Here is a 57,165-nt window from a genome sequence, read left to right on the forward strand (position 1 = left end):
CCGCTACTTCCGGATGCGCAACCGACAATATCGTCTGACCTATGCGGAGGACGCGCACGGCGCGACGCTCGAGTTGCTTGGCGTGCAGGCGAGCCCCGTGCTGCAGCATCACGTGATGTTCGAGTTCGTGCTGACGGGGCTCGCGCAGAGCATCGCGCAGTTGTCGGGGCGCGCATCGCCGGATATCGCGCTGCAGTTCGCATGGCCGGAACCGGCCTATTTCGCGCGTTATCGCGATCGGATGCCGCCTGTGCGGTTCGGCTGCGCGGCCAATGCGCTGTGGATCGCACGCGACGTGCTCGACTGGCCGCTGCCGCTCGCCGACGAAGTCGCGCACCGGCAGGCGCTCGTGCAGGTCGAGCGAGAATTCGCGCAGGTCAGGCAGGAGGAAGGCGACCTGGTCGAGCGCGTGCGGGCCGAGCTGGCGCGCGCGGCGGGCGGGTATCCGGGGCCGGAGGGGCTCGCGCAGCAACTGCTCGTGTCGACGCGCACGCTGCGGAGGCGGTTGGAGGAAGCTGGCGCGAGCTATCGGCAACTGCTGGACGAAGCGCGCTACCGGGATGCGAAGCAGTTGCTCGCAGCGTCGGATCTCGACCTGAAGACGATTGCCGAACGTTTGCAGTTCACTGATCCGGCAAATTTCACGCGCGCGTTCCGGCGCTGGGCCGGACAGACGCCGAGCGCGTATCGGGACGCGGCTTCGGCGTTGACGGGCTCAGCGGCGGCGCGTGAAGGAAACGGTGACGAAGCCTAACCGCCCCGTCGTTACGGGCGGCCGATCACGCAATCACCCGGCCCGAGCCCCCGCAATCCGCCGCGTCAGAGCTTGCCCGTCACGCTGAACAGCTCGTCACGCAGCGCCTTCGCGCGGCCCTGGCCGAATTGCGTCTCGAACTCTTCCTGCGCGGCCTGCCACGCGCACTTCGCCTGACCGAACACGCGCACGCCCTGTTTTGTCAGATTGAGCGCATGCGCGCGCGCGTCCTGCTCGGACACGCCGGTCGCAACCAGCCCATCGCGCTGCAGCGGCTTCAGCGCGCGCAGCAGCGTCGTGCGATCCATCACCAGCGCGTCGGCGAGATCGCTCATCAGCACGTCGGGCCGGCGCGACAGGATCGCCATGATCGAAAACTGCGCCGGCGTGACGCCGACGGGGCTCAAGTGGCGTTCGTAAATTTGCGTGACGAACCGCGTCGCCTGACGCAGCGCGAAGCAGTTGCAAACACCGGCAATCTGAATGTCATCCATGGCAGGCAATTTATATGTGCATATGCATAAAGTCAACGTATACTTCGCCGTATCGGGTGGCAGTTGAGTCGGCTGCGGCCAAGCAGATCGCCGCCTGCATCCGGGGCCGGATCATCGCGTGCCGGTCGCGACCGCCCCGCTGCCCAGCCCCACCTTCGAGCGCGAGGAGACGCACATGGACTACTTCGACAAGCTGCGGATTTTCCGGTCGGTGGTGGAATATCGCAGCTTCACCCGCGCCGCCGACATCCATGGTCTCGCGCGCCCCGTCGTATCGCGCGCGATCGCCGATCTGGAAATGCGTTTCGGCAGCCGGCTGCTGCACCGGACGACGCGGCAGGTGTCACTGACCGAGACGGCCGAGCGCATCTACGAGCGCTGCGCGGCCGTGCTCGACGAACTCGATGCGCTCGAAGCGGAAGCCGTCACGCATACACGCGAGCCCGACGGCCTGCTGCGGCTCGTCGCGCACACCACTGCCGCGCTGAACCGGCTCGTGCCGCTGATCGCCGGCTTCAAGGCCGCCTACCCGAAGGTCCGTCTCGACGTCACGCTGACCGAGCGCCCGGTCGATCTCGTCGGCGAAGGCTACGACATCGGCATCGTCGTGCCGTACATGCTGACGACCGAATCGACCGTCGTGCGGCTGCTCGAGCGGATTCCGGTCGTGATCGTCGCGACGCCCGAGTATCTGCGCGCGCACGGCCGCCCGGCCACGCCGGCCGAGCTGGCCGACCACCCGTTCGTGCCGCTGTCGCCGTCGCTGCGGCGCCCGGCGCTCGCGTTCCGCGTCGACGGCGACACGCTGACCGTGCCGTACCACTTCGACGTGTCGTCGAACAGCCCGGTGTTCAACCGCGAGATGGTGCTGCGCCATTTCGGGATCGGCGTCGTGCCGCGAGGGCTCGTCGAACCGGAGCTGGCGTCCGGCACGCTGGTTCAACTGCTCGACGACGCCGATCTCGTCGATGCGTTCGTCGAAATCAAACTCGCGTACGCGAACCGCGCGCTGCTGCCGGCGAAGGTCAAGGCGTTCATCGAATATGCGGCAGCCTACGTCGGCCAAGCCGCCGAGGCTGTCGAGGCGGCGGCCGGCTGACATGACTCCCCCGCCGATTGGTACAACCAGCGAACCAATCTGATCCGTCGCCGCGTATCGCTTCACCCGGCCCTGCTCACTATCATGTGCACATGCACAAATACACGCTCACCGATGATGACTGTTTCGCTGTCCGGCAGGCCGCGCGCCGGATCTCGCAGTTTTACGAGCGTTACCTGTCGCACGCGGGCGTCACCTCGTCGCAGTACAGCATCCTCGCACTGCTGCGCGACCGCCCTGGCCTGACGATGGCGGCGCTGTCGGCCGTGCTGGTCATCGAACGCACTGCGCTGCTGCGCGCGCTGAAGCCGCTCGTCGGCGCGGCGCTCGTCGCGGGCCACCACGAAGGCAGCGGCCGGCGGCTCACGTTCGTGCTGACCGTCGATGGCGAAGCGAAGATCGCGCACGCACACCAGCACTGGCTGGCCGCGCAGGAAGCGTTCGAACGGCGGTTCGGGCCGACGCAAGCCGCCCAACTCAGAGACGAACTGTTCCGGATCACGCACAACATTCCGGAACGTTGAAGCAATCCCCCGATCGGCGCGTCGCGTCGATCGTTTCAATAAGTGCATATACATAGGTGAATCGATGGATACGACCCAGACTTCCGTTTCCCGAGAGGCCGCTCCCGTCGAGCACGTCGCGCGGCAGCGCCGCCGCGTGCCGTGGATGAAGGTCGCCGTGCTGGCCGTGGTCGCCGTGGTGGCGTCCGCGGGGCTCTATTGGGATCTCGTGCTGCGCTTCGAGCAAAGCACCGACGACGCCTACGTCGGCGGCAACGTCACGGTGCTCGCACCGAAGGTGAACGGCTTCGTCGATGAAATCCTCGTAACCGACAACCAGCGCGTGAAGGCCGGCGACGTGCTCGTCCGGCTCGACGCGCGCGACTACGACGCGAAGCTCGCGCAGGCGACGGCCGAAGTCGACAGCGCGCGCGCGGCCGTGACCGAACTCGAAGCGAAGCAGCAACTGCAATACGCGGTGATCGGCCAGAGCACGGCGGAGAAAAGCGCGTCGTCGGCCGAACTGACCCGCGCCGCATCCGACAAGTCGCGCTACCGCGAGCTCGTGAAATCCGACGCCGTATCCAACCAGATCGTCGAGCGCGCCGATGCCGACTATTCGAAAGCGAGCGCCGCAGTCGACCGCAGCGACGCCGCGCTGCTCGCCGCGAAACGGCAGCTCGACGTGCTCGGCGCGCAGCTCGTCGATGCCCGCGCGCGCGTGAACACCGCGCTCGCCGCGCAACGGGTCGCGGCGCTGAACGTCGAGTACACGACGATCCGCTCGCCCGTCGACGGCTACGTCGGCAACCGCACGGGCCGGGTCGGAATGCTCGCGAACGTCGGTGTGCCGCTGCTGACGATCGTGCCCGCGTCGGGTCTGTGGATCGATGCGAACTTCAAGGAAGACCAGTTGAAGCGGATGCACGCGGGCGACCGCGTCGATGTCTCGCTCGACGCCTCGAGCGTGACCCTGCACGGCCGCATCGACAGCCTCGCACCCGCGACCGGCGCGACGTTCAGCGTGCTGCCGCCGGAGAACGCGACCGGCAACTTCACGAAGATCGTGCAGCGCGTGCCGGTGCGCGTGCATCTCGATCCGCAGCCGGGCCTCGACAACGTGTTGCGTCCGGGCCTGTCCGCGGTCGTGACCGTGCATACCGACCATACGCACTGACGCGGAGCCCATCATGACCACAGGTTTCTCCGGCGACCCCGCGTCGCAACCGATGAAGCAGCGCGTGTTCGCGTTCGCGCTGATGTGCGTCGGGTTCTTCATGGCGACGCTCGACATCCAGATCGTCGCGTCGTCGCTGCGCGACATCGGCGGCGGCCTGTCCGCGAGCCAGGACGAGCTGTCGTGGGTGCAGACCGCTTACCTGATCGCCGAGATCATCGTGATCCCGATGTCGGGCTGGCTGTCGAAAGTGCTGTCGACGCGCTGGCTGTTCGTCGCATCGGCGGTCGGCTTCACGATCACGAGCATGCTGTGCGGCCTCGCGTGGGACATCAACTCGATGATCCTGTTTCGCGGGATGCAGGGCGCGCTCGGCGCCGCGATGATCCCGACCGTGTTCACGACCGCGTTCGTGCTGTTCCCCGGCAAGCAGCGGCTCGTCGCGTCGACGACGATCGGCGCGCTCGCGTCGCTCGCACCGGCCATCGGCCCCGTGATCGGCGGCTGGATCACCGATCAATGGTCGTGGCACTGGCTGTTCTACCTGAACCTCGCGCCCGGCATCGCGGTCGCCGCACTCGTGCCGCGCTACGTGCATATCGACAAGCCCGACCTCGGGCTGCTGAAGCGCGGCGACTATCTCGGCATCGTGCTGATGTCCGGTTTCCTCGGCTGCCTCGAATACGTGCTCGAAGAAGGCCCGCGCAAGAACTGGTTCAGCGATCACGTGATCGTCGCGTGCGCGTGGATCTCCGGGATCTGCGGCTTCCTGTTCGTCGTGCACGCGCTGACCGCGAAGGATCCGATCGTCGACCTGCGTGCGCTCGCGGTCCGCAACTTCGGGATTGGCAGCCTGCTGTCGTTCGTCACCGGCATCGGGATCTTCGTGACGGTGTTCCTGACGCCGCTGTTTCTCGCACAAGTGCGCGCCTTCAATTCGCTGCAGATCGGCGTCGCGCTGCTGTCGGTCGGCGCGTTCCAGATGCTGGCGCTCGGCGCGTATGCGTTCGCCGCGCGCTTCGTCAGCATGCGCGTGCTGCTCGTGTTCGGGCTCGTGTGCTTCGGCCTCGGCTGCTACCTGTACACGCCGATCACGCACGACTGGGGCTGGCGCGAGCTGCTGCTGCCGCAGGCGCTGCGCGGCATCGGCCAGCAGTTCAGCGTGCCGCCGATCGTCACGATGTCGCTCGGCTCGCTGCCGCAGTCGCGGCTCAAGTCGGCGAGCGGCCTGTTCAACCTGATGCGCAATCTCGGCGGCGCGATCGGCATCGCGGTCAGCGCGACGATGCTCAACGACCGGCTGAACTTCCATTACCTGCGCCTCAACGAGCACGTGACGGCCGGCCAACCGCAGATCGCCTCGCTGCTCGACGGGCAGACCGCGTACTGGACGGCTGTGGCCGGCGACACGCTGAACGCCGCGCAGTCCGGACTCGCGAACCTGCATCACCTCATTTATCGCGAAGCGCTGACGCTCACGTATGCCGACGCGTTCTATGCGCTGTCGCTGTGTTTCGTCGTCGCGCTCGCCGCGGTGATGTTCTCCAAACCCATTTCGTTGGGCGCGCCGCCGCCGGACGCGCACTGAGGAAATCAACATGAAGAAGCTTCTTGTCGCCATCGCCATCAGCGTGTTCGCCGCCGGCTGCGCGGTGCAGCCCGCGCAGCATCCGGCGCTGCACGAGTCGGTCGAAATGCTCGCGCCGGCCGCGTGGGACACGGACGTGCCGCGTGCCGATGCCGATGCGGCGACGTGGTGGGCGCAGTTCCGCGATCCTGTGCTCGACCAGCTGATCGCGACCGTGCTCGACGGCAATCTCGACCTGAAGGCGGCCGCCGAACGCGTGCAGCAGGCGCAGGCGCTGACGGTGCAGAAACGCTCGGTGCTGCTGCCCGAACTCGATGCGACCGCGCGCGGGGCCTACACGCGCCAGAACACGCCGCCGCCGCTCGGCTACGTGAAGCAGACCGGCGCCGGCCTGGCGCTGAGCTGGTCGCCCGACGTGTTCGGCGGCGAACGGCTCGACCTGCTCGCCGCGCAGGCCGAACTCGTCGGGCAGAAACATGCGGAAGACGCGATGCGGCTCGCGCTCGCGGCGGACACCGCATCGGCCTATGTCGACCTGCGGTGGGCGCAGCAGGAACTGAGGATCCTGCAGGACAACGCGCAGATCCGGCAGCGCGCGCTCGATCTCACGCACAAGCGGCAGGCGTTCGGGCTGTCGACCGAACTCGACGTCACGCGCGCGCAGAACCAGCTCGATGCGCTCGAAGCGCGCATTCCGCCGACGCAGGCGCAGATCGCGCATCAGCTGAACCTGATCGCCGTGTATTCGGGCCGTACGCCCGAGTCGGTCGACCGTCTCGTGCTCGCGCAGGCCGGCGACATCCCGGCGCCGCCGGACGGCACGCCGCAGACGCTGCCGTCGCAGGCGCTGCTGCGCCGGCCGGATGTGCTGACCGCGTATGCGCAGGTCGAACAACGCGCGGCGCAGGTCGGCGTCGCGAAGGCGGAGCGCTATCCGAAGTTCTCGCTGAACCTGTCCGACGGCATTCTTGCCGCGTCGTTCCTCGGCATGCCGACGCTGACCGACAACCTGTTCAGCGCGGCGTTGAGCGCGACGAGCCCGATCTTCAATGCGGGGCGCATCACCGCCGACATCGCGCAAAGCGAAAGCCGGATGCGCGAGTCGGAACTCGGGTTGCGGCAAACGATGCTGCAGGCGCTGCGTGAAGTCGAGGACGCGCGCGCGGATCTCGTCAGCACGACCGCGGCGACGCAGCGGCTGAACAGCGCACTCAACGCGTCGGACAAGGCGCTCGATCTCGCGAACAAGCTCTACAAGGGCGGTGCGACGGATTTCCTGGACGTGCTGTCCGCGCAGGAGGTGTATCTGCGCGATTCGGACGCGCTCAATCAGGTGCGCCGCGAGCACGCGCTGTCGGCGGTCGCGCTGTATCGGTCGCTGGGGGGTGGGTGGAGCCGGAACGACGCGGCGGATGGCGCGAAGTCGGAGGCGGTCGCGGCGAATTGATCGATGGTGGTAATGGGAGCTGCGCGTGGTGTGTCGCGCGGTGATGTACCGCGGGCCGTCCGGTGGTGGCCGGCATGGCCCGTCATTCCGGAGCGGGGCGTGAGCGATCCAGCGCGGGCTTCGCGCCAAGACCGACCCCGACCATCCCCGTCACCGCATCGATCGGCTTGCGCAGCTTCACGTAACCCGTCCGTACGCGGCTTGTCGAGAAGACCACCGCCATCGCGCAAAACCACGTCAGCGACTCCGCGACGAAAACCGCGAGCGTCGCGTACCGCTTACTGCGGCGGACGCTTCAGCTTCACCCATCGCTGCACCGACGGCCGTTCCCACTGCGCACGCGCGTAGTCCGCGAGGCGTGGCGGCACCGGATCGTCGTTCAGCACGAGGCGATTCAGCATCACCGCGAGGTCGACGTCCGCGATGCACCAGTCTCCGCAGAGATTCGCCGCGCCCGGCGCGAGCAGCTTGTCGGCGGCCGCGAACAGTTTCTGCGCGGCGGCCTGTGCGAGATTCGACAGCGGCTCGCTGGACGGCCCGTAGAACAGCACCTCCGTCGAACGTTCGGTGCGGATCGGCATCAGGTCGCTGCGCAGCCACGCCTGCACCTGGCGCGCCCGCGCGCGCAGGCGATTGTCGGCCGGATACAGCGGCGTGCCGGGGAATGCGTCATGGAGATACTCGGTGATTGCCGACGATTCCGACAGCGCGAAGTCGTCGTGAACGAGCGTCGGCACGCGCTGCGTCAGCGACGTCGCCGCATAGTCCGGCGCGAAATGCGCGCGATTGCCGAGGTCGACGGTGACCATCTCGAACGGCAGCGATTTTTCCTGAAGCGCGACGTAGACCGACATCACGTACGGGCTCGTGTATTCCGAGTCCGCGTAAAGACGGAGATTCCCGTTTTGCACTGCTCTCTCCTTGTTCATTTGCACCAGGGCATGGGCGCGTGCGATCGGCCGACGCGCCCGCGGAAGCGACAAGCAACTGGATTCTGCGACCAACCCGCAGGAGTGTAGCAACGCGCAGGGGGGCGCGTGTGACGGTTCGGGAAGTGAACGGCGGCTATTCGGGCCACCGGTAACCGATCACGGTGTCGAGCGGATACGCGAGCTCGCGCACTTCTTCGAGCTGATTGCCGCCGAACAGGTAGACGTTCTCGTGGTTGTGGTGCAGATAGAACCCGACATGCCCCTTCCAGCTCGCCGGATCGTCGCGCGTCAACACCGCAATGCAGCCGTAGACCGGCCGCTCGAGCGCCCTGCCCCATTCGAGCCACGAGCGCGCGAGCGCGGAGCCGGTGCCGCGGAGGCCCGCGTGCGCCATGCACCAGTTGAGGAACGACGAGCACCACGAGATCTTGTCGTCATAGCCGACGAGGCTCGTGTGGTTGTTGTACTCGACGATGCGGGGATTCGTCTCGCCCGCGGGGAAACGACGCACGCCGCGTTCTCTCATCGCGACGGGCATCCATACCGGCTGGTGATCGACAGTCATGTGCGTGACGTCAGGATGTTGTTTGCGAAATCGTCGCCGATCTGCGCGCGGATGTCGAGCGGTGGACCGCCCATGCGCCGTTCCGCGTGGCGGATGCATACCGGATACATACAGGACGCGTGACGCCGATCGGCCCGTTCGAATCGTCGGGACAATGCGCGGCCGACGGGTACGGATCGTGCGGTCGCATCGTGGCGCGCTTGCGGCAACGCATGACGTTCGCCTCGCATCGGTCGCGTCGACGCGTGGCATCGGGCCCGAGTGCCGCGGATACCGCCGGATGACGGCATGCGATGGTCGCCAAGGTCCACCTTCGGATCGCGCCCAACGCTTTACAGACTGCCGACAACGATCACGATGTAACCATGCAGTCACTTAACACGCGCCATTTAGGGTCTCAAAGAAATCATCTTTTACACACACTTACAGTACCGGCCCGGCGACTTAACTAGTCTGAATTGACTCGCAGCGCCGCTTCCCGATGTACCTCGGCGGATGACTGCGAGCCGTCAACACGGTTGAAAGACCACATTCAGCAAGGCCCCGCGGCAGAGGGGGCCAATCAGGTGGCCGGCCAAGCCGGCCCGTTCAGACAGTGCGTCGATCCGACGAACGCTCGGAGCGGATGCACTGCGGACAACTAGCGACACAGGTGGGCCGGGACCAGCGCGCACGCGTTCGTGCGCAGCGGCACCGGCTTGCTTTCGACGACGGCGCCCAGCGCTGATGCCAGCACCGGGCTTGCGATGACTTTCGTCCGCTCGTTCGCACGTTTGCCATGCAGGAGAGCCTCATGTCTGACCAGCAACTCGACAACCGCCCGCCTGAGAGCGTCCCCGACGCGCCCGCGCCGCATGACAACCCCATCGCGCGCCGCCAGTCCGCGGCAGGGCGCCCGCTGTGGCACCTCGCCGTGCGCTCGATCGGCTACGGCGTGGTGCTGTTCGTCGCGTGGGTCGTGCTGACCATCATGTTCCCGAACATCTTTACGCGCTCGTCGGAACGGGCCGTGGTCGATAGCCAGGTGGCGCTCGTCACGTCGCCGGTCGAAGGCATCGTGATGCAGCAGCTCGTTGCCGCCGGCAAGCCGTTCGCGGCGAACCAGCCGCTGATGACGGTGCAGAACCCGAACATCGATCGCGCGCTGCTGATCGACCTCACCGGCAAGGCGCTCGATAACCAGCAGCACTACAACGCTGCCCGCGCGCAACTCGCGGGCGACGAGAGCCAGCTCGCCACCAACGGGCACGACCTGCAGCGCTACCAGAGCGCGTCGCAACAGGATCACGCGGCGAGCATCCGCGCGCTGCAGGCGCGGCTCAATGTCGCGAAGGCGCAGGTCGACCAGCAGGCCGACGTCGTCAGCCGCAACCAGGCGATGCAGGAGGCCGGCGCGGTGAGCGAGGCCTACACCAATGCGTCGCGCTACCAGTTGTCGATCCTGTCGAACGCGAAGGCCGCGGCGGCCGCCGAGCTCGATCACGCGATGGCCGACGGCAATGCGTCGCGCAACAAGGTCTACGCGTCCGCCAGCGACGGCTCCGTCTCGACGCTCGAGCAGCACGGCCGGCTGCTCAGTGCGGACATCGTGCAGCTCAAGGCGCAGATGACGCAGTACGAGACGTACGGCCAGTCGGTCGACAAGATGATCGATGCCGAGAAGGCGCGGCTCGACCGCCTGTCCAATCTCGAGATCCGTTCCAGCGAACCCGGCGTCGTCGAAGACGTGGTCGCCCCGCCGGGCACGCGCGTCGCGGCCGGCGCGACGCTGATCCGCGCGAGCAACTGCGGCCAGTCGCGCGTCGTCGCCGTGTTCCCGCGCAGCCTGAGCGACGACCTGCTGCCCGGCACACGCCTGAACGTGCGGATGGACGGCGTGCCGCACGCGGTGCCCGCATCCGTGTCCGAGGTGCTGCCACGTGCGTCCGACGGCGAGCAGGCGCGCTACTTCGTACCGTTCCCGCCGATCGAGAAGAACGAGATCTACGTGATCGCGAAGCTCGACCGGCCGCTGTCGGCGCTGCCCGTCAGCGCGCGCGCCGATTCCGCGGACCGCTGCGCGATGGGCCGCTGGGCGAAGGTCAGCCTCAACCAGAGCTGGCTCGGCAGCAGCGTGTCCGACATCGTTCCGGACGACGTGAACTGGCAAGGCGGCCTCCGGTCGTTCGCCGATCACGCGCAACCGTGGTTCGACGCGCTGGGCGCGGCCGCCGACCGCGGCCTGCACTGGCTGCGCAGCCAGTTGTCGTAGCGCCGAGCGCACCGGGACCGACGCCGATGAAGCTGCCCGTCATCCACCGCTTGCGCAAGATCGCCTGGCTCGCGATGCTGCCGCTCGCACCGCTGATGTTCGCCGCGCCGGTTGCCGCCGGCGCCGACAACGCGCCGCCGCCGTCACCGTCTCCGCAGCGTGCGGCACTGCTCGCGTCGGGCTGCAAGACGCTCGCCGACCGCGTCGCGGCCGTACCGGGCTCGGGGCCCGTGTTCCTCGACAGCTACGAGGCGGCGCCGGGCGGCCCCCCGCTTGCGTCGGCGCTGATGCACGCGGCGTTCGTCTACGACAACGCACTCGCGAGCATCGCGCTGGTTGCCTGCCATCGCCCCGACGACGCGCGCCGCATCGCCGATGCGTTCCTGCAGGCGAGCACGCAGGACCGCCACTTCCACGACATGCGGCTGCGCAACGCGTACCGCGCCGGCGCGCTGCCGGCCGGGCCCGCGCCGCTGCCCGGCTGGTGGGATGAGCCCAGCAAGCGCTGGTTCGAGGATGCGTATCAGGACGGCACCGCCACCGGCAATGTCGCGTGGGCCGCGCTCGCGCTGCTGACCGTTCACGACGCGACGCACGACAAACGCTATCTCGACGGCGCCGCCGCGCTGATGGGCTGGGTCGATCCGGGCCGGCTCGATGCGACGTCGCCGGCGGGCTACGTCGGCGGCGAGTTCGGCTATGAGCCGAAGCAGATCCATCAGGGATGGAAGTCCACCGAGCACAACGTCGATACCTACGCGGTGTTCCACTGGCTCGCCGACCGCACCGGCGACGCGCGCTGGCGCGCGGCGGCAGACCGGTCGCGCAGCTTCGTCGCGGCGATGTGGGATGCGCAGCAAGGCCGCTTCCTGATCGGCACGCGCGACGACGGACACAGCCCGAACGTCGGCCCGTCGGCGCTCGATGCGTCGCTGTGGCCGCTGCTCGCGATTCCCGACGCGCCGCCCGACTGGCGACGCAGCGTCGCGTGGGTCGACAGCGCGCACCGGATCAACGGCGGCTACGGTTTCAACGCCCATCCGGACGGCGTGTGGACCGAGGGCACCGGCCAGGCCGCGCTCACGCTGCAGGCGGTCGGGCAGCACGACAAGGTTCAGCCGCTGTGGGCGCTGCTGCTGTCGCAGCGCGCGCCGTCCGGCCTGCTCTATGCGACGCCCGACGCGCGCATCCGCACGGGGCTGTCGATCGGGCCGACGTCGAAGACCGAGGATTTCTTTTACTTCCACCTGCCGCACCTCGGCGCGACCGCCTGGGCCGTGCTCGCGGCGGCCGGGTGGAATCCGTTCCGTCCCGGGGGATGCCTGCCCGGTGGCAGTTGTCCCGTTGGCGGCAGCGTTCATGCGCAGGTTTTGGACGGGAACTGAGTCGGTGCTGATGCGCTGACGGCGTTGCGTGGGACCGGCATCGTTCACGCGCTGGTCTCGGACAGGAACTGAGCCGGTGCTGATGCGCTGACAGCGTTGCGTGGGACCGGCATCGTTCACGCGCAGGTCTCGGACGGGAACTGAGTCGGTGCTGATGCGCTGACAGCGTTGCGTGGGACCCGAGTACGAAGCGTGGGGCCGGAGCCCCGGTGCTGAAGGACAAGCTCCGCTAGTCACAAGCGCTGACGCATCAACAACTTTGCATGGGATCGAACCAGGCGCCCGGTTCGGTCGACATCTGAACGACAGGAGCAACGATGTTCGATTTCTTTCTCGCCAGCCGATCCCTGCTCGTCATCAACGGCGGCGTGCTGTTGATCGTGTTCGTGCTCACGCGGCTCGGCAAACGCGAGCGCGCCGTCGACCGCATCCTGTTCGGCGGGGTCGCCGCGACACTGCTGCTGACGTACCTGTACTGGCGCGTGACCCAGACGCTGCCCGACCCGCGCATGGATTTTCCGAGCGTGTGGGCGCACGTGTTCTTCGGCTTCGAGTGCATCGCGCTGATGTACACGCTGATCTCGATCGTCGTGCTCACGCGCACCAGCGATCACACACCCGACGCCGATGCCGGCGAAGCGCGGCTGCGACGCGCCGCGAAAGTGCCGCGCGTCGACATCTTCATCGCAACCTATAACGAAGGGCTCGAGATCCTCGAGAAGACCATCGTGGCGGCGCTCGCGATCGACTATCCGGACTTCCGCGTGTGGGTGCTCGACGACACGCGCCGCGACTGGCTCAAGGCGTTCTGCGAACAGGTCGGCGCGAACTACGTGACCCGCCCCGACAACACGCATGCGAAGGCCGGCAACCTGAACAACGGCCTGTATCGCAGCGCGCAGGGCCCGGACGGCGGCGCGCCGTACATCATGGTGCTCGACGCGGACTTCGCGCCGCACCGGAAGATCCTGATGCGCACGATCGGGCTGTTTTCCGATCCGAAGGTCGGTGTCGTGCAGACGCCGCAGTTCTATTACAACGCCGATCCCGTGCAATACAACCTGCGCTCGACCGAATGCTGGGTCGACGAGCAGCGTGCGTTCTTCGACGTGATGCAGCCGGCCAAGGATGCGTGGGGCTCGGCGTTCTGCATCGGCACGTCGTTCGTCGTGCGGCGCGACCTCGTCGATCACATCGGCGGCTTCCCGACCGGCACCGTCACCGAGGACATCCACCTCACCTACCGGCTGATGCCGCACGGCTATGTGACGCGCTGGCTCAACGAACGGCTGTCGGTCGGGTTGTCCGCCGAAGGGCTGGCCGAATACATCAGCCAGCGCAGCCGCTGGGGGCTCGGCACGATCCAGGTCGCGCTGACGCCCGATGGCCCGCTGCGCGGCCGCGGCTATACGTTCACGCAGCGGCTGCATTACGTGCACGGTCTGCTGCACTGGCTGAGCCGGCCGTTCACGCTGATGCTGCTGCTCGGGCCGCTGCTTTACTGGTATTTCAACGTGCCGACGCTGTATGGCGAACCGATGCAGTTTCTCGCGTACGGCGTGCCGTCGCTGATCGCCTACTGGGGCTACAGCATGTGGATCACCGGACGGCGCGCGTTGCCGATCTTCACCGAGGTCACGCAGATCGTCTGTGCAATGGCCGTGAGCGCGTCGCTCGCGAGCGCGATCCTCCGTCCGTTCGGGCGGCCGTTCAAGGTTACGAACAAGGGCCTCGACCGCTCGAAGCTCATCATTCACGGCAAGTTCGCGGCGCTGTACGGCAGCTTGATCGCGCTGTCCGCGCTTGGGCTCGGGCACGCGCTGTCGAGCGATCCGGACGCACCGGGGCTCGTGTTCAATTCGGCGTGGACCGGAATCTCGCTGCTGCTCTATCTCACGTCGCTGCTGGTTTGCGTGGAATTGCCTCGGCCGCGCAAGGAGGAACGCTTTCCTTATCGCGTGTCCGCGCGGTTGCGTGTCGGTCAACAGGAATACGCGGTGACCACACACGATCTGTCGTGCAACGGCGCGGGCGTGATCACGCCGCAAGCCGGTTCGCTGCCGGTCAATGCCGAAGGTGCGCTGTGGCTCGCGCAAATCGGCTGGATCCCGTGCCGCATCGTGCGCCGTCACGGCCGCCTGCTCGGCGTCGCGCTGCACGTGGATACCGCGGCACGGCACGGATTGATCCGCATGCTGTTCGGCGATCCCCCACACAACATCGCGGCGCAGGGCCAGCCGAAGCTGGCGATCTCGCGCCTCATGCAGCGCGCGCTGTCGGACTGAGTCCGGTCTCTCGCCGCCCTTCTTTTTCTCGCTCTGGAATCGTCGATCATGCGTAGCCTTCCGTTCCCTTCTCCGCCGATACGCGTGCTGCCGCTGGCGCTCGTCGTCGCGCTCGCCGCCTGCTCGATGGAGCCGACTTACCAGCGGCCCGACGCGCCGATCCCGTCCGCCTATCCGAGCGGTGCGGCTTACTCAACGCCGGGTGCGAACGCCGCCCAGCAGAATGGACCGGCGGCGGCCGAACTCGGCTGGCGACAGTTCTTCGTCGATCCGCAGTTGCAGCAGTTGATCGCGCGGGCGCTCGCCAATAACCGCGATCTGCGCATCGCGACGCTCAATATCGAGGCGGCGCGCGCGCAGTACCGGCTGCAACGCGCGGCGCAGTTTCCTGAGATCGATGCGAACCTTGGGCTGAACAGCCAGCGTCTGAGCCCGGGGCTGCGCGCGCCCGGGCAGTCTCCGTTGATCAACACGTTTACGGCCGGCGTGGGGCTGACCAACTTCGAGATCGACCTGTTCGGACGCGTGCGCAGCATGAGTCATGCCGCGCAGGAGCAATATCTCGCGACCGTGGAAGCGCAGCGCAGCGTTCATATCAGCCTCGTGGCCGAGGTCGGGAATGCCTATCTGACGTTGATGGCCGATCGCGCGCTGCTCAAGCTTGCGCAGGAGACGCTCAAGAACCAGCAGGATGTCGCGCAGATGATCCATCGCGGCAAGCTCGCGGGCGGGATGGCGCAGCTCGACGAGCATCGCGCCGATACGCAGGTGCAGACCGCGCAGGTTGCAGTCGAGCAGTACACGCGGCAGGTTGCGCAGGATGAGAACGCGTTGACGCTGCTGATCGGCGGCGGTCCGCTGCCAGCCGGGGTGACGAACGCGATGCCGCTAGACAATCAGCATCTGCTCGCGGAGTTTCCCGAGGGGCTGCCGTCGACGTTGCTGGAGCGCAGGCCGGACATCATGAGCGCCGAGCATCAGTTGATGGCCGCCAATGCGAACATCGGTGCGGCGCGGGCGGCGTTCTTTCCGAGGATCTCGCTTACCGGCATGCTCGGGGTTGCAAGTGCGAGTCTCGCCGGGTTGTTTTCAGGCGGGGCCGCGTGGTTGTTCGCACCGCAGTTGACGATGCCGATCTTCGATGCGGGACGCAACAGCGCGAACCTCGATCTCGCGACGGTGGAGAAGGATGTGAATGTCGCGAACTACGAACGCACGATTCAAAGCGCATTCAGGGAAGTCTCGGACAGCATGGCTGCGCGGACGACCTTCGAGCGCGAGGTGAAGGCGCAGCAGACGATGGTCCACGATATCAGCGAAACCCAGCGGCTCGCGCAGATGCGGTTTCAGAATGGGGTCGATGATTACTTCGGCGTGTTCGATGCGCAGCGGCAGTTGTTTCAGGCGCAGCAGTTGCTGGTGACTTATAAGCTCGCGGGGTTGACCAGCCGGGTGGAGCTATATAAGGCGCTGGGTGGCGGGTGGGTTGAATCGTCGAGTCAGGTGGCGGGCGCGCAGCCTGTGGCGAGGGCTCAGCCTGCGGCGGCGGCGCGGCCTGCTCCGGCGGCACGGACCGCTGCGGTGGCTCGGCCTGTTGATGCGGCGCGGCCTGGTGCGACTCAGTCGAGTGTTGTCACGCAGCCCGCTGCAGCAGCGCAGCCGCGTGTGACGACGGTTGTCGTGACGGAGCCGGGTACGGAAGCGCGTCCAAGTGTGGCGACTCAGTCGGGCGTAGCGGCTCAGCCGGGCGCCGCCGCGCAAACAAACACGATGGCACGGCCGAGTGTGACGACTCAACCAGGAACGGCGGCGCAATCGGGAACCACGGCGAACCAAGGGGCCGCGCGGACGCCCGCACCGTCAGTGACTACGACACGCGCGGTTGATTCATCCGGCGTCACGGCGATAACCGAGACGACTGTCACGCCGGGCACCACGGGCGGTATCGCAAGCCCCAGACAGTAACGGACGTCAGCCATCTCCGCCAAGGACTACGAACTTCGCTGAGGCAGATGTTGGAATGCGGTGTTATCGCACCGGGCGCGTGCAGCGGGTCAAACTTGATTCCCGTTTCCCGTTTGACATTGCTGACAGACGCTCGCGTGGGCAGGCCAGAGCCACGGCCGCTCGCGCCGGACATCGCCCGACAAGAGCGCATGCGCCGACAACCGGATGCCCGCGTTCACTCTGCCGACAGGCAGTTGCTTCTGCCAGATCGCAGGCGTGTTCACTCAGACCCGACGGAACCAGTCGTCGATCGCCAGCTTGGCCCGCCCGAATGACCGAGCTTCGGCAACCACGCGAATGCGATGATCACCAGCGCCGAGCCGGCGACCAGCATCGGCACGACCATCGGCCACGCACCATAGCGGTAATGCGGATCGACGAAGGCCGCGGCCGTCTGCCCCATGCAGAAAGCACCGAACATCATGATGAAGCCGGACCACGACACCGCACGCCCCGCCAGGTGCGGCAGGCCGCTGACTGCGTTGGCCTGTCCGCAAGGTTGATGGATGCCATGCCCGAGGCAGTACACCGCGTGGCCCAGCAGCAGCGGCCATGCGCTGCCGGGGAGCAGCCAGCAGCCTAACGCCTGGATGATTGCGCCCGAGAGGCTCAGCGTCGCGCCCTGCCGTACCGTTAGCAAGACACCCTGACGATGCAGCAAACGTCGGCAGCCAATCGTGCTCACCATGTAGACCAGCGAGCCGCCGGCGGGTATCCAGCCGTAAAGCTGAGGCGACAGGCCCAGATACCCGATGTAAATCATCGGCGAGAGCAACAGGAAGCAGAAGACACCGCCATACGTCGTCGCGGCCAGCAGCGCCCACGCCCGAAACTCCGGACTGTTGAAGATTTCCCGAACGCTCCCGGCTTGCTTCTGCACCGCCGCGTTCTGGTGATTGGTTTCCGCGAAGCCGCGCCAGCACGCCACGCACAGCGCGAGCGCATACAGACACATGCCCGCGAGCACCCAGCGCCAGCCCGCGTGCTGCGAGACATAGGCACCGAGAATCGGCGCAACCAGTGCCGTCGCACCCAGCCCCGTGAGCCCGCGCGCCATCACGTGCGGACCGTCGCTCGCCGGATACAGGTCTCGCACCGCCGCGCGCGCACATACCAGGATCGCGGCCATGGCCAGTCCCTGGAATGCACGCGCGGCCGCCAGCATCCACGCGGTGTCCGCGAGTGCGCCTGCCAGTGCAGCGACGGCGTAGCCCGCCAGCCCGGCCAGCAGCACCGGACGGCGGCCATACCGATCGGCAAGGCTCCCCATCGGCAACTGCCCGATGCCGAACGCTAGCGCGAACATCGTGAGGCTGGCGCTGGCCGAGCCGAGCACGGTAGCGATCGCCGGCAGCGCCGGCAGGTAACTGTCGGTTGCGACCGGCTGCGCAGCCAGCAGGAAAGGCAGCAGCAATGCAAAGCTCAGGGAACCGCGGCGGATCATTCAGGTTTGTCCCGGAGCAAATCGGTTGTGGGCAGGATCATCGTTGCGACATTGCGGGCGCAATCGGGGAGTGGCATGCGCCTGGGCACGGGTGCAATCTGGTTTCTCTCAGGGATCACTTTCGTTATGGGTGTTCTTCTTTGACGATGCCGATCTCGAGTCGACCTCAGTACGCAATGGTCGCGGCGCGTCGCAGTTCCTCGGCAGTGGCCGTGCCGAAACCGAAGAACTCCAGGTACGCCGGAATCATCTCGAACAGCATGTCCGTGCCGACCTGAACTTCGCAGCCCTTGTCGAGGGCCGCGCGCAGGAACGGCGTGTACTCCGACTTCATCACCACTTCGCCGACGAAGCAGCCGGGCGACAGGCGTGCCACGTCGAACGGTAGCGGATCGTCCTCTTTCATCCCCATCGGCGTCGCGTTGACCACCACGTCGAAACCGTCCGGATCGTTCGAGCCGGTGCGTACCGTCAGCTTCGGATAATGCTCGCGCAGCCGCTGGGCCAGTTCGTCGGCCGTGTTGGTCCGCGTGTCGTACAACGCGAGTTCGGCCACACCGGCTGCCGCAAGCGAAGCGGCAATCGCCGAACCTACGCCGCCCGCTCCCGAGAGCAGAACACGCGCGCCTTCGAGCCGCCGCCCCTTGCGCAGCACGCCGCGCACGAAACCGGCGCCGTCGAACTGGTCGCCCAGCAGCGTGCCGTCCGGACGCTTGAGCACCGCGTTGCAGGCACCGGCGATGCGCACGGCGGGCGTGACTTCGTCGACGAGCCCGACCGTCGTCACCTTGTGCGGCATCGTGATCAGCGCGCCGCGCAGGTTCGTGAAACGGAAGATCGACTCGAAGCTCTGCGCATAGTCCTCGGCCTTGACGCCCATCGGCACCACGACCGCGTCGATGCCCTTCTGCTCGAACCAGGGGTTGTAGATCATCGGCGACTTGAAGCTCTCGGTCGGGTAGCCGATGTGCGCGATCAGGGTGGTCTTTCCGGAAATCATGGTCGTGGTGTTCTCTAAAGCGACGGTTATGTTCAGGCGGTCAGGGCCTGCGTGCGCAAGCGTTCGTACTCGGTCTTGTCCACCGGTTGCGCGTCGGGCTGGCCCAGGTCGTTCATATGGACGCGATAGGTTTCGCGGGCGCTGAGTGCAGCCAGCGCAGCGATTACCGTGACGACGAACGCGATCGCGCCGACGGTCAACCAGACGTTGGCGGCACCCGGGGGCGCCACTGCAGTGAAGAGTGCCGGCAGCATCGCGGTGATGGCCGTGCCGACGTTCTGTGCGATTGCCATCGCGGAGACACGCGTGCGGGTCGGGAACAGTTCCGGGTAGAAGCTCGGGAACACGGCGTTGTAGCCCTGATAGACCACGCCCCACATCAGCAGCGACATCGCGAACGCCAGCGGCACGCTCTTGATGCTGATCGCGTAGAGGTAAGCGAACGCGAGCACGCCCGACAACAGCGAACCGACGATGATCGGCGGCTTGCGGCCGATCTTGTCGGACAGGTTGCCGACGTACGGAATCACCAGCACTGCGACGATGTTGCCCACCACCGGGATCCACAGGTAGACGTCTTTCGCGAAGCCGATGCCGTAGGCCGGCTGCACCGCGTAGGCCGCGCCGAAGATCGTGGCGACTACCGGGATCACGTTCATCAGCGCCATGCACACCACACGCAGCATGTTCGGCGTGCTGTACTTGAACGCGTCGACGACGGGCGAGCGCTTGCTTGCCTGACGGCCTTCGCCTTCAGTAAAGGCCGGCGTCTCGCTCACCTCGCGACGGATGATATAGCCCGCGATGATGACCACGAAGCTCAGCAGGAACGGGATGCGCCAGCCCCAGCTGTTGAACTGGTCCGACGGCATGTAGTGCGCCAGCGGCAAGAACACGGCGGCGGCCAGGATCTGCCCCGCCTGCACGCCCTGCAGCGTGAAGCTGGAATAGAAGCCGCGCCGGCCGAAGGGCGAGTGTTCGAGGATCATCGAGCTCGCGCCGGAGATTTCGCCGGCCACCGCGAAGCCCTGGATCAGGCGGAGGAGCACCAGCAGCAGCGGCGCCATCAGGCCGACCTGGTCGTAGGTGGGCAACAGGCCAACCCCGATCGTCGAGAAACCCATCATGAACATGCACCAGAGCAGCACGGTCTTGCGGCCGTGAGTGTCGCCGAGGTGGCCCAGCACGAATGCGCCGATGGGGCGGGCGACGTAGCCCACGCCGTAGGTGGCAAGCGACGCGACGATGGCCGTTTTCGGGTCGCCCTTCGGGAAGAAGATCTGCGGGAAGATCAGCGCTGCTGCTGTCGCGTAGATGAAGAAGTCGTAGTACTCGAGCGCCGAGCCGATCCAGCCGCTTGCGGCGGCCTTCTTCGACTGGTGCTTGCCTTGGGGTTCATGAACCGCGCGTGTGGTCATGGTTGTCTCCGGTTTCCTCTAGATAAATTGACGATTTACTTACGTCGTCTTACTGGTAACAAGAGTAGCCGCGGGGGGCGGAGGGGGACAAGGGAGTCAGGCTGATAAATGTTCGATCATCGCGCAGTTGCGTTCGATTATCGGACGGTATGAGGGTTTGTCTGGGGCGGGTGGAGGGTCGGTCAGGTTGGTGGTTTTGGTGGACTTGGCGTTGGACGTTGGACGCGTCGTTGAAGGTGTAGGCATTCGTCAAGGACCTTCCGCTTGCGGCCAGCGGTGAGCCGACGTCCCGCTCGTATCCGCCCGCACGGCCGTTCGACGCCGCACATGGCGCTTACGGTGGCGCAACCGGAAACGCACACGCACTACGACGACGGCACGGGCACGCATTGCACGGCGTCCTGTAGCGCGAGGACGTCGCGGTCGTCGTGCAATATCAAGTGGTGATGGGTGACGCTGACCGCGCGATACCAGCCGGTCAGCATGGCCGTCTCAAGACGAATCCCGGCGGTATCGCATTGCAGCGCCGTATCTCACATCGCCGTGACGATCAACCTGCCCGGCTCGATCGTTATCCGCGCTTTTCGGCCCGGGACAAAACCTGCGTCGTGGATGATCCACATTCCGCCAATCCTGAACCACGGGTAAAAACTCTTGGGCCTCTTTCCCATGTCCTTCGGGAAGCCCCAGGATTCCTGAATCGTTACGTAACGTTCCGTGATCGGTGGGCGTGATTTATCATTTGCCTTAGCCATGGGCAACTCCTAGATAGTTGGCTGTGGTTAGCGGGTCGTGAGTGTTGGTAGCACTTGCGGCCCGCGCTCGTTTACTGCGGTGTTTTGATGATTCGGATTCCTCCTTTGTTGACGTTTCGATGAAGACAGTGCTCCGATGGGAGATCACTGCGTGAGGCGTATCCATCGGCTCTCACAACGCACTCGCGATCGCCATCAGTTGGACATCACCTATTTGACCATCGTTTGTCGCCTAACGTTTGCTGATTGGATGCACGTTAGCCGATAGGCATAGGCATGCGATTTGGTCAGTGTTCTGGGCCATTGCGTGCGCTGATGGCGAGATGGAGAGATGGAGAGCGAATCGGGGCAAACGTCGATCTACCTCAGGGCGCGATCGATCAGAACGTGACGCTTCGAAACAATTCGATTGAATCGGACTCACTTAATGAGCACGTTCCGATCCGGATGTGACTGTTGCTCTTGAGGTTTGTTCGTTCGGCCGTTGCGGACATTCGGGGATGCGATTCTCTGTGGCGGCTACCGGTTGTTTTCGGGACAGCGGGAGCACCGCGGGCGCGACGACTGTCCGCTGTCACTGCCATCGAATGCGTGCTGTCCAACCCAGAACTGCCATTCGTACCGCGCCCCGTCAGCGGCCGTTGTCCACGAAGTCCAACGGCCATTCGCTCACGCGAGGTCGACTGCACCTTTTCGACCTGCTGCGGTCCATGGTTGCAGGTCCTGCCTAATGGCCGGTATCAACTTATACCAACCTGCCTCCACGATTCCTGTGGTGGGTCAGCCTGCTATCTGGCCGCCGCGGGTAAATCGGTTGAGCTGGTTGTCTCATTCAATCCGACCGCAGCAGCCTGCACGGGCGCAAGCCAAGTGCGCAAGAACGCCAAAAAGTCTCGAACCGTTGCAGAGCCCCCGATAGCCTCGTGCTCCAACAAGCCTGTCTGATCTAGAACGACGCCAAGACTCATTCCCGGCTTCTCGCGCTGGCCTTCCACGCAGAATGCAGCCTTCAGGCGCTTAGCTGACATGGCACATACCTGTTCTGGCGACGCACCAGCTGCTGGTGCCCAACTAAAGCGTGCATCAAGGAACTCCAGCGTCTGCTGCAGCCCGGCATGCCCGGAACGGCACTCGTGCACAACATCCTCCAAGGTACCGTTGTCCTCAGCCCACTTTTTCCAAATGTAGGCCGCGGTCGGGCCAAATGCGCTGTCCTGCATGACGGCGGCAGTGTCTTGAAAGTTTCGCCAATCGTTCGTGAGCCATGTCGAGCCACCGATCGTCGCAAGATCCGCACTGACTTCAGCCCGTGCACCTATGAGACCGCGAGCGTCTGCATCGGCAAACAAAACGTAAGTCAATCTCGGACGACTTGCGGATTGCCCTGCACTGGCAAAGGTTGGCGCGTTAAGCAAGGCAAATACGTTCTCTAGGAATGGAGACATATTTGCCTTCCGATTCGAGCCTCCGTAATTAAAAATCATCACCAGCGTATCTTCACACTTGAGAAGATAGTCAGGAAGGAAAAATTTCTTGGCAAGGTCAAGACGCAAATCGTCCGCGACTCGAATCTTGAAACTCTGCTGCAGCACATTTGAAATTGGATACGGCAATTCTGAAAGCTTAAGCTCCGCCTTTGAAAATCCAAGCTGTGTCTTAAGCATCCTATTTAGAAAGGCGGCATCGTGCGGGCCTTCGCAGAACATCAAATGCGCATTGGACCATTGTGTCATTATTGAGCCCCCCGCAGATCGACATCGCCGGCCTCTAGCAATTTCTTGAATTCCGGTCCTGAAAAGTCACGTGTTCTAATTCCTTCCGTGGTGTTAACTATCGCATGGCATGAGAGATCTTCCGTCTGCGGAATGGCCGTGATGAAGGCATCAATGCATTCTTTGCTGTGGCTCGTGATGAATGCCTGGACATTGAATTTCAGCGCCATCTGATGCACAAAACGCGAAAACGGGCCGATCAGCCTATAGTGAAGCGCATTCTCAAATTCATCAATCAGTACGACGCCGTGCTGCGCTGAGGCAAACAGCAGCGACAGCAGGAACATCCGCTGCAAACCTTCTCCGTAGCACGACAAGTCAACGCCAGACGGGAATTGTCGGTCTATCACCAAGAACCGCTGTCGCTCGTCGGTAAGGCGAATGTCCTCCAACGTCGGTAATAAGTTATCTCTTAAGAAATCAAAAATTTCTGGGAGTGCCTTCGATTGAACGCTCTTGTGGTAGAGGCTCGTGTATCGGTGGGGCTCGTTGAAGAAGAACGGGCTGCTAAAAATCACCGGGCATAGCAGGCGAATGCTGTCGGCGTGTGTTTCCCGGTCCTGACCTTTGTAGATTCGATTCAGTGAAACCAACTCAGTTGAACCAAAATTCGACTCGATTTCGATCGAGCCGAGGTAACGAGTTCGTTCGATCGACGAATCTTCCTCAAGACATTGTCGGATATTAACGGCTGCATGTGTTTGGTCATAGGTACCGTCAATACGCAGCGTCTCGTTGCCCAGTTGCTCCAGCATCCATTCTGGATCGAGCTGATCCGTTGCGACTTTGCCGCGACGTCGCATCACATCCAACAGACCGTCCAAGTCGTTCTGTCGTGCGAGCAGATAGATTGCCTCCAACAACGAGGTTTTGCCGGAGTTGTTTATGCCCGCGATGAGATTGATTCTAGCCAACTGTGCCATGTCCACACCAGCAAGCCGGCGATAGCGTTGCACATGAACCCGAGTAAAATGAGAATCTACGCGATCACGGAATACTGCTTTTTGTTCGACACCGCTCAGACCTGAGGCACGCGCACGGTCTATGATCGATTGCAACTTCCCGCGAACAGCCTCTAGTTCGGGCAGGTTCTGTGGACGGATCGCCAACTGTGCCAGCGTTTCTACATCAGCCGCCACAGATCGGACAGCAGATTCCTGTCGCTCCCGGAATACTAAATCGCTCGTGCGGTAAGCACCGTTGAGGTCCCGGTTCGTCTTCAGGTAGGCCAGCGCCCGCTCATCATCGATCACTTTGGCTAAAGTGTCCACATCATCACGCCGCGTGATTACCGGCTCTAGGTATTTACCGCCATAACCAACCGACCCATCATCCTCCGTCTCCTCCGTCGGCTCACGCGACATGAGCGAAAAGAAGAAATCTCGATTTGCGGTGTTGTGAGTGTGGCGGTCTCCATCATCCCACTCCATCCAATTTTTCAGAGCAGCACTCCGCACCGCATGACGGAAAATAGGGAACATGGATTCGTTAAATTGATCTCCGTAATCCGAGGCACGATATTCTGCCACCAATGAAAGTGCGCGCAGGCTTCGGCGCACCTCCACTTTGGTTATGCCAATGCGCTTGCAGATTTCATCTTCGGTCAATTCGTAATCTGTGTGCAGTGACTCCAACAGCTGGGCCTGGTTCCATTCGCCCCACTTCTTGTTCCCACTGATATGCTTAAGGGCCATCAGCGTGAGGTGATGCACCTCGTCGGCATCGGTATACAGTACTACCGGAACCTGGCTGAAAACTTCGGGCTGAAGTTGCCCCAAGTCGATGCCTTTGGACTCGTGCTCCTGCTGCAAGAATTTCAGCGCAGCAATTCGGCGGTTACCCTCAACAACCAAAAATCCACCGCCAGGAAGCTCGCGAACGAGGATCTGGTCAACACGCAGGTAGCCGTTAGCCTTGAAACTGTCAATCAAATCCTGAATATTTTGGTTCTTGTCGCCGCAAAGCAGTCGCATCGTTCGCTGCATTACGTCACGATTCTTCACCTCCACATCAGTAACCGTCTTCTGATCGGGCTCGTGAATGATGCGGAAGTTGTTTGGGTCAAGGAACAGACTACGCAGGCTGATCCGCCGAAGGTTGGCAGAAGCCTTCGGCGCGGCGACGTCATTATCGGGAGGCGTCTGATCAGACATGATATGGCTCCGTTGGCGTTATGCGCAATTCGTCGAGCAGCATAGTCCGTGCGCCGTGCGGACTGCCGGGTGTTTGGCGTTGGTGTGTCACGCGGTGCTTCCTCGCAGAATAGTGCGGGGTAGGGCATTGTCCGACACTCCATGCAACGGGTAGCCGTGCGCTCGACAATAAGCCACCACCATTTCTTCGACCATGTTGGCGACGCTGCGCATCTCGCTCTCCGCAGCCGCTTGCAGCGCCGCTTTAATCCGTGGCTCTACGCGGACCCTCACCATTTGGTTTTTTGCTACCGCCATCAATCGGCTCCTGTAAGCAGAACGCCAGCATATCGCCAGCTTCACGCGGAGACAAGGCTGGCCTTGGTGGTGCTGACCATGTTCCGACCGACCACGGCGATTGACCGCAAAAGTCCGCTGTTTACTGCGGAGTCAACTCTTGGGTATCCGTCCCAGCGCGCGAGCGTACGGCCGAAACTGGCCGATAGTACCCGTTCGGCGAATCTCTACGGAACGTGCGTGGGAACCCGCAATGGTAACTGTCTAGCAGTTGTGTGAACGAGTACTGCCGGCCATCAAGCGACGTTCGCCTCGCGCGTTGGCGTGACATTCGGGCGTCGACCTCAGCCCCACCGGTTCGTGGCTACATTACTCCGATGATGGTTCCGTCCAGAACGCATCACCATCTTCCGGGCCGTCACGCAGCCCCACAATCCCGAGATACATCAAGATTGGGATTGTTTTACGGTACGCCGCCCCCTGCAAATCAAAGGCGAGCCAACTCAAACTCAAGCCCCACACGATCGGGCCAAGCCATTCAGCCCACCAAGGAAACCGTGCGAGGATGTTCTTCAACAATTCCTTGGCCGCCTCGCGCCCGATGAACTGAGCAATGACGGCAATGGCCAAGCCCTGGACAATCGAGGCAGTGATTTCCGGCCCGAGGAGCGAGAACAGAAGCGGCAGGAAGTGTGCCTTGTTACTTTTGATCTTCTCGAAGAATTCGTCTTGCTGTTCCTTGCCTATTTTCGCGTTTTCGAACAGATCTCGTTGCTGCTCTGGCTTTAAATCGAAAAAGGCCCGTTCCACAACGCTCTTGACCAACCGTTCGAGGCGAGCCTCCACGGTTCCAAGCGCCTTCTGACGGATCTTCAGCTTCTTGCTGACGTCGTCCAAGATTTCGTGAATGCCCACGCCGGCGGGTTCCTGTGACGAGAACACCTTTCGGTATGCGTACGCGACCTCGGAACTGCCTAGGTATCGCACCTCCCGCTCGACCAGCTTCGCCAATGCCCCTTTCGCCGTCGCACTGCTGCTCCGCCGAAAGCTGTCGAGCGCCGCCTTCAGGTCACTGTCTGACGACAAATTGAAGATGCCTTCGATTTGCTCGATCAGAAAGACGAAGTCCTCGACTTCGCACTTCATCAGCATTGACGTCATTTCATACGCCATGTTCTCGCTCCGTTATAACTAGAAATTAGTCGGTGTCGCAGAGACGGATTTGCATTGTTGGTTCCGGCTCGAAGTCCCGTCAATACTGCACAAGTATCGTCACCCGCCGATTCACCGCCCGCGCCGCCGCGTCATCCCCGACCATAAGCGGCAAGTTATCCGCGCGCCCGATCGCAGCCAATCGATGCGGTTCGACGCCCCGCTCGACCAGATACCGCACAACAGCCCCGGCCCGCGCAGACGACAGTTCCCAATTGGATTCATATTTCGCCGTCGAAATCGGCACGCTATCCGTATGCCCTTCAACCAGAATGTTGTTCGCCGGATGATCCTTCAGCACACCCGCAATCCGCGCGAGCACATCCGTCGCTTCCGGCAACAACCTCGCATCACCGACGTTAAACAGAACCTTCGCGTTGATTCCGATCTCAACACCGTGCGCGGCATTCGTAACCGTCACCTGTCCCTGATCCTTTAGCGACTTAAGCAGCGAAGACCATTCCTGTGCAGCCTGCCGTTGAGGATCACCAGCGGCACTCGCCTTCCCCTGCCCCGCCCCCAGCTGCACCACCGTCTGATACCGCACCTCAAGCGCGTTGTACTTCGCGAGCTGCAGCACATAAAGCGCGAGAAACAGCACCATCAGTGTGGTGATGAGATCCGCATAGGAGATCAGCCATCGACCGGACTGCGAGCCTTCGCCGCCGTGTTCGTCGTGATCATCGGTATCGGATGCGAGGCGCTTGTTACCAGATTGCGCGTACATAGGTCAGAACCCGTGTTCGTTATGCGTGGCGTAGAAAACCAAGAAACACACTCAGCAAATCAAGCCAACGACTCCGCCGCCCGCCCCCGCAGATCCCCCGTCAACCGCGTCTCGATCGTATGCGGCGACTCCTTCCGCGAGATCGCGAGCAGCCCGTCGAGATAGAGCTTACGAAACCGCAATTCACTGTCCACCTGCGCCCGCAACTTCCCGTACAACGGCAGAAACACAAGATTCGCCAGCGCCAACCCATACAACGTAGCCACAAACGCCACCGCAATCCCCGACCCGAGCTGCGCCGGTTCGAGAATATGGCTCGTCACCTGAATCAGCCCCATCACCGACCCGAGGATGCCGAACGTCGGCGCATACCCGCCCGCCTGCTGCCAGACCTTTGCCGCCGCCATATGGCTGCGCTCATACGCATCGAGCTCACGCTGCAACGCATCCTCGAGCACGGCAGTCGACACCCCATTCGCCAGCAACTCCAGCCCTCGCCGAGCAAACGGATGAATCCCGCTGAGATCCATCGATTCGAACGCGAGCAACCCGTTGAGCTTCGCGCGATCGCCCCATTCCAGGAGATCCGACAGACTTTGCCGATCAACCTGCCGCGCCCTTACGAACGCGAGCCGCAGTTGCTTCACCGCATCAAAGAACCTCACCCACGTGTTCTGAATCATCACCGCGCCGAGCGTCCCACCCAGCACGATGACGAACGCCTCGACCTGAAACAGCGTCGAGAAATGCCCGCCTTCGAGCGAAAAGCCGAACACGATGGCTGCGCCACCGAACACCACGCCGAACAGGGTCAACAGGTCCATGTCTCTCTCCAGCCGGCCGCACACGCAGGGCGGCCAGCAACATCATCAGTCAGCAGCCGTATCGACCACGCTCATTACACGGCATCCGGATCAGCCGCCGCAGCCGCAGGCGGCGCCTTGATCGCCCGCACCGCATCCAGCAACCGCTGTTCGATATCCCCGACCTCAACCGGATCGAGCTTGAGATCGCGCCGCATGACCCACGACACTTCATTCCGCCGCGTCTCGGTCATCACCGAGAACAACCGATCCGCCACCGACTGATCGTCGAGACTCGCGATCAGCTTCGCGAGATCGTACGTATCAAACGCGCTGACGACTTCGAACAGCGTCCGCTGATCGACCCACGCGAGATCCTCCAGCTCCTTGATCTCGCCACCCCGCCGAACATTGCGCCGCGAAAAATATGCAACCCCCTTCTGCTCGACGAAATTGAGCACCTTCGACTTGCGGAACGCGAACACCTCCTCCGAGATCTCCCCATGCGACAGCTTGTTGAGCAGCAGCTTCCGCTCGACGCCGATCAGCGATTCGAGATCGGCCAGCTCGATCAGCTCGAGTTCGCTGTTGATGGAAATGTCGAGATCATGATCCGCGACCTGCTGCGCGCGATCGACGATGCGTGCGGCATCGAACGTGACAACCTGGCGCGCATCCACTGACGACGCATAATCCATCGCCCCGCCGCCCAACTGCTCGGCCTGCGCGGCCTCGATCGTGACGAGATTGAGCTTCTCCATCCGCCTGAGCATCGCCATCACGTGCGGACGCGAATGACCGGCGATCGCGCGGCACTTCTTGATCACTTCGGCGAGTGACACCGACGCTTCCTCGCCATGCGCCTGCATCGCCCGACGCCCCCAAGAGTCGCCGCTGTCGCGCCGCTCCGTGCCCGCCATCAGCGCGAGCACATGCGCATAAGACAGCACGCCCGGCATGAAATCGGCATGCGTATAGGTTGCGAGCTGATCGTCCTTGCGCTTCACGCGGCGGATCATCGTCCGCAGGATGTGGCGCAGCAGCGCCGACACCTTCTCGATTTCCTCGTCGAGCATCGTCGCCGGCACGACCGTGAGCTGGCAGAACGACAGCGCCTTCGCGGTATGGCCGCGCGGCTCGGACGCGAGCAACGCGGATTCGCCGAAAAACTCCCCTCGGCCAAGGGTTGCGACGACAACCTTCTTGTCGTCGCATCGCGTGGAAAGCTCGACTTTGCCATCCGCGATCAGATAGATGACCGCCTCTCCGCCGAAACCTTCCGAATAGATGACTTCGCCGGGCGACGCCGTACGCGACCACGACTGTTGACGATTCACGATGTTCCCCCGCTGCGCTGACTGTTTTTCGACTGCGCCTCACGCTTCGGACGTGAGTCGACAGCCGTTCCCCGTGTACCGGTTTACGACATCGGAAATACAGTTCTTTAACGGCTCACAACGCGTCCGACGGCGACTTTTGATGTGAAACGTTTGCACTTCAAGCGCGTTACATGCAGCAGGCGGATGTGTTGCGATTCTCCCGGGAAAGCGGGAAGTAAGTTGGGTTGACGCAAATCAATCGACATCGAGCCCGAACATTACTATTACCCTTCATCGCAGCCCCTCGTCGCTCACTCGCTCAACCCCCACGACACGAGCACCGCATGGATGTTGCGCGCGTATTCGTCCCGCAAGCGCGGCGTTTCCGAGTGATACGCGCCGATCGCCTGCCACGTGTTTCCGTATCGGACCATCTTCTGCTTCAGCATCCATGCCGCGACGAAGATGTTCACGCACGCGTCCCTCAGCGCGCCGGGCAGTACACCGTACCGGCGCAGTTCGCCGAAATGCACGGAGTTGATCTGGGTCTGGCCGATATCGATGCTGCCATCCGCGTTGCGATGCACGGCGCCGGGATTGCCCTTCGATTCGTACCATGCGATTGCCCGCAAGATGTTCGGGTTGACGCCCTGGTAGCCGCCTGCTCGTTCGAAGCACGCGTCGCCGGACTGAGCGTCATCCGCGTACGCCGGTGCGATCAGAACCGCGCCGAGCAGCGTCGCGAACGACAGCCATTTCACGCAGCCGCGCCGCGTCTTACGGATACAAACGTTTGCCATGATTCGTCACCTGATCCGATCCGGCCGCGTCAATGCGACATCGCCAACGCAGACGCGCCGTTCCCGGTCGCGCGGCGATCGCGCACACCGTTTTCCAGTGCGTCGTCGAGCTTCTTGTCCACGGCGGCGAGTGCCGCGCGTGACGCATCGGACACCACGAGATGCACCTGAAACTCCGGCGCTCGCTTCACGGGTGGCGCGTGGCGCAACTTCTTCGCGTGACGGACGTTTGCGTGCTCCGGCACGTCCTCGTCGCCACCGGATGTCGGCGGCAGCGACGCCAGCGGGGGCAGCGGAGGAAGCACTTGAGTGGGCGCGGCGGACAGGAGCGGCGAGTTGTTGTCGGCGGGTTGCGCCGCGAAGGCGGTTCCGCACAAGAGCATCGCCGAACAGATCGACAGTCTCAACATGGCGAGATCTCCCATCACTGAGTCGGACCGAGCTGAACGCTGTACGGCTGGCAACTGCCGGCCGCGACGTTCTCGACACGCACCGACGCGCCGCGCTGCGCCGCCATGCCGCGGCGGATCGACTGATTCAGGTAGCTGAAATCCTGCGGCAGCGCGGCGACGCGAATCGTCATGGGTTGCGGCTGCCGCGACGCGAGTGCGCCGACTTTCGCGAGCACGGCGGTCAGTTGCGGATCGCGTGCACCAAGCGCATCGGCCGGAATGACGAAATCGACGAGCTTCGTCGGCGCGGGCGATACATCGTTATGCGCATTCGCGTCCTGATGTCCGGGCTGAAGTTGGGCGCAGCCGGCCAACGCGGCTGCGACGATGAAAATGACGAGCGGCTTCACGTGTTGCTCTCCCGATAACTGGACCTGCGTTATCGGCAAAGCATTCGCTGCCTTTACCCCTTTCGCAAACGATTGCCGCCGCGACGGGAGCGTACGTGCCTCATTGATTCGTCTGATTTAAGCGGGCAATGAGCAACTGCGATTCGTCCGATAGATAAGAGGCGATTTCATCTGGGCTGCTCGGCACGGCGCTCGAAACAAAGGCGAAGGTCATCAACATGCTTGCGCACTCCCTCTGCCAATTGCTTACCGAATGCAGCCCACACGACCTACGAATTCGCGTCCAGCCAAGCCTGGAACATGAGAATCGACCAAAGCTGGTGCTGCCAGTTGTAGGTACCGGACAAATGTTGCTGCCAGATACGCTGGACCGCAGCGACATGGAAGAACCCTTCGTTCTTCAGGCGGGTCGGCTCGAGGAGCTGCGATGCCCACTCGCGCAACTCGCCCCGCAACCACCGACCGATCGGCACCGCGAAGCCCTGCTTGGGGCGATCGATCAGTTTCTCGGGCACATACTGATAGAGCAACTCGCGCAGCAGCCACTTTCCCTTCGTTCCGCGCATTTTCATGGACGTCGGCAGACGCCACGCAAACTCGACAACACGATGATCGAGGAACGGAACCCGCGTCTCGAGGCTCACGGCCATTGCTGCCCGGTCGACCTTTGTGAGAATGTCGGTCGGCAAATAGGTCAGCGTGTCCAGATACATCATTTGTTCCGCAAAACTGACTTCAGTGGGCCAACTCTGCGGTGAATCGAGCAATGTCGACGGCTCCGTGCCACCCACGACAATCTGCTCCGGACAATAAAAAACAGAAACCAGTCGCTTGTACAGTTCGTCTCTGCCGTTAACGTCGATCACCGCTGCAAGCTTGTGAAGTTTCTCTCCGATGTGCATGTGGCGGCGATGCGCGGGCAATAGCCGCATCAGCGGAGTCAAGATCCGGTCCAGATGCTCAGCTGGCATGGCGCCCATCATGCGCGCGCAAATCCGCCGGAGCGGAGCAGGCATCAGCTTGAGTTTGCTCCATAGACCATCCGCAACGAAATATCGGTTGTACCCGCAGAACAGTTCGTCACCTGCATCGCCAGACAAGCTCACTGTCACATGCTGACGTGTCATCTGGGATACCAGAAACGTCGGGATCTGGGACGAATCGGAGAACGGTTCGTCGTAGATCGACGGCAACTGTGGCACGACGTCCAGCGCATGCGCAGCCGTCACATAGAGTTCCGTGTGGTCAGTACCCAAATGCCGTGCGACTGCTCGCGCATGTTCGGCCTCGTTGAACTCCTGCTCGTGAAAGCCAATCGTAAAGGTACGCACCGGCCGTGCCGACTGCGACTGCATCAGCGCCACGACTGTCGACGAGTCGATGCCACCAGACAGAAATGCACCAAGCGGAACGTCCGCCACCATCTGCTTGCGCACGACGTCGCGCAGCAGGTCATCCAGCGTGTCGAGCGCTTCACGGGAATCACCGTGGAACGGGTTGGCACGGCCATCGGCCACCGCTTGCGCCAGGGTCCAGTATGGGCGGACCTCCGCTTCGCGTTGCCCCTGCCTCCATTGCGCAAAGGTCCCAGGCACCAGCTTGCGGATGCCCGAATAGATCGTATGTGGCGCCGGTATGCTGTTGTGACGCATGTACAGAGAAAGCGCGCTGCGGTCGATCTGGACGCGCGAAAAGCCAGGATATTTGCGCAGCGCCTTGAGTTCGGAGCCGAACACGAGCACGTCGTCGATCCGGCCGTAGTACAGCGGTTTCTCACCCAGCCGGTCTCGCGCAAATGTTAAAACTCGCTGCTCGCGATCCCATAACGCAAAGGCGAACATCCCTGACAGACTCTTCAGCGCCGGCTCGATACCCCACGCCCGAATGGCAGCCAGCAGCACTTCGGTATCCGAGTGGCCGCGCCAGTCCGGCGCGGCATTTTCGGCCTCAAGCTGTGCCCTGATCTCATTGAAGTTATAGATCTCGCCATTGAACACGATGACAAAACGCCCGCACGCAGAGTGCATCGGCTGATGTCCATGCTCCGACAAGTCGACGATCGACAACCGACGGTGCCCGAGCGCAATGCCAGCGTTCGCATCGAGCCAATAGCCGGCGGCATCCGGGCCGCGACGCTCGATGCTGTCGCACATCAGTTTCAGATAATGCCGGCTCGATTCTTCGTTGAAATTCGAGTCGGCAAGGAAACCACTAATCCCACACATTATCGGCTCACTCGTCGTTTTTCGTCAGCATAGGCATGCTCATATTGCTGCCAGTTGTCATCGATGGAAACCGTCTTTGAATTCGCTGCCGAGCCAGCGTATGAGATCCTTGCAACTGTCGCCTCTCACCTCCCGGCGCGCTTGCGTTTTCTCGCGAAGCAAATCCGAACAGATGATTCTCGCCGGGCACCGCTGTTCGTGCCCACGACTGTTGACAATTCAAGATGATTCCCCCGATGCGCTGATTGTTCTCGACTGCGCGCCGCATTTCGTAAGCATTGGTCGGCAGTCGTCCCCGTGAATCGTTTACGTCATCGGAGCCTGCATTCTTTAAATTTAATGCATTCCCGCCCGCACGCGGAGGAATCGATGCCGAACATTTGCGGATCGATTCAGCAGACGCTTAACTAACATTCGTCTTACATCTCAGTCAAAATATTGAAAGCATTCCTGAACGATAGAAGCTGATCTCATCGCGAATCTCGCTGCAAAATATCTCCGGCTTCTTCAGACGCTGAAAATCTCATTCGCCTTACATCGCAGTCGAGATATTGAAAGCATCCCTGAGCGAGAGAAACGGATCTCGTCGCGACATCTATTACGGAATATTTCCGGGACGTGCGGATCATACGCGGCCCAGGCATTTCATGCCACCACAAACATGTGACGACTGCCTCGAGGGGCTTCCGAACGCATTGACAGGCGTCAACGCACCGCTCAAAACTCCATGTCGAGCTCGTCGATATCTTCCTTCTCCGCCTTCGCCGCGTTGATCCATTCCGCGACGAACGGCTGCGCGAGCACGCGCATGCAATACTCGGCGATATCCGGTTCGAGCTTCACGTCATAGGTCAGGAACCGCGTGACGACCGGCGCATACATCGCATCGGCAACGCTGATCTCGCCGAACAGCCAGGGCCCGCCATACTGCGCGAGACAGTCGCGCCAGATCGTCACGATCCGTGCGATGTCGTGCTGCGCGCGCGACCAGATGCGGAAGTTCGGAAAATGCGCACGCAGGTTCATCGGCAGCGCGGAACGCAGCGCACTGAAGCCTGAATGCATCTCGCCGCAGATCGACCGGCAATGCGCGCGCGCATGCCGCTCCTTCGGCAGCAGTTGCGCATCGGGGCAGACCTCGTTCAGATACTCGGCGATCGCGAGCGTGTCCCAGACCTTGCTGCCTTCGTGCGTCAGGCACGGCACGAGAATCGACGGCGACAGCAACAGCAATTCGGCGCGTGACGCCGCATCGATCGGCACCATCACGGTCTCGAACTGCAGGCCGCTCAGCTTCGCGAGCAGCCACCCGCGCATTGACCACGACGAGTAGTTCCGGCTGCTGATGGTCAGCGTGGTTTCGTCAGCGGATTTCATGTCGGCTCCCAGTGGATCCCTTTCGCGTGCACGTGCACCGAAAGTGGCTGCATCAAACGCGCGCGTCGCACCATCGCTGTGCACCGCGTGCGCCGGCATAGCGCAACGACCCCGCATCGCGCTGAACGTTACGCGCCACAACGTCTCCGACGCGCAGTACATGCTGCGAAGGCTAGCGCGACGCGGCACAAATGGCCATACTTCATCACGGCGTGCAACGCGCGTGCCAGCATGGCACACCGCTTGCCTTGTTCAACGCGTGGCAGCACGAAACGCGAGGGTCATGAACATGCTTGCGTACTCCCTCTATCAATTGTTAGCCGAATACACGCGCCCCGCGCGCGCATGGGCCGCCTGCATGCGCGCGTCGATGTCGATGTGGCCGCCCGCGACGTCGACGCCGCCGGGTCGCACCCTCGACGCGTGGTGCGAACTGGTCGAATGCTGCGCGTTCTCGCATCGCCGCCCGCCGTTCGGCATCGACGCGGTCGACGTCGACGGCGAAACGGTGCCTGTCGTCGAGGAAACGGCCGCCGCCACCCCGTTCGGCACGCTGCTGCACTTCCGCAAGACGCAGCCGGTCGCGCGGCAGCCGCGCGTGCTGGTTGTCGCGCCGATGTCCGGGCACTTCGCCACGCTGCTGCGCGGCACGGTACGCACGATGCTCGCCGACCACGACGTGTACATCACCGATTGGCACAACCCGCGCGACATCCCGCTGCGCGCCGGACGTTTCGGCTTCGACGAATACGTCGAACACGTCATCGATTTCATCCGCCACATCGGCCCGGACGCGCACGTGCTCGCCATCTGCCAGCCGACCGTCGCCGCGCTCGCAGCCGTCGCGCTGATGGCGGCGGCCGGCGACCCCGCGCAACCGGCGAGCCTGACGCTGATGGCCGGCCCGATCGATTGCCGCGTGAACCCGACGAAGGTCAACGAGCTTGCGACGAGCCGCCCGATCGACTGGTTCGCGCGTCACCTGATCAGCGTCGTGCCGTCGGGTTTCCCCGGCGCGCAGCGGCGCGTCTACCCGGGTTTCGTGCAGCTCGGCGCGTTCATGTCGATGAACCCGGATCGCCACGCGTCGTCGTTTTCCGACATGTATTACGAGCGCGCGAAAGGCGATCCCGCGAAGGCCGACGTGCTACGGGACTTTTACGACGAATACTTCGCGACGGCCGATCTCGCGGCGGAGTTCTATCTGGAGACGGTGGAAAAGGTGTTCCAGCAATACGCGCTCGCGCGCGGCGAGCTGACGGTCGGCGGCCGGCTCGTCGAACCGGCCGCGATTCACCGCACCGCGTTGCTGACGATCGAAGGGGAAAAGGACGATATCTGCTCGGTCGGGCAGACGGTCGCCGCGCAGGAGCTGTGTTCGGGGCTGCCGCCGTACCTGAAGACGCATCACGTGCAGACAGGCGCCGGGCATTACGGCGTGTTCAACGGCAAGCGCTGGGAGACGCAGATCTATCCGATCGTGCGCGGCACGATTCACGACAACGAGCCGTACGATCGTACGGCGAAAGCACCGGGCAGCGACGCAAACACGCATTACGTGACGCTGCATGCGCTGCTCGCGTCACGGACCACCGGCAGCAGCGAGGCGACGGGCGTGCTGTCGCCTCACTGACGCATCACTGACCCATCACGACGGCGACGCTCCGGCGAATCATGCCCACGCGTCGTCCCAAGGCTTCGGCGCAGGCACCGCGCACGGCCCTTCGACGTCGATCGACTTGAAGTCCGCGGGCGCGACGATCTCCAGATACTCCATGTCCGGCGAATAGTCGAACAGGTAGTGGACGATCCCGGGCGCCTGATGCACGCAGTCGCCGGCCTCGACGAGCGTCTCCTGCTCGCCGTACATGAAGCGCGCCCAGCCCTTCAGCATGATCACGATATGGAACTCGGCCTCGTGACGGTGCCATCCGGTGCCCTTGGCCGGTGCATGATTCGCCTTCACGAGCTGCGCGAGCACCTTGCCGTTGGTCGCTTTTGCGATACCGAGATCGCGGTACAGGAAGAAGTCGCGCAGGCCCTCGCCTTGATACGCGGTGTCGTGCGGCTTGACGTGGGAGAACTGGGTGGTAAGCGGCGTGCTCATCGCGGTGCTCCTTCGACGAAAGGATCCGTGAGGAAAAGCATATCGCGTTCCAATACGCGATGCGATGGCGTCGCATCCGCCTTTTGCGCCGATGCGCGGCCCCGCCCCCGCGAACAGGTCGAATCGACGGCGACGTTCGTCACATCGTTCGACCCGCCGCGGCGGCGGTGCGTCATCCCCCGGCGTTTTCGGTCAACGCGCGATGCGTTGGAGCCGCGTCCGGCTTACGAACAGGCCTTGCCGTGCGACGGATGGAAGCCCTTCGCCTTCGCATCCGCTTCCGACATGTAGCTGCCTTGCTTCGTCTTGCCGTAATACTTGTCAGACTGGCAGTGATAGACCTTGGTGCTGGCGTTGGCCCACACCTGGCCCGGGCCGCCGCCCGCCGCCGCGTTCTTCATGGGCGCGGCACCGGGCGCTGCCGCGGCGGGCGCCGCAGCCGGCGCGCTTGCTGCGGGCGCCATTGCAGCCGGCGCGCTTGCCGCGGCGGCCGACGCGCCGTACCAGGTCTTCACGCCCTTGTGGCCCGCACATGCGCCCTTCTTGGACGCGCCCGAATAGAACGTGCCGTCCTTGCAGAGGCCCGTCGTGCCCGCCGGCGCGCTTGCCGGAACCTGTGCGAACGCACCGAGCGACATACCCATGCCGGCGACGAGCGCCGCGATCAACATCGTCTTTTTCATTTCTGCTCCAGATCAAGTGAGTTGCACGCAGCGTCCCGGGCGTGCTCCGGGACCGATAGCCTTACCGCACCCAGCGACACACGCGATGGTGGTGATGGTCGAAATGGCACACCCGGTGCGAATGCGCTTCGGCGACTGCCGGAGCCAGGACTGCACATGCAACGACCGTCGCCGCCAGAATCTTCGCGATGCGGATCATGAACATCTCCCTGGGTAGGTCAGCCGGTCATCCGGCTGTTACCTCCTTAACGGAGAGGGCCGGTGCTTCGTGCACCGCACGCGGATGCACTTGACCATCTTTGACACTGAGCAGTGCGTGACGGCAGATGCTTGCAGAAGGGGACCTTTACGCTTTCGAAGCTTTCATTCCCAGGTCTCGGCGCTGAAGGACGCCGGAAAAACAAAAGGCCGCACGAGGCGGCCTGTTCTTCCTTTGGCGTCAGGGCACCCCGTCACCCTACTTCAACCGCCCCGACAAAAACTGCCCCAACCGCTCGCTCTTCGGATTGACGAGGATCTCCTGCGGATTCCCTTGCTCCTCGATCTTCCCCTGATGCAGGAAGATCACGTGATTCGACACGTTGCGCGCGAAGCCCATCTCGTGCGTGACGACGACCATCGTTCGGCCTTCCTCGGCCAGCTTCTGCATCACCTTCAGCACTTCGCCGACGAGTTCCGGATCGAGCGCCGACGTCGGCTCGTCGAACAGCATCACCTCGGGCTCCATCGCAAGCGCGCGTGCAATCGCGACGCGCTGCTGCTGCCCGCCCGACAGATGCGACGGATACATTCCTTCGACGCGCGCCGGCAGCCCGACCTTCTCGAGGTACTTGCGCGCACGCGCAATGGCCTCGTCCTTGCTGACCCCGAGCACGGCCATCGGCGCCTCGATGACGTTCTCCAGCACCGTCATGTGCGCCCACAGGTTGAAGTGCTGGAAGACCATCGACAGCTTCGTGCGCATCCGCTGCAGCTGCTTCTGGTCGGCCACGCGCAGCGAACCGCTCTTGTCGCGCGTGGTCTGGATTGCCTCGCTGCCGATCGTGATCTGCCCCGAGCACGGCTGCTCGAGAAAATTGATGCAGCGGAGGAACGTGCTCTTGCCTGAGCCGCTCGACCCGATGATGCTGATCACGTCGCCGGCCTTCGCCTTCATCGAGACGCCCTTCAACACCTCGTTGTCGCCGAACTTCTTGTGCAGATCTTCAACGATGAGCTTGTACATGCTTGTGTTTCCTTACAAATGCGCGAATGCGTTGATGCGTCAATGGCCGCGGGGCGACAGGAACGCGAGCCAGCGCGCCTCGAGCTTGCGGAATCCCCAGATCAGCGTGAAGACGACCGCCGCGTAAAGCACCGCCGCGATGCCGTACGCCTGGAACGACATGTACGTCGCCGAGTTCACGTCGCGCGTGACCTTCAGGATGTCCGGCACGGTGGCCGTGAACGCGAGCGTCGTCGCGTGCAGCATCAGGATCACTTCGTTGCTGTAGCTCGGCAGCGAACGGCGCAGCGCCGACGGCAGGATGATCCGCGTATACAGCTTGAAGCGCGACATCCCGTATGCGAGCCCGGCCTCGACCTCGCCCGCCGACGTCGACTTGATCGCGCCCGCGAAAATCTCCGTCGCATACGCGCATTCGTTCAGCGTGAACGCGAGCAGCGTGCAGTTCATCGCGTTGCGGAAGAACGTGTCGAGCAGCACGTGGTCGTGCACGACCTGCAGGCTGTAGATGCCCGTGTAGCACATCAGCAGCTGCACGTAGAGCGGCGTGCCGCGGAACACATACGTATAGAGCCACACGGGCCCCGACACCCAGCGGTTGCTCGACGCGCGCGCGATTGCAAGCGGCACCGCAAGCGCAAAACCGAGCGCGATCGACACGACAAGCAGCCACAGCGTGATTGCAAGCCCGCTGAAGCGGTAACCGTCGGTGTACAGATAGTTCTGCCAGTACTGGCTGATGATTTCGATCACAGTGCAAGCCTCCGGACGCCGACCGAGTAACGCTTCTCGAGGTGGTGCAGCACGACGTTCGACACCGTCGTGATCGCGAGGTAGATCGCGCCTGCCGCGAGCGTGAAGAAGAAGAAGTCCAGCGTGCTCTTGCCGGCATCCTGCGACGCCTTCACGACGTCAGCGAGCCCGATGATCGACACGAGCGCGGTCGCCTTCACGAGCACCTGCCAGTTGTTGCCGATGCCCGGCAGCGCGAAGCGCATCATCTGCGGGAACAGGATGCGGCGGAACACGCGCCAGCCGCCCATCCCGTACGCGAAGCCGGCTTCGAGCTGGCCGCGCGGCACCGACAGGAACGCGCCGCGGAACGTCTCGGTGAAGTACGCACCGTAGATGAAGCCGAGCGTCACGACGCCGGCCACGAACGGGTCGATGTCGATCTGGTCCCAGCCGAGCATGTCGGTCGCGTTGTTCAGCAGGATCTGCATCCCGTAGAACAGCAGCAGCATCAGCACGAGGTCAGGCACGGCGCGAATCAGCGTCGTGTAGAACGTGCCGACCGCGGCAAGCGCGCGGTTCGTCGACAGTTTGGCGGCGGCGCCGGCCAACCCCAGCACGAGCGACGCGGCGAGCGACAGCACCGCGAGCTTCACGGTCTCGACCGTGCCGGCCCACAGCAGCGGGCCAAATCCTTGGAAGATCATGTGAGCAAATCCAGAAAGGCGCGCAGCGCGCTCGGCCGGGGCCGGGCGCGCCGCATGGCGGTCAGCCGCCGTAGACGTCGAATGTGAAGTACTTCTGCTCGAGCTTCTTGTACGTGCCGTCCTTCAGCATGTCGGCGATCGCGTGGTCGATCTTCGCCTTCAGGTCGGCGTCGTCCTTGCGCAGGCCGATGCCGGCGCCGTTGCCGAGCGTCTTCGGATCGTCGATGTCGCCGCCCGCGAACTGGAAGCCCGCGCCGCGCGGCGTCTTCAGGAAGCCGATGTCGGCCTGCACCGCGTCCTGCAGGGCGGCGTCGAGGCGGCCCGACACGAGGTCAGCATAGACGCCGTCCTGGTTCTGGTACGGCACGACCTGCACGCCCTTCGGCGCCCAGTACGTCTTCGCGTAGGTTTCCTGGATCGTGCCCTGCTCGACGCCAACCGACTTGCCCTTCAGCGCATCGGCGCTCGGCAGCACCGTCGAGCCCTTCTTCGCGACGAGGCGCGTCGGCGTGTTGAACAGCTTGTCGGAGAACGCGATCTGCTCGGCGCGCTGCGGCGTCATCGACATCGACGACAGCACGCCGTCGAACTTCTTCGCCTTCAGCGCCGGGATCATCCCGTCGAAATCGTTCTCGACCCACACGCACTTGGCCTTCAGGCGTGCGCAGATCTCATTGCCGAGGTCGACGTCGAAGCCGACCACCTTGCCGCTGACGTCTTTCGATTCGAAAGGCGGATAGCTGGCGTCGACACCGAAACGGATCGTCGACCAATCCTTGGCGTGCGCACCGACCGCGATGCATGCGAGGGCAATACCGAGCGCGAGTTTCTTCATGGCGTTCCTGTCAATGGCAAACTGGGCGCCGGGTTCGCAGCCGGGCGGGCGACGCCCGCGTGGCCGGCGCGGCGTCGTGCCGCCGCGAACCCGTCCAACCGGCGTACCGTCGTATGAAATGGACGCCTAAGTTGTACATACAACTTTGCCGTTTACCGGGCTATGCCAGCAATCCGTGTTTATCTCTATGTCACCGAATTGCTTTCATTGGCGTAATTTTCCTTATATTTCAATTAATTAAGATTACATCCAGCTGAAGACGGCCGCTCCGGCGCCGCGCTGCCCCCCACGCCGGCGGCATCGCAGTTGTCTAGCCGCCGCGAACCGACCCCGATTCCGCCAGGGTTTCGACGACCTCCCCGTCGTCGCCGCGCGCCGCGCCGACGGCCTCCAGCCCGAGCAGCCGATAGCCGAACTGCAATTCGGTAAGCAGGTACCGGGGCGTCGTCGGCACCTGCTCGAGCTTCTGCCGCAGGTTCGTCATGTACACGCGGACGTAGTGCGCGCGGTCCGCGTCGTGAATGCCCCATACCTCGGCCAGCAGCTGCCGTGCGGCGATCACGCCGCCGCGTCCGCGAATCAGCGCAGCGAGCAGGCGGAATTCGAGCCGGGTCAGGTGCACCGGCGTGCCGTCCCGGAAGACTTCGTGCTTGCTCATATCGACCACCACGCCGCCGAACCGGACGAGCGATGACGCCTGCCCGTCGGTCGACACGAGCGCCGCGCGCCGCAATTGCGCGCGCGCACGCGCGAGCAGCTCGGGCACGCCGAACGGCTTCGCGAGGTAATCGTCCGCGCCCGCGTCGAGCGCCGCGACCTTTTCCACTTCCTGCTGCCGGGCGGACAGCACGATCACGGGCACCGTCGACCATTCGCGCAGTTCGCGGATGAACGCCTTGCCGTCGTCGTCGGGCAAGCCCAGATCGATGATCACGAGATCGGGCTTGCTGCTCGCCGCGTACATCCGGGCCTCCTTCGCCGTCGACGCCTCGCACGCATCCATGCCCTCCTGTTCGAGCGCCATCCTGACGAAGCGCCGGATGTCCGATTCGTCCTCGACGATAAGCACGCGCGACCTGATCATGATTGACTCTCGTGTTCGATGTCGGGCGGCGCGCCCGACGGCAGGCGAATTTCGAACCGCGCGCCGTGCGGTTCGAGCGGCACCGCACGGATCGAGCCGCCGTGCGCATTGACGATGCTGCGGCACAGCGCGAGTCCCAGCCCGACGCCGGTGATCGACGATTCCTTGCGTTCGCGCTCGAACGATCAGCACGCGCTCGATCAGCAGCGCATCGACGTCGATCAGCGGCAGGTTGGCCGGCAGGTCGGCCTTCACGGCGCGGCCGGCGAGCGCGCCCGCGGAATGCGCGAGCGCGCTGCCGACGATCTCGTCGAGCACGTGCCACTCGCGGTTCAGCCGCACGCCTTCGCTCTGCATCCGCGCCAGATCGAGCAGGTTCACGACGAGCCGATGCAGTTCCTCGGCCTGGTTGCGGATCCCGCGCGCCAGCCCGGCCGGTTGCCCGGGCGCGAGCCGCTCGGGCCGCTCGAGCGTCTCCGCCAGCCCACGGATCGCGGTCAACGGCGTCTTCAGGTCGTGCGACACCGCGGCCAGCAGCGCGTTTCTCAGCCGCTCGCCTTCCATCCTGACGTGCGTCTGCTGTGCGACGTCACCGTAATGCACGCGCTCCAGCGCCATCGCGACCGACGAGCACAGCGCATCGAGCAAGCGCCGGTCGTCCGGATCCGTCGTCACCGGCTGCGCGTCGGCGAGCAGCGCGAGCACGCCGCGCACGCGCATCGGCGCCTTCAGCTGCAGGTACTGTGCGACCGAGCGGTCGAACGCCGGCGTGTCGCGGCCGGCCGGCTGCGCGTGGTCGAACGCCCATTGCGCCGCCGCCGGGTCGACGAACCACACGTCGCGCGTGGCCCGCAGCCGGTCGCGCGCATCGGGCAGCAAGAGTGCGACGTGCACGCCCAGCAACTGCGCGATCGTGCCGGTGCAGATCAACGCGATCTGCTCGGTCTCGATCGCCGCCGACAGATCGTGTGCGACCCGTGCCAGCGCCGCCGAGCGCTTCTCGTTCGCCCGCGCGGCGCGCGCCTGCGCGCGCAGGCGCGCCGCGAGCTGGCCGATCGCGAGCGCCACCGCGAGCGCCACCGCGAGCATCAGCGCGAGCGTGAACACGTACTGCGTGTCGGATACCGCGAACGACCATCTCGGCTCGACGAAGAAGAAGTCGAAGCAGCCGACGCACACGAACGCCGCAAGTTCGACAGGCTGCTTTCGCCGGAATAGGCCTGCCAGTTCGTGTTCGTGATGAACGACGCGGCCGTGTTGAACGCGAGGTCGGGGCTTTGCGCCGCGCGCTGCAGCGAATCGAACGGCAGCACGTCCTGCATGCGCAGCAGCAGATACCCGAGCAGCATCATGCCCGCGTTGCTGAGCAGCAGCACCATGCCGTAGCGCTTCCACGACATCGTTTCGGCGGGATCGACGCCCAGCAGCGCGTAGGTCCGGCGTTCGACCCACGCGTGGCGCGGGCTCGTGAATGCATGCGCGAGCCATTTCCCGACGACGGGAACCAGCGCAAGCATGATCGCGAGAACGATCGCGAATTGAATGGTGTTATTGAACATGTCGACGCTCGCTCACATCCTGTCCAGGCCGTTGATGAAACCGGCTGTCAACGCGAAGAACGCCAGCGTGACCAGCACGAAAACCAGATCGCTCATAAGGTTCACCGATATGCTTTATTCCTGTCGAATCGCTCGAATCAATACCGCTCTGGCTTGATCAACGCGTGGAAGAGATAGACGAACAGCACGGCCGAAATAAACCCCGAAATCCACAGCATCGTTTTCCCTCTTTTATTTCGTTTGCGCGGACAATCCGCGGTATCGTCAACGTCTCCGGCAGGCGTAGCTGCGGCGCTCACGTCCGGACGACGACCACCCCACGTTCAGCTGGAACACGGGATGCGACAGTGTAGAAAGCCGCGTATCAAAGCGGTGTTCAATTTTTCCCGCAAAATAAAAAACGTATAAACGTGCGGCCGGATAATTTCTGATTTTTCAGGCGCGAATCGAACCAATCGATTATTTCGACGCTCGCGTGCGAATGCGGCGCGACGCGACGCGACGGCGGAATTTCGCTTTGAATGGCGACGGCAATACGGTGGCTTCGCGACTTGATCGACGTCTTGCCGAAATGCATCGCGGATCGTCTGCGTTGTGTGCGTCGGCATGAAACGCGCGGACGTTGCGGCACGCAGCGCGCATCGCGCTTTTATGTGATTTTTTCAAACAGGCCGGAAGTCTATACACCGTATCGTCACTGCGATTCCTAGAATGTTCGCCATGTTCAAGACGGAATCCCCGCACGCAATGTGTCCCACGTGTGACGCGGCGCGGGGATCAATGCATGAAATCGCTGAGAACCGAATCGACCTCGATCCACCTGCCGTCCGTTCGCCGATCGCGCGCGGCGGTTTCCGGCCAGTGCGTATCGCTGCGGCCGCGCACGCGCGACACGAACCATCTGGTGCTGCTGTCGATCCAGGTTGAGTCGTGCAACCTGGCCGCGGCACGCCGCGCGCTGCATCAGGCCGCCGGCCCCGTGCTGGGCATCTATACGGCCGAGATCGACAACCGGACCGGGCGCGCATGCCTGCAGCTCGAGCTCGCGCGGTCGCACCTGTCGCGGGCCATGTCGTCGATCATGCAATTGCTGCCCAAAGCCGAGTTCGGCGCGATTCGCCGCTCGCGGCGCTAGACGGCACCCGAGCGCCTGCATCGCGCGCGCCGATCGCCGGCCGCTGCGCGTTCGCGCCGACAACGCGCGACACGTCGGGCGCAGGCGCTTCATCGCCCCATTCAGACGCGCGACGTCCGCGTGAAACGGAACGATCCGGCATCGACCGGCGCTCCGCCGCCGATCGCGTGCGTCCTTCGCAGCTTTTCCCGTAGTAACGGGTCTTACCAGGAAGTTCGACAATGAAAAAAGAAGTCGTCGGCACGCTTTGCGTTGCCATGTTCAGCGTTGCCGCACACGCACAAAGCAGCGTCACGCTCTACGGCCTGCTGGATGCCGGTATCGCGTATACGAACAATCAATCGGGCGGGCACGTCTGGCAGCAAGGCAGCGGGCTGCTGTCGAACACGGTCTTCGGCCTGAACGGCGCGGAAGATCTCGGTGGCGGCCTGCATGCGATCTTCCGGCTCGAAAGCGGTTTCAACCTGAACAACGGCACGCAGTCGTACCGGAACACGATGTTCGGCCGCCGCGCGTACGTCGGCCTGCAAAGCGACCCGTACGGCACGCTGACGCTCGGCCGGCAATACGATGCCGTCGTCGATTACCTCGGCCCGCTCGCGATGGCCGGTAACGGCGACGGCAACAACCTCGCCGCGCACCCGTTCGACAACGACAACATCGACGATTCGTTCTACATCAACAACGCGGTCAAGTACACGAGCCCGACGATCGCCGGTCTCCAGTTCGGCGGCGTGTACGGTTTCAGCAACCAGCCCGGCTTCTCGGACAACCGCGCGTACAGCGCCGGCGTGTCGTACTCGAACGGCCCGATCAATCTCGGCGCTGCGTACCTGCAGCTCAATCGCGGCGGCTCGACGGGAGGCGGCGCGCTGTCGACCAATGACAATGCAAACTTTCCGGCGGCGCGCCAGCGCGTGATGGGCGCAGGCGGCAGCTATGCGTTCGATCGGCTGACGGTCGGCGCACTGTGGACCCACTCGATGTTCGACGACACGGCCGCGTCGTCGCTGCCGGGCGCGCTGAATTCGCTGCGCTTCGACAACTACGAGATCAACGCCCGCTACGCGCTCGATTCGGCGGTGTCGTTCGCCGGTGCCTATACGTTTACCGACGGCCGCTTTGACGACGCGGCCGGCAGCCATCGCCCGAAGTGGCATCAGGTCTCGCTGATGGCCGATTACGCGCTGAGCAAGCGCACCGACGTGTACGCGGAGGCCGTGTACCAGCACCAGACCGGCTTGTCATCGGGCGAGACGCTCGGGTTCGCGAACGTCAACGGGCTCGCGGCCTCGTCGACGAACACGCAGGTCGTGGGGACGGTCGGCATGCGGCATCGGTTCTGACAGACCCGCCCGGATGCCGCTCGTGCACCCGGGGACCACGCTTGGCCGGCGCGCGGCTCTGTGCAATCCCGCATGGACGCGCGCCGCATGAAAAGGGATCATTCAGGGAATCCGGGCCGGCGCGTCCGGGAAACCGGTACACTCGGCGCCGGGCGTGCGCGGGACTGGTACTCGGCGGCGAACGGCCACCGACTCAGAAACAGCGATCCCATGACCACACCGATCTATCAGGAAATCAAGGATTTCATCCTGGCGCGCATCCACGCCGGCGAATGGGCGGAAGGCGACCAGGTGCCGTCGGAGAACGAACTCGCGCGCGAATTCAACGTCGCGCGCATGACCGTCAACCGCGCGCTGCGCGAGCTGACGGCCGAACAGGTGCTGACGCGCACGCGCGGCTCGGGTACCTACGTCGCGTCGCCCAAATACGAATCGACGCTCGTCGCAATTCGCAGCATCTCGGACGAAGTCGCCGCGCGCGGCCACGGCTATCGCGCGCAGGTGCTGCACGTGGGTGCAGCGGTCGCGGACGCGAAGCTCGCCGACGAGCTGCAGCTCGACACCGGCAGCCCGATCTTCCATTCGCGCGTGCTGCACTTCGAAAACGCGACGCCGGTGCAGCTCGAGGAACGCTGGGTCAATCCGGCCTGCGCGCCCGAATATGCGCTGCAGGACTTCACGACGACGACGCCGAACCAGTACCTGACGCGCGTCGCACCGCTGCAGCGCGTCGAATACCGGATCGAAGCCGCGATGCCCGACGCGGAAACGCGCCGCCTGCTGACGATGGACGAACGCGAACCGTGCCTGATGCTGCACCGGCGCACGTGGTCGCAAGGCCTGGTCGCGTCGGCGGTCAATCTTTGGCACCCGGGCAGCCGGTACCGGTTTACCGGGCATTTCTGACGCGGGCGGCACGCGCGGCGCGATCGCCACGCGTCATCCCGATGCGGTCGGATGCCTCAACACGTGCGCCTGCCTGCCCCCCATCGCTCGACCTCGGCGACCGCTCGCCGCACACCGTTCTCTCCCGCGATGCGCCCGCCCAGTTCGGCCGCACGCGCCTTCACGTCGTCGCGTTCCGCAAACGTGATGCCGCACGCAAGGTCCGCAGCGTGCATCCGCCTTCCGGCCACCGGCGCACCGGCAACGCCGAGCCGTTGAAGCCGGTTCGCCCAGAAGAACTGGTCGCCCGCGAACGGCACGACGACCGACGGCACGCCCGCGCGCGCCGCCGAATGCGCGGTGCCCGATCCGCCGTGATGAATCACCATCGAAGTTCGCGGAAACAGCCAGCGATGCGGCGTCTCGCCGACGACGAACACATGGTCCGGCAGCATCGTTGCGTCGATCCCGCTCCACCCCGGATAGAACAGCGCGCGGCGGCCGTCGAGTGCCGTCGTCAGCGCATCGGCCAGCGACGCGCGATCGAATCCCGCCATGCTGCCGAACCCGACATAGACCGGCGGCTCGCCTGCATCGAGAAACGCAGCGAGCGCGGGCGGCGGCGTCCATGCGGGATCGTCGGCGCTCCACTGGCCGCACGCGCACGCGTTGTCCGGCCAGTCGGCAGGACCGGACAGCAGCGCCGGCGACACGCCGTACAGCATCGGATGCCCGGTCCACACGCGCTTGCGCGGCGGCAATCCGCACACGCTCGCGCGCGCCGCGTTCGTCGCGCGCCGGAACGCCTGCCACAACAACGCGTTCACGAACCGGTGGCTCGCGCAGTTGAGCCAGCGCGGCACCTTGTCGGGTGGAAGGAACGGCGACGCAAACTCCGCCGTCGGCGTGATCGGAATGAGGCCCGCGCCGATCGCGGGGATGCCGCGATACTCGGCAACCGACAGGCTGACAAACGCCGCGAGCCCCGACACGACGATCGCATCGCATCCGGCCGACGCGTCGGCAACCTCGCGCATCCACGCGGCGGCGTTCGCGTTTGCGATCGCGGCGATCGCCTTCGACGTGTCGTTGAAGCCGCCGCGCCCCTTCACCGCGCTCGACAGTGCCTCGCCCGGTGCGAGTGCGCGGCGGATGTCGCCCGACAACGCGGCCGACGGCACACCGAGCGCGGCGGCCGAACCGAGCGTCGCGGCGTCGGCCAGCAGCCGCACGTCATGGCCGGCGTCGATCAGCGCGCGGCCCAGCGCCGCGAGCGGACGCGTATCGCCTTCGGTACCGTAGGTGACGATGACGAGCTTCATGCTTGGCTCCCTGAGTGCAGCGCTGCGGATTGGCATCACAAAAATGCACGTCGTATACTAATGCAACTCGTACACTTTTTGTAAAGACCCTCGCCATGGAACCCATCGCAGACGATCCGGGCCGCCGCGCGCGCAAGCGCATCCAGATGCTGTCCCATCTCGCCGAAACCGCCGCGCGCCTGTTCGACGCGCACGGCTACGACACGGTCACGATGGAGCAGATCGCCGCGGAAGCGGACGTCGCGAAGCGCACGCTATACAACCACTTCCCGACGAAGGAAGCCGTTCTCGCGCACTGGCTCGAAGGTGAACTCGCCCGCGATCTCGCGCACTTGCAACGCGATGTCGCAAGGCGCAAGACCTTCGCATCACGGATAACGTGCGTGCTCGACGCGTCGGCCGCGTGGTGCGAACAGCATCCGGTGTATCTGCTCGCGTATCTGCGGCATCGGTTCCTGAGCATCGGCGTGACGGAGCCGGCAGGCGGAAGCGCGAATGGCAGCGCGAACGGCAGCGACATCGCGCTCGTGTGGCAACAACTGATCGCCGCCGGGCAGCAGTCTGGCGAACTGAACCGGTCGCTGCCAGCCGACCAGCTCGCGACGTGGTTCCATCACCTGTATCTCGCGGCGATGCTGCGCTGGCTGAACTTGCCGGGGCTGTCGCTCAAGCGCGAGTTCCACGCGATCGTCAGGCTGTTCGTCGAAGGGGCGGAAGCGAAAGCGTCGCCGGGCGGCACACGGCGCGCATAGTCGAAGGGCGACATGCGGCACCGCCGATGTACGCCAACCGTAAGCGACTGTATCCGCGTCGACACAGCACCCATGCGAAATTGTCCGCGCAGCAGTATGCTGACGACGTACGGCTGCGCACAGTGCTCCGGGCAAACCCTCAGATGCGCACGTTGTCGCGCCGCCGTTGCGATCGCAACCCTGTTTGCAAGGAGGAATTCGTGATGGCTACCACGCATCATTTCCACCTCGAACTACGGCACGCCAGCGCGCCCACCTATTTCGTCAGCTACCTGTTTCCGGCATTGCTGTTCGTTTACGAACTGCTGCGCGTCGGCCAGTGGATCCGCGATCACGGGATGCACTTCGCCGGCTTCAAGGAGATGGGATACGAGTATCTGCTGATGCTGATGTTCGTCGGCCTGCAGATCGCCATCGAAGCGCTCTATCTGCTCGGCGCGGCGATGCGCAAGGATAGCGACTTCGAGCACCGGCTGCCGAACGTGATCCTCGGCATCGGCTGCTCGATCGCGGTACTGGCGATCGATCTCGCGATTCAGCTCGCGTTCTGATCGCATTCTGATCGCGTCCCCCTCGCCGCCGCAACAGGCGCTCAAGCGCCCGAGCGGTGCAGGAATTCGCTGACTGTCGCGAGCACGTCGGCCGTCCGCTCGCGGTGCGGCACGTGTCCGCATTCCTTCATCATCACGACGGACGACGGCCCGGCGACGCGCGACGCGATGCGGTCCGGGTGGACGGACGAGCCGTATTCGTCCTGCGAACCATGGATCGACAGCGTCGGGCAGCGCACGTACGGCAGCATGTCGTCGAGGCTCCAGTCGCGAAACGCATCCGACAGCCACGTATCGACCCACGCGTGGAGCACCCATTCCGCCTTGTCGCCGTGATACCGCGCGAGACGATCGAGCTGGCCGGGCTCGGCGAACTGGCGTTCGGCCTCGCGAATGCCGGCCAGCGTGCGCTCCTCGACGAACGCCTGCGCCGCGACCGTCACGAGCGCGCGGCATCGATCGGGATGCGCGGCCGCGCACCCCACCGCCATCCCGCCGCCGACGCTGTGGCCAAACGCAACGAACGCCCCGAAGCCGAGCTGCTCGCGCAGCGCGTTGAACGCATGGTCCGCCTCGTCGCGCACGAACGACGGCGAAAGCTGCCCCGGATGCGGATCGGACTGGCCGAAGCCGAGCCGGTCGTATGCGATCACGTCGCGGCGCGTCGCGCGCGCCAACTGCTCCGGGAAGTCGCGCCACAGCGCGACGCTGCCAAGCGAATCGTGCAGCAGCACGATCGGGCACGCGGCAGCATCGGGCACGCTGCGCGCATCGGGTGCCTCGGGTGCCTCGGGTGCCTCGGGTGCCTCGGGTGCATCGGGTGCATCGGGTGCATCGGGTGCATCGGGTGCATCGAGCGCAGTGTTGCCGCGCCAGCGTTTCGCGAACAGACGCCCTTGCGGCGTCTCGATCCAGGTCTCCTCGGTCACGATATCGGTCATGTCGGTGTGTCGGATGTTTGAAAGCGGCCGGACGCACGCGGTCCGGCGAGTTGCCGGCCATGTTGGCGCGGCGACGGGCATCCCGTCAAGCATGCAGCCGTCGCTGACCGGCGCCTGACGCGCTCACGGCATCGGCGTGATGACGTCGCCATCGTGTCATCGCACCGTCGTGGCTTCGGCGATGATGTGATCATCGCGCCGTCACACCGTCGCACCATGGCGATGACGTGGTCACCACACCTTCGCACCGTCGCACCATGGCGATGACGTGGTCATCACACCTTCGCACCGTCGCACCATGGCGATGACGTGGTCATCACGCCGTCGCGCCGCACGTCACTCCTGCGGCGGCGGCAGATAGTCCATCTTCGCTTCGTCGTAGAGCCGGTAGATCAGCGCCTGCATCGCGCCGATGTCTTCCGATTCGTCGAGCATCCGCATGCTCATGATGATCGGCGACACGAGGTTCGGATCGTCGAGCGCCTTGTAGCTGATGTCGTCGCGCTTCAGCCCGTACACGCTGTGCGGCACGACCGAAATGCCCTCGCCCATCGCAACGAGGCCGAGTGCAATCTGCAGCTCGCGCGTCTCGTAGATGCGCCGCGGTTTCAGCGCGCGATCATGGAACGCGGCCAGCACCTGGTCCGCGTAGCTCGGCCGGGGCGCCTTCGGGAAAATGATCAGCGTGTCGTTGACGAGGTCGTGCAGCGACAGCACCTCCTTCGCGGTCACGAGCGGATGGCCGAGCGGCAGCGCGACGATCATGCGTTCCTCGCGCAGCACGACGCGCCGCACGCTTGGATCCTCATGACGGATGCGGCCGAACCCGACATCGATCCGCCCCTCCTTCAGCGCCTTGATCTGATCCATCGTCGACATCTCGTGCAGGCTCAGCTCGACGGCCGGGTATTCGTCGCGAAAGCGCCGGATGATCTTCGGCAGCATCCCGTACAGCGTCGAGCCGACGAATCCGATCGACATGCTCCGTTCGATCTTGCCGATCCGTTTCGTCATCGATTCCAGCTCGGCCGTCTGCGCGAGCAGCTGCACCGCGTGCGAATAGAAAAATCGCCCCGCATCGGTCAGCTTCAGTGGCCGCGCGTTGCGCTCGAACAGCTGCACGCCGAGCGTGTCCTCGAGCTGCTGGATCTGGCGGCTCAGCGGCGGCTGCGCGATATGCAGCCGCTCCGCCGCGCGCGTGAAGTTGCGCTCCTCGGCGACCGCGACGAAGTAACGAAGGTGCCGCAACTCCATTTCAATACCTCTTGGATATGAAACTGATACTAAATCAGTGTTGGACGACGCTTTTCACGCGCAACTATCCTTCAACTGCCAGCTCGGAACCCCACAACTATACCCTCAGAGCATCAGTGCTCCAATCGGCCCGAACCGGCGCAGGTCAGACGAAACGTGCGAATCCCGCCGGATCGCAGCCCACCAGAGTCAGGAGAAGACAGTGACCCACAGTGACATCGAAGCCCTCGTCAAAGGGTTCATCGTCGGCGCCGCACAACGCGAAGCCGATCCCCGCATCCAGCAGGTCGTCGTGCGCCTGACCGCCGACCTGTTCAAAGCGATCGAGGATCTCGACCTGACGCCGTCCGAGGTCTGGAAAGGCATCGAATACCTGTCGGAAGCGGGCGCGACGCACGAGCTCGGCCTCCTTGCCGCGGGCCTCGGCCTCGAGCGCTTCCTCGACATCCGGATGGACGAAGCCGAAGCGAAGGCCGGCCTGACGGGCGGCACGCCGCGCACGATCGAAGGCCCGCTGTACGTGGCCGGCGCACCGGCCTCGATCGGCTTCGCGCGCCTCGACGACGGCACGGACGAAGCCGACGGCGACGTGCTGTTCATGCAGGGCACCGTGTACGGCGGCAACGGCGCGCCGCTTGCGGGTGCGAAGGTCGAGGTCTGGCACGCGAACCTGCACGGCAATTACTCGTTCTTCGACAAGACGCAAAGCGCGTTCAACCTGCGCCGCACGATCGTCACCGACGCGCACGGCCGTTACCAGTTCCGCAGCATCGTGCCGGTCGGCTACGGCTGCCCGCCCGACGGCACCACGCAGCGCCTGCTCGACAAGCTCGGCCGCCACGGCCGCCGCCCCGCGCACATCCACTTCTTCGTGTCCGCGCCGGGCCATCGCAAGCTGACCACGCAGATCAACATCGACGGCGACGCGTACCTGTGGGACGACTTCGCGTTCGCGAGCCGCGAAGGGCTCGTGCCGGCGATCGAGCGTATCAGCACCGCCGCGGAACTCGAACGCCACAGCGTCGACCGGCCGTTCGCGTCGATCGATTTCGATTTCCGGCTGCACGGCGAGCAAGCGGCGGCACCGGACGTCGAAGTGACGCGCATCCGCGCGGCCGCCTGACCGATTCAACGAAGTGCGCCGCGAACGCGCGCGCCGCCCTACGCGAAGCATGGGACCAGAGCAAGCGCTAAAGCGCCAACTCTGATCGACCGCGAAGCATGGGACCAGAGTAAGCGCTAAGGCGCCAACTCTGACCGACCAAGGAGACACCCGATGATCCCGATCTACCCGGACCGCACACCCGCCGTGCGCTCGCTCGACGACTTCCTCATCGAGGACAAGGCCAGCGGCGACTACCGCCTGCACCGCAGCGCGTTCACCGACGAAGCGCTGTTCGAGCTGGAGATGAAGCACATCTTCGAAGGCAACTGGATCTACCTCGCGCACGAGAGCCAGATTCCGAACGTCAACGATTACTACACGACGTACATGGGCCGCCAGCCCGTGTTCATCGCGCGCAACCGCCAGGGCGAGCTGAATGCGTTCGTCAACGCGTGCACGCACCGCGGCGCGATGCTGTGCCGCCACAAACGCGGCAACAAGGCAACCTACACGTGCCCGTTCCACGGCTGGACCTTCAACAACAGCGGCAAGCTGCTGAAGGTGAAGGACCCGGAAGGCGCCGGCTACCCCGAGTGCTTCAACAAGGAAGGCTCGCACGACCTGAAGAAGGTCGCGCGCTTCGAGAGCTATCGCGGCTTCCTGTTCGGCAGCCTGAATCCCGACGTGCCGCCGCTGAAGGAGCACCTCGGCGAAGCGGCGCGGATCATCGACATGATCGTCGATCAGTCATCCGAAGGACTCGAAGTGCTGCGCGGCGCATCGACGTACACGTACGAAGGAAACTGGAAGCTGACCGCCGAGAACGGCGCGGACGGCTATCACGTGTCGGCCGTGCACTGGAACTACGCGGCGACGACGAACCACCGCAAGGAGCAGAACGCGCGCGAGGACAAGATCCGCGCGATGGACGCCGGCAGCTGGGGCCGCCAGGGCGGCGGCTTCTACGCGTTCGAACGCGGCCACATGCTGCTGTGGACGCGCTGGTCGAACCCGGAGGACCGCCCGAACTTCAGCCGCCGCGACGAATTCGCGGAACGCTGCGGCAGCGCGAACGCGGACTGGATGATCCAGAACTCGCGGAACCTGTGCCTGTATCCGAACGTGTATCTGATGGACCAGTTCGGCTCGCAGATCCGCGTGCTGCGCCCGCTGTCGGTGGACCGCACCGAAGTGACGATCTACTGCATCGCGCCGAAGGGCGAGGATGCCGATGCGCGCGCACGCCGCATCCGCCAGTACGAGGACTTCTTCAACGTGAGCGGCATGGCGACGCCCGACGATCTCGAGGAATTCCGCGCGTGCCAGCAGGGGTATGCGGGGATCTCGGTCGCGTGGAACGACATGTGCCGCGGCTCGACGCACTGGATCGACGGCCCGGACGACGCCGCGCGCACGATCGGCCTGAACCCGGTGATGAGCGGCGTGAAGACGGAAGACGAAGGGCTCTATACGGTGCAGCACCGCTACTGGGCCGACACGATGAAAAAGGCCATCGAAGCCGAACGGAGCCAAGCATGAACACGATTTCGATCGCCGACATCCAGGCGTTCCTGTACCGCGAAAGCCGCCTGCTCGACGACGAGCAGTGGGACGAATGGCTCGCCTGCTACCACCCGGACGCACAGTTCTGGATGCCGTCGTGGGACGACGACGACACGCTCGTCACCGATCCGCAACGCGAGATCTCGCTGATTTTCTATCCGAGCCGGCAAGGCCTCGAGGATCGCGTGTTCCGCATCAAGACCGAGCGTTCGAGCGCGACGATGCCGGACACACGCACGAGCCACAACATCGCGAACGTCGAGCTGGAAAAGCACGAGGACGGCGTGTGCACGGTGCGCTTCAACTGGCACACGCTGAGCTTCCGCTACAAGACCGTGTCGACCTATTTCGGCATGTCGCGCTACGTGATCGATTTCAACGGCGATGCGCCGCAGATCCTGAACAAGTATGTCGTGCTGAAGAACGACTACATCAATCAGGTGATCGACGTCTATCACATCTAGTTTCGACAGGTTCCGTCCAGAGGTTGAGGAGACGATCATGGAACACACCATCGCACTGCAATTCGAAGACGGCGTCACGCGCTTCATCTCATGCCGCGACGGCGAGAAGCTGTCCGACGCCGCCTATCGCCAGCAAATCAACATCCCGCTCGACTGCCGCGACGGCGCATGCGGCACCTGCCGCTGCCATTGCGAGTCGGGCAATTACGAGCTGCCCGAATCGAGCTACATCGAGGACGCGCTGACCGCCGACGAAGCGGCGCAAGGCTATGTGCTCGCGTGCCAGACGCGTCCGCGCAGCGACTGCGTGATCCGCGTGCCGGCATCGTCGACCGCCTGCAAGACGGGCGCCGCGCGCCATGAAGGCACGCTCGCGGCGGTCGACAAGCTGTCGGATTCGACGATTCATTTCTCGATCGACCTCGACACGCCCGACCAGCTCGGCTTCCTCGCCGGCCAGTACGTGAACGTCGAAATCCCCGGTACGGGGTCGACGCGCTCGTATTCGTTTAGCTCGCAACCGGGCACGCCGCGCGTGTCGTTCATCGTGCGCAACGTGCCGGGCGGCAAGATGAGCGGCTATCTCGCGCAGGACGCCGCGCCCGGCCAGCGGATCGCGTTCTCGGGGCCGCACGGCAGCTTCTACCTGCGCGACGCCACACGGCCCGCGCTGTTCCTCGCGGGCGGCACCGGCATCGCGCCGTTCCTGTCGATGCTCGACGTATGCGCGGCGCGCACGAACGGGCATCGCGATGGCGCACCACCGGTGCGGATGGTGTACGGCGTGACGAACGATGCCGATCTCGTCGCGCTCGAGCAACTCGACGACGTCACGCGCCGTCTGCCCGGCTTCGAATATCGGACCTGCGTCGCCGATGCCGGCAGCGCGCATCCGCGCAAGGGCTATGTGACCACGCACGTCGATCCGTCCTGGCTCAACGATGGCGACGTCGACATCTACCTGTGCGGCCCCGTGCCGATGGTCGATGCGGTGCAGGCGTGGCTGCGCGAATGCGGCGTCACACCGGCCAACCTGTATTTCGAAAAATTCTCGTCGAGCAACGCCGCATGAATACGCCCCATCCGAACCGCTTTGCGGACAAGGTCGTCGTCGTCACCGGCGCCGGACAAGGGATCGGCCGCGGCGTCGCGCTGCGCGCAGCGCAGGAAGGCGCGACGCTCGTGCTCGTCGACCGCGCGACGACGGTGCGCGACGTCGCGGCCGACATCGAAAAGGAAGGCGGCCGCGCGATCGCGGTGCTCGCCGACCTGGAAACGGCCGACGGCGCCGCGCAGATGGCGCAGGCCGCGCACGACGCATTCGGCCGGATCGACGTGCTGATCAACAACGTCGGCGGCACGATCTGGGCGAAGCCTTTCGACGCGTACGAAACCCGCCAGATCGAGGCCGAGATCCGCCGCTCGCTGTTTCCGACGCTGTGGTGCTGCCATGCGGTGCTGCCGGGGATGATCGAACGCCGGCGCGGCGCGATCGTCAACGTGTCGTCGATCGCGACGCGCAGCATCCACCGGATTCCGTACGCGGCCGCGAAAGGCGGCGTCAATGCACTGACCGCGAGCCTCGCGTTCGAGCAGGCGCATAACGGTATCCGCGTGAATGCAGTCGCGACGGGCGGCACCGAGGCGCCGCCGCGCATCGTGCCGCGCAACAGCGAGCCTCAGAGCGAGCAGGAAACGCAGTGGTATCAGGCGATCGTCGACCAGACGGTCGCATCGAGCCCGATGCATCGCTATGGCACGATCGACGAGCAGGTCGGCGCGATCCTGTTCCTCGCGTCGGACGAGGCGTCGTATGTCACGGGGTCGGTGCTGCCGGTCGGCGGCGGGGATCAGGGCTGACGAGCGAACACGTTCGCACACGAAAGCTCGGAAGTCCGACGCTCCGAAAGCCCGAAAGCCCGAAAGCCCGAAAGCCCGAAAGCAGACAAAGGATCGCATCGCCCAAAGCGAACGGGAAGCCATGAGGCTTCCCGTTTCGTCGTTCCCGCGCCGTCGGGCACTGCCGCCGGCAACGACGCCGGCGGCCCGCTCCGGCGGCGCCGTTTACACCTCGGTCGCGAACAGCGCGTCGCGCTGGTCGGCGCTCAGCGTGTCGAGCGGCACGGTCGACTGGTGATAGCAGATCATCGCGCCGTAGAGTTCGGCGAGACAGTCGCTGCCGGCATCGAGCGCGTAGCCGTCCTCGCCGTTCGGGGCCGGCGGGTACACTTCGCGCCACGCGTTGATCGCGGCTTCGATTCGCACGATGGAGACGGGCTCGGCCGTCCGCTCGGCTGGTGATGCGCTCATGAATTCCTCTCGGTTGCGCGCCCCGCGCGCCGTGC

52 protein-coding genes and 4 pseudogenes (1 of these 56 cut by a window edge) are annotated in these 57,165 nt (G+C 64.2%); 21 read left to right on the forward strand and 35 right to left on the reverse strand.

The window, feature by feature from the left end; translation table 11 throughout:
• Nucleotides 1–754 (forward strand): annotated as a pseudogene (locus ACV22Z_RS23585) (AraC family transcriptional regulator ligand-binding domain-containing protein); it begins 364 nt to the left of the window's first position.
• A 65-nt stretch (nt 755–819) separates the two neighbouring features.
• Here the strand turns inward: ACV22Z_RS23585 and ACV22Z_RS23590 are convergent.
• A complete protein-coding gene (locus ACV22Z_RS23590; RefSeq protein ID WP_448078677.1) occupies nt 820–1,248 on the reverse strand; it encodes a MarR family winged helix-turn-helix transcriptional regulator in 429 nt (142 codons plus the stop codon).
• A 175-nt stretch (nt 1,249–1,423) separates the two neighbouring features.
• Between ACV22Z_RS23590 and ACV22Z_RS23595 the strand changes: the two genes are divergently transcribed.
• The 5 genes from ACV22Z_RS23595 to ACV22Z_RS23615 all read left to right on the forward strand — a co-directional run bounded on the left by ACV22Z_RS23595 (nt 1,424) and on the right by ACV22Z_RS23615 (nt 7,062).
• Entirely contained in the window at nt 1,424–2,347 is a 924-nt protein-coding gene (locus tag ACV22Z_RS23595; RefSeq protein WP_448078678.1) for a LysR family transcriptional regulator, read from the forward strand.
• Between the two features lie 92 nt (nt 2,348–2,439).
• Nucleotides 2,440–2,871, forward strand: a complete 432-nt coding sequence (locus ACV22Z_RS23600; RefSeq protein ID WP_448078679.1) for a MarR family winged helix-turn-helix transcriptional regulator — start codon at nt 2,440–2,442, stop codon at nt 2,869–2,871.
• A 64-nt stretch (nt 2,872–2,935) separates the two neighbouring features.
• A complete protein-coding gene (locus ACV22Z_RS23605; RefSeq protein WP_448078680.1) occupies nt 2,936–4,027 on the forward strand; it encodes an HlyD family secretion protein in 1,092 nt (363 codons plus the stop codon).
• Nucleotides 4,028–4,040: 13 nt separating this feature from the next.
• Nucleotides 4,041–5,615, forward strand: a complete 1,575-nt coding sequence (locus tag ACV22Z_RS23610) for a DHA2 family efflux MFS transporter permease subunit (protein WP_448078681.1) — start codon at nt 4,041–4,043, stop codon at nt 5,613–5,615.
• 10 nt (nt 5,616–5,625) lie between these two features.
• Nucleotides 5,626–7,062 (forward strand): efflux transporter outer membrane subunit, encoded by a 1,437-nt coding sequence (locus tag ACV22Z_RS23615; RefSeq protein WP_448078682.1) that lies wholly within the window; start codon nt 5,626–5,628, stop codon nt 7,060–7,062.
• 82 nt (nt 7,063–7,144) lie between these two features.
• Here the strand turns inward: ACV22Z_RS23615 and ACV22Z_RS23620 are convergent.
• The 3 genes and pseudogenes from ACV22Z_RS23620 to ACV22Z_RS23630 all read right to left on the reverse strand — a co-directional run.
• A pseudogene (locus ACV22Z_RS23620) lies at nt 7,145–7,330 on the reverse strand (lysine transporter LysE); the annotation flags it as partial.
• Nucleotides 7,331–7,340: 10 nt separating this feature from the next.
• Complete coding sequence (gene yfcF, locus ACV22Z_RS23625) at nt 7,341–7,973, reverse strand: glutathione transferase (protein WP_448078683.1); 633 nt, start codon at nt 7,971–7,973, stop codon at nt 7,341–7,343.
• 154 nt (nt 7,974–8,127) lie between these two features.
• Nucleotides 8,128–8,559: a TIGR02594 family protein gene (locus ACV22Z_RS23630; protein WP_448078684.1), complete on the reverse strand. Its 432-nt coding sequence runs from the start codon at nt 8,557–8,559 to the stop codon at nt 8,128–8,130.
• Nucleotides 8,560–9,337: 778 nt separating this feature from the next.
• Here ACV22Z_RS23630 and ACV22Z_RS23635 point away from each other — a divergent pair.
• The 4 genes from ACV22Z_RS23635 (at nt 9,338) to ACV22Z_RS23650 (ending at nt 16,445) form a co-directional block, all read left to right on the forward strand.
• On the forward strand, nt 9,338–10,810 hold the full coding sequence (locus tag ACV22Z_RS23635; RefSeq protein WP_448078685.1) for an HlyD family secretion protein: 1,473 nt from the start codon (nt 9,338–9,340) through the stop codon (nt 10,808–10,810).
• A 26-nt stretch (nt 10,811–10,836) separates the two neighbouring features.
• Complete coding sequence (locus tag ACV22Z_RS23640) at nt 10,837–12,195, forward strand: hypothetical protein (RefSeq protein ID WP_448078686.1); 1,359 nt, start codon at nt 10,837–10,839, stop codon at nt 12,193–12,195.
• A 317-nt stretch (nt 12,196–12,512) separates the two neighbouring features.
• A complete protein-coding gene (locus tag ACV22Z_RS23645; protein WP_448078687.1) occupies nt 12,513–14,480 on the forward strand; it encodes a glycosyltransferase in 1,968 nt (655 codons plus the stop codon).
• A gap of 48 nt (nt 14,481–14,528) precedes the next feature.
• Complete coding sequence (locus tag ACV22Z_RS23650; RefSeq protein ID WP_448078688.1) at nt 14,529–16,445, forward strand: efflux transporter outer membrane subunit; 1,917 nt, start codon at nt 14,529–14,531, stop codon at nt 16,443–16,445.
• 262 nt (nt 16,446–16,707) lie between these two features.
• On the opposite strand, the gene ACV22Z_RS23655 is transcribed toward ACV22Z_RS23650, so the two are convergent.
• From ACV22Z_RS23655 to ACV22Z_RS23725, 15 genes are all read right to left on the reverse strand, one after another.
• On the reverse strand, nt 16,708–17,931 hold the full coding sequence (locus tag ACV22Z_RS23655; RefSeq protein WP_448078689.1) for an MFS transporter: 1,224 nt from the start codon (nt 17,929–17,931) through the stop codon (nt 16,708–16,710).
• 166 nt (nt 17,932–18,097) lie between these two features.
• Complete coding sequence (locus ACV22Z_RS23660; protein ID WP_448078690.1) at nt 18,098–18,931, reverse strand: shikimate dehydrogenase family protein; 834 nt, start codon at nt 18,929–18,931, stop codon at nt 18,098–18,100.
• 32 nt (nt 18,932–18,963) lie between these two features.
• Entirely contained in the window at nt 18,964–20,349 is a 1,386-nt protein-coding gene (locus tag ACV22Z_RS23665) for an MFS transporter (RefSeq protein ID WP_448078691.1), read from the reverse strand.
• A 533-nt stretch (nt 20,350–20,882) separates the two neighbouring features.
• Nucleotides 20,883–21,104 (reverse strand): SymE family type I addiction module toxin, encoded by a 222-nt coding sequence (locus ACV22Z_RS23670; protein WP_448078692.1) that lies wholly within the window; start codon nt 21,102–21,104, stop codon nt 20,883–20,885.
• A gap of 788 nt (nt 21,105–21,892) precedes the next feature.
• The gene (locus tag ACV22Z_RS23675; RefSeq protein WP_448078693.1) at nt 21,893–22,837 is read right to left on the reverse strand and encodes a hypothetical protein; all 945 of its coding nucleotides are present in this window, start codon (nt 22,835–22,837) and stop codon (nt 21,893–21,895) included.
• A complete protein-coding gene (locus ACV22Z_RS23680) occupies nt 22,837–25,029 on the reverse strand; it encodes an AAA family ATPase (protein ID WP_448078694.1) in 2,193 nt (730 codons plus the stop codon). The genes ACV22Z_RS23675 and ACV22Z_RS23680 overlap by 1 nt, the downstream gene beginning before the upstream one ends.
• A 645-nt stretch (nt 25,030–25,674) precedes the next feature.
• On the reverse strand, nt 25,675–26,478 hold the full coding sequence (locus tag ACV22Z_RS23685; RefSeq protein WP_448078695.1) for a hypothetical protein: 804 nt from the start codon (nt 26,476–26,478) through the stop codon (nt 25,675–25,677).
• Between the two features lie 79 nt (nt 26,479–26,557).
• A complete protein-coding gene (locus tag ACV22Z_RS23690) occupies nt 26,558–27,244 on the reverse strand; it encodes an OmpA/MotB family protein (protein ID WP_448078696.1) in 687 nt (228 codons plus the stop codon).
• 59 nt (nt 27,245–27,303) lie between these two features.
• Nucleotides 27,304–28,068, reverse strand: a complete 765-nt coding sequence (locus tag ACV22Z_RS23695) for a flagellar motor protein (RefSeq protein WP_448078697.1) — start codon at nt 28,066–28,068, stop codon at nt 27,304–27,306.
• 74 nt (nt 28,069–28,142) lie between these two features.
• A complete protein-coding gene (locus ACV22Z_RS23700; protein WP_448078698.1) occupies nt 28,143–29,384 on the reverse strand; it encodes a Crp/Fnr family transcriptional regulator in 1,242 nt (413 codons plus the stop codon).
• 293 nt (nt 29,385–29,677) lie between these two features.
• A complete protein-coding gene (locus tag ACV22Z_RS23705) occupies nt 29,678–30,166 on the reverse strand; it encodes a lytic transglycosylase domain-containing protein (protein ID WP_448078699.1) in 489 nt (162 codons plus the stop codon).
• Between the two features lie 29 nt (nt 30,167–30,195).
• The gene (locus tag ACV22Z_RS23710) at nt 30,196–30,591 is read right to left on the reverse strand and encodes a hypothetical protein (protein WP_448078700.1); all 396 of its coding nucleotides are present in this window, start codon (nt 30,589–30,591) and stop codon (nt 30,196–30,198) included.
• Nucleotides 30,591–30,968, reverse strand: a complete 378-nt coding sequence (locus tag ACV22Z_RS23715; RefSeq protein ID WP_448078701.1) for a hypothetical protein — start codon at nt 30,966–30,968, stop codon at nt 30,591–30,593. Before ACV22Z_RS23715 ends, ACV22Z_RS23710 begins: the two co-directional genes overlap by 1 nt.
• 269 nt (nt 30,969–31,237) lie before the next feature.
• Complete coding sequence (gene asnB / locus ACV22Z_RS23720) at nt 31,238–33,193, reverse strand: asparagine synthase (glutamine-hydrolyzing) (protein ID WP_448078702.1); 1,956 nt, start codon at nt 33,191–33,193, stop codon at nt 31,238–31,240.
• Nucleotides 33,194–33,910: 717 nt separating this feature from the next.
• Entirely contained in the window at nt 33,911–34,570 is a 660-nt protein-coding gene (locus tag ACV22Z_RS23725) for a glutathione S-transferase family protein (protein WP_448078703.1), read from the reverse strand.
• 283 nt (nt 34,571–34,853) lie between these two features.
• Here ACV22Z_RS23725 and ACV22Z_RS23730 point away from each other — a divergent pair, with 283 nt between their 5' ends.
• Nucleotides 34,854–36,203, forward strand: a complete 1,350-nt coding sequence (locus tag ACV22Z_RS23730; RefSeq protein WP_448078704.1) for a polyhydroxyalkanoate depolymerase — start codon at nt 34,854–34,856, stop codon at nt 36,201–36,203.
• A gap of 39 nt (nt 36,204–36,242) precedes the next feature.
• Here ACV22Z_RS23730 and ACV22Z_RS23735 read toward each other — a convergent pair whose 3' ends face one another.
• The 12 genes and pseudogenes from ACV22Z_RS23735 to ACV22Z_RS23790 form a co-directional block, all read right to left on the reverse strand.
• A complete protein-coding gene (locus tag ACV22Z_RS23735) occupies nt 36,243–36,677 on the reverse strand; it encodes a cupin domain-containing protein (protein ID WP_448078705.1) in 435 nt (144 codons plus the stop codon).
• A 224-nt stretch (nt 36,678–36,901) separates the two neighbouring features.
• Nucleotides 36,902–37,360 (reverse strand): DUF3761 domain-containing protein, encoded by a 459-nt coding sequence (locus tag ACV22Z_RS23740; RefSeq protein ID WP_448078706.1) that lies wholly within the window; start codon nt 37,358–37,360, stop codon nt 36,902–36,904.
• A 61-nt stretch (nt 37,361–37,421) separates the two neighbouring features.
• The gene (locus tag ACV22Z_RS23745) at nt 37,422–37,559 is read right to left on the reverse strand and encodes an HHHH-motif protein (RefSeq protein WP_448078707.1); all 138 of its coding nucleotides are present in this window, start codon (nt 37,557–37,559) and stop codon (nt 37,422–37,424) included.
• 258 nt (nt 37,560–37,817) lie between these two features.
• The gene (locus ACV22Z_RS23750; RefSeq protein WP_448078708.1) at nt 37,818–38,585 is read right to left on the reverse strand and encodes an ABC transporter ATP-binding protein; all 768 of its coding nucleotides are present in this window, start codon (nt 38,583–38,585) and stop codon (nt 37,818–37,820) included.
• Nucleotides 38,586–38,624: 39 nt separating this feature from the next.
• On the reverse strand, nt 38,625–39,338 hold the full coding sequence (locus ACV22Z_RS23755) for an ABC transporter permease (protein WP_448078709.1): 714 nt from the start codon (nt 39,336–39,338) through the stop codon (nt 38,625–38,627).
• Nucleotides 39,335–40,024, reverse strand: a complete 690-nt coding sequence (locus ACV22Z_RS23760; protein ID WP_448078710.1) for an ABC transporter permease — start codon at nt 40,022–40,024, stop codon at nt 39,335–39,337. Before ACV22Z_RS23760 ends, ACV22Z_RS23755 begins: the two co-directional genes overlap by 4 nt.
• A gap of 61 nt (nt 40,025–40,085) precedes the next feature.
• Entirely contained in the window at nt 40,086–40,859 is a 774-nt protein-coding gene (locus ACV22Z_RS23765; RefSeq protein WP_448078711.1) for an ABC transporter substrate-binding protein, read from the reverse strand.
• Nucleotides 40,860–41,169: 310 nt separating this feature from the next.
• Entirely contained in the window at nt 41,170–41,943 is a 774-nt protein-coding gene (locus ACV22Z_RS23770; protein ID WP_448078746.1) for a response regulator, read from the reverse strand.
• A 405-nt stretch (nt 41,944–42,348) separates the two neighbouring features.
• Nucleotides 42,349–43,122: pseudogene (locus tag ACV22Z_RS23775) on the reverse strand (DUF4118 domain-containing protein); the annotation flags it as partial.
• A pseudogene (locus ACV22Z_RS23780) lies at nt 43,116–43,502 on the reverse strand (potassium-transporting ATPase subunit KdpA); the annotation flags it as partial. The pseudogenes ACV22Z_RS23780 and ACV22Z_RS23775, both read right to left, overlap by 7 nt.
• Before the next feature lie 137 nt (nt 43,503–43,639).
• Nucleotides 43,640–43,720: a K(+)-transporting ATPase subunit F gene (kdpF, locus tag ACV22Z_RS23785; RefSeq protein WP_448078747.1), complete on the reverse strand. Its 81-nt coding sequence runs from the start codon at nt 43,718–43,720 to the stop codon at nt 43,640–43,642.
• A gap of 158 nt (nt 43,721–43,878) precedes the next feature.
• The gene (locus tag ACV22Z_RS23790; RefSeq protein ID WP_448078712.1) at nt 43,879–44,079 is read right to left on the reverse strand and encodes a hypothetical protein; all 201 of its coding nucleotides are present in this window, start codon (nt 44,077–44,079) and stop codon (nt 43,879–43,881) included.
• A gap of 207 nt (nt 44,080–44,286) precedes the next feature.
• Between ACV22Z_RS23790 and ACV22Z_RS23795 the strand changes: the two genes are divergently transcribed.
• The 3 genes from ACV22Z_RS23795 to hutC all read left to right on the forward strand — a co-directional run bounded on the left by ACV22Z_RS23795 (nt 44,287) and on the right by hutC (nt 46,889).
• Nucleotides 44,287–44,637 carry a hypothetical protein gene (locus ACV22Z_RS23795; protein WP_448078713.1) on the forward strand — a complete coding sequence of 117 codons (351 nt, stop codon included), beginning with the start codon at nt 44,287–44,289 and terminating at the stop codon, nt 44,635–44,637.
• Between the two features lie 221 nt (nt 44,638–44,858).
• Complete coding sequence (locus ACV22Z_RS23800; protein WP_448078714.1) at nt 44,859–45,983, forward strand: porin; 1,125 nt, start codon at nt 44,859–44,861, stop codon at nt 45,981–45,983.
• A gap of 210 nt (nt 45,984–46,193) precedes the next feature.
• Nucleotides 46,194–46,889 (forward strand): histidine utilization repressor, encoded by a 696-nt coding sequence (gene hutC / locus ACV22Z_RS23805; RefSeq protein ID WP_448078715.1) that lies wholly within the window; start codon nt 46,194–46,196, stop codon nt 46,887–46,889.
• 56 nt (nt 46,890–46,945) lie between these two features.
• On the opposite strand, the gene ACV22Z_RS23810 is transcribed toward hutC, so the two are convergent.
• Entirely contained in the window at nt 46,946–48,190 is a 1,245-nt protein-coding gene (locus ACV22Z_RS23810; RefSeq protein ID WP_448078716.1) for a glycosyltransferase, read from the reverse strand.
• A 95-nt stretch (nt 48,191–48,285) separates the two neighbouring features.
• On the opposite strand from ACV22Z_RS23810, the gene ACV22Z_RS23815 reads away from it, so the two are divergent.
• On the forward strand, nt 48,286–48,942 hold the full coding sequence (locus tag ACV22Z_RS23815) for a TetR/AcrR family transcriptional regulator (protein WP_448078717.1): 657 nt from the start codon (nt 48,286–48,288) through the stop codon (nt 48,940–48,942).
• A gap of 203 nt (nt 48,943–49,145) precedes the next feature.
• Nucleotides 49,146–49,493, forward strand: coding sequence for a hypothetical protein (locus ACV22Z_RS23820; RefSeq protein WP_448078718.1), 348 nt, complete (start codon nt 49,146–49,148; stop codon nt 49,491–49,493).
• A 41-nt stretch (nt 49,494–49,534) separates the two neighbouring features.
• Here ACV22Z_RS23820 and ACV22Z_RS23825 read toward each other — a convergent pair whose 3' ends face one another.
• Both ACV22Z_RS23825 and ACV22Z_RS23830 read right to left on the reverse strand, forming a co-directional pair.
• A complete protein-coding gene (locus ACV22Z_RS23825; protein WP_448078719.1) occupies nt 49,535–50,434 on the reverse strand; it encodes an alpha/beta fold hydrolase in 900 nt (299 codons plus the stop codon).
• 336 nt (nt 50,435–50,770) lie between these two features.
• Nucleotides 50,771–51,688, reverse strand: coding sequence for a LysR family transcriptional regulator (locus ACV22Z_RS23830; protein ID WP_448078720.1), 918 nt, complete (start codon nt 51,686–51,688; stop codon nt 50,771–50,773).
• Nucleotides 51,689–51,890: 202 nt separating this feature from the next.
• On the opposite strand from ACV22Z_RS23830, the gene catA reads away from it, so the two are divergent.
• The 5 genes from catA to ACV22Z_RS23855 all read left to right on the forward strand — a co-directional run bounded on the left by catA (nt 51,891) and on the right by ACV22Z_RS23855 (nt 56,680).
• Nucleotides 51,891–52,811, forward strand: coding sequence for a catechol 1,2-dioxygenase (gene catA / locus ACV22Z_RS23835; RefSeq protein WP_448078721.1), 921 nt, complete (start codon nt 51,891–51,893; stop codon nt 52,809–52,811).
• A gap of 153 nt (nt 52,812–52,964) precedes the next feature.
• The gene (gene benA, locus ACV22Z_RS23840; RefSeq protein ID WP_448078722.1) at nt 52,965–54,332 is read left to right on the forward strand and encodes a benzoate 1,2-dioxygenase large subunit; all 1,368 of its coding nucleotides are present in this window, start codon (nt 52,965–52,967) and stop codon (nt 54,330–54,332) included.
• Nucleotides 54,329–54,820, forward strand: a complete 492-nt coding sequence (gene benB / locus ACV22Z_RS23845) for a benzoate 1,2-dioxygenase small subunit (protein ID WP_448078723.1) — start codon at nt 54,329–54,331, stop codon at nt 54,818–54,820. Before benA ends, benB begins: the two co-directional genes overlap by 4 nt.
• 37 nt (nt 54,821–54,857) lie before the next feature.
• Entirely contained in the window at nt 54,858–55,892 is a 1,035-nt protein-coding gene (gene benC / locus ACV22Z_RS23850) for a benzoate 1,2-dioxygenase electron transfer component BenC (protein ID WP_448078724.1), read from the forward strand.
• Nucleotides 55,889–56,680 carry a 1,6-dihydroxycyclohexa-2,4-diene-1-carboxylate dehydrogenase gene (locus ACV22Z_RS23855; protein ID WP_448078725.1) on the forward strand — a complete coding sequence of 264 codons (792 nt, stop codon included), beginning with the start codon at nt 55,889–55,891 and terminating at the stop codon, nt 56,678–56,680. Before benC ends, ACV22Z_RS23855 begins: the two co-directional genes overlap by 4 nt.
• 204 nt (nt 56,681–56,884) lie before the next feature.
• On the opposite strand, the gene ACV22Z_RS23860 is transcribed toward ACV22Z_RS23855, so the two are convergent.
• Nucleotides 56,885–57,130, reverse strand: coding sequence for a DUF3717 domain-containing protein (locus ACV22Z_RS23860; protein WP_448078726.1), 246 nt, complete (start codon nt 57,128–57,130; stop codon nt 56,885–56,887).
• Between the last annotated feature and the right edge of the window lie 35 nt (nt 57,131–57,165).

It is taken from the genome of Burkholderia sp. PU8-34 (genome assembly GCF_053427725.1).

Excerpts from the sequence above, each read along its gene's own strand:
- ACV22Z_RS23590 (WP_448078677.1), bottom strand. The coding sequence starts at position 1,248 with ATGGATGACATTCAGATTGCCGGTGTTTGCAACTGCTTCGCGCTGCGT.
- ACV22Z_RS23595 (WP_448078678.1), top strand. The coding sequence starts at position 1,424 with ATGGACTACTTCGACAAGCTGCGGATTTTCCGGTCGGTGGTGGAATAT.
- ACV22Z_RS23600 (WP_448078679.1), top strand. The coding sequence starts at position 2,440 with ATGCACAAATACACGCTCACCGATGATGACTGTTTCGCTGTCCGGCAG.
- ACV22Z_RS23605 (WP_448078680.1), top strand. The coding sequence starts at position 2,936 with ATGGATACGACCCAGACTTCCGTTTCCCGAGAGGCCGCTCCCGTCGAG.
- ACV22Z_RS23610 (WP_448078681.1), top strand. The coding sequence starts at position 4,041 with ATGACCACAGGTTTCTCCGGCGACCCCGCGTCGCAACCGATGAAGCAG.
- ACV22Z_RS23615 (WP_448078682.1), top strand. The coding sequence starts at position 5,626 with ATGAAGAAGCTTCTTGTCGCCATCGCCATCAGCGTGTTCGCCGCCGGC.
- ACV22Z_RS23630 (WP_448078684.1), bottom strand. The coding sequence starts at position 8,559 with ATGACTGTCGATCACCAGCCGGTATGGATGCCCGTCGCGATGAGAGAA.
- ACV22Z_RS23635 (WP_448078685.1), top strand. The coding sequence starts at position 9,338 with ATGCAGGAGAGCCTCATGTCTGACCAGCAACTCGACAACCGCCCGCCT.
- ACV22Z_RS23640 (WP_448078686.1), top strand. The coding sequence starts at position 10,837 with ATGAAGCTGCCCGTCATCCACCGCTTGCGCAAGATCGCCTGGCTCGCG.
- ACV22Z_RS23645 (WP_448078687.1), top strand. The coding sequence starts at position 12,513 with ATGTTCGATTTCTTTCTCGCCAGCCGATCCCTGCTCGTCATCAACGGC.
- ACV22Z_RS23650 (WP_448078688.1), top strand. The coding sequence starts at position 14,529 with ATGCGTAGCCTTCCGTTCCCTTCTCCGCCGATACGCGTGCTGCCGCTG.
- ACV22Z_RS23655 (WP_448078689.1), bottom strand. The coding sequence starts at position 17,931 with ATGATCCGCCGCGGTTCCCTGAGCTTTGCATTGCTGCTGCCTTTCCTG.
- ACV22Z_RS23660 (WP_448078690.1), bottom strand. The coding sequence starts at position 18,931 with ATGATTTCCGGAAAGACCACCCTGATCGCGCACATCGGCTACCCGACC.
- ACV22Z_RS23665 (WP_448078691.1), bottom strand. The coding sequence starts at position 20,349 with ATGACCACACGCGCGGTTCATGAACCCCAAGGCAAGCACCAGTCGAAG.
- ACV22Z_RS23670 (WP_448078692.1), bottom strand. The coding sequence starts at position 21,104 with ATGGCTAAGGCAAATGATAAATCACGCCCACCGATCACGGAACGTTAC.
- ACV22Z_RS23675 (WP_448078693.1), bottom strand. The coding sequence starts at position 22,837 with ATGACACAATGGTCCAATGCGCATTTGATGTTCTGCGAAGGCCCGCAC.
- ACV22Z_RS23680 (WP_448078694.1), bottom strand. The coding sequence starts at position 25,029 with ATGTCTGATCAGACGCCTCCCGATAATGACGTCGCCGCGCCGAAGGCT.
- ACV22Z_RS23685 (WP_448078695.1), bottom strand. The coding sequence starts at position 26,478 with ATGGCGTATGAAATGACGTCAATGCTGATGAAGTGCGAAGTCGAGGAC.
- ACV22Z_RS23690 (WP_448078696.1), bottom strand. The coding sequence starts at position 27,244 with ATGTACGCGCAATCTGGTAACAAGCGCCTCGCATCCGATACCGATGAT.
- ACV22Z_RS23695 (WP_448078697.1), bottom strand. The coding sequence starts at position 28,068 with ATGGACCTGTTGACCCTGTTCGGCGTGGTGTTCGGTGGCGCAGCCATC.
- ACV22Z_RS23705 (WP_448078699.1), bottom strand. The coding sequence starts at position 30,166 with ATGGCAAACGTTTGTATCCGTAAGACGCGGCGCGGCTGCGTGAAATGG.
- ACV22Z_RS23710 (WP_448078700.1), bottom strand. The coding sequence starts at position 30,591 with ATGGGAGATCTCGCCATGTTGAGACTGTCGATCTGTTCGGCGATGCTC.
- asnB (WP_448078702.1), bottom strand. The coding sequence starts at position 33,193 with ATGTGTGGGATTAGTGGTTTCCTTGCCGACTCGAATTTCAACGAAGAA.
- ACV22Z_RS23725 (WP_448078703.1), bottom strand. The coding sequence starts at position 34,570 with ATGAAATCCGCTGACGAAACCACGCTGACCATCAGCAGCCGGAACTAC.
- ACV22Z_RS23730 (WP_448078704.1), top strand. The coding sequence starts at position 34,854 with ATGAACATGCTTGCGTACTCCCTCTATCAATTGTTAGCCGAATACACG.
- ACV22Z_RS23735 (WP_448078705.1), bottom strand. The coding sequence starts at position 36,677 with ATGAGCACGCCGCTTACCACCCAGTTCTCCCACGTCAAGCCGCACGAC.
- ACV22Z_RS23740 (WP_448078706.1), bottom strand. The coding sequence starts at position 37,360 with ATGAAAAAGACGATGTTGATCGCGGCGCTCGTCGCCGGCATGGGTATG.
- ACV22Z_RS23745 (WP_448078707.1), bottom strand. The coding sequence starts at position 37,559 with ATGATCCGCATCGCGAAGATTCTGGCGGCGACGGTCGTTGCATGTGCA.
- ACV22Z_RS23750 (WP_448078708.1), bottom strand. The coding sequence starts at position 38,585 with ATGTACAAGCTCATCGTTGAAGATCTGCACAAGAAGTTCGGCGACAAC.
- ACV22Z_RS23760 (WP_448078710.1), bottom strand. The coding sequence starts at position 40,024 with ATGATCTTCCAAGGATTTGGCCCGCTGCTGTGGGCCGGCACGGTCGAG.
- ACV22Z_RS23765 (WP_448078711.1), bottom strand. The coding sequence starts at position 40,859 with ATGAAGAAACTCGCGCTCGGTATTGCCCTCGCATGCATCGCGGTCGGT.
- ACV22Z_RS23770 (WP_448078746.1), bottom strand. The coding sequence starts at position 41,943 with ATGATCAGGTCGCGCGTGCTTATCGTCGAGGACGAATCGGACATCCGG.
- kdpF (WP_448078747.1), bottom strand. The coding sequence starts at position 43,720 with ATGCTGTGGATTTCGGGGTTTATTTCGGCCGTGCTGTTCGTCTATCTC.
- ACV22Z_RS23790 (WP_448078712.1), bottom strand. The coding sequence starts at position 44,079 with ATGCATTTCGGCAAGACGTCGATCAAGTCGCGAAGCCACCGTATTGCC.
- ACV22Z_RS23795 (WP_448078713.1), top strand. The coding sequence starts at position 44,287 with ATGAAATCGCTGAGAACCGAATCGACCTCGATCCACCTGCCGTCCGTT.
- ACV22Z_RS23800 (WP_448078714.1), top strand. The coding sequence starts at position 44,859 with ATGAAAAAAGAAGTCGTCGGCACGCTTTGCGTTGCCATGTTCAGCGTT.
- hutC (WP_448078715.1), top strand. The coding sequence starts at position 46,194 with ATGACCACACCGATCTATCAGGAAATCAAGGATTTCATCCTGGCGCGC.
- ACV22Z_RS23810 (WP_448078716.1), bottom strand. The coding sequence starts at position 48,190 with ATGAAGCTCGTCATCGTCACCTACGGTACCGAAGGCGATACGCGTCCG.
- ACV22Z_RS23815 (WP_448078717.1), top strand. The coding sequence starts at position 48,286 with ATGGAACCCATCGCAGACGATCCGGGCCGCCGCGCGCGCAAGCGCATC.
- ACV22Z_RS23820 (WP_448078718.1), top strand. The coding sequence starts at position 49,146 with ATGGCTACCACGCATCATTTCCACCTCGAACTACGGCACGCCAGCGCG.
- ACV22Z_RS23825 (WP_448078719.1), bottom strand. The coding sequence starts at position 50,434 with ATGACCGATATCGTGACCGAGGAGACCTGGATCGAGACGCCGCAAGGG.
- ACV22Z_RS23830 (WP_448078720.1), bottom strand. The coding sequence starts at position 51,688 with ATGGAGTTGCGGCACCTTCGTTACTTCGTCGCGGTCGCCGAGGAGCGC.
- benA (WP_448078722.1), top strand. The coding sequence starts at position 52,965 with ATGATCCCGATCTACCCGGACCGCACACCCGCCGTGCGCTCGCTCGAC.
- benB (WP_448078723.1), top strand. The coding sequence starts at position 54,329 with ATGAACACGATTTCGATCGCCGACATCCAGGCGTTCCTGTACCGCGAA.
- benC (WP_448078724.1), top strand. The coding sequence starts at position 54,858 with ATGGAACACACCATCGCACTGCAATTCGAAGACGGCGTCACGCGCTTC.
- ACV22Z_RS23855 (WP_448078725.1), top strand. The coding sequence starts at position 55,889 with ATGAATACGCCCCATCCGAACCGCTTTGCGGACAAGGTCGTCGTCGTC.
- ACV22Z_RS23860 (WP_448078726.1), bottom strand. The coding sequence starts at position 57,130 with ATGAGCGCATCACCAGCCGAGCGGACGGCCGAGCCCGTCTCCATCGTG.